The following is a 56606-nucleotide window of genomic DNA, read 5'->3' on the forward strand; positions in this document are numbered from 1 at the left end:
TCGAAAAGAACGGTCTAATCTTGTAAGCTAAACTCTAATTCCTATCTGTAATTAGAGTTTTTTCTTTTACGAAACTGGATGAAGGTGCTATAAAGCCTTTTGGTAGCTCACCTTGAGCACCCCACTTTTCTTTAAAAAAGGAGTTTTTTTATGTTGAAAAAATGGCAGTTAAAAGATGTTATCTTGCTTGCTTTCTTGTCTATCTTTTTTGGTGGGGTTTTCGTTGGTTCAGGATATGTGTATAATATTCTCAGCCTACTCTTAACACCTCTTGGTTTACAGGCTTTTGCCAATGAAATCCTTTTTGGACTCTGGTGTATGGCTGCGCCCATTGCTGCCATCTTTGTTCCGAGAGTCGGAAGTGCAACGATTGGAGAAGTGCTAGCTGCGCTTGCTGAAGTCCTTTATGGTAGCCAATTCGGTCTAGGTGCCCTTTTGTCCGGCTTGGTTCAAGGTTTGGGAAGTGAACTTGGTTTTATCGTAACTAGAAATCGCTATGAAAGTTGGCTCTCTCTAACTGCTAATAGTATTGGGATTACGCTTGTTAGCTTTATCTATGAATACATTAAGTTAGGTTACTACGCCTTTTCACTTCCGTTTGTCCTTTCCTTGCTTGTGGTACGTTTTATTTCTGTTTATTTCTTCTGTACCATTTTGGTTCGTGCCATTGTCAAACTCTATCATCAGTTTGCAACTGGAGGAAAGGCATAGATGGGGCTGGAATTACGGGAGATTCAGTCCCCAATCTTCTTTGAGCCGATTGATTTTACTTTTCATGCGCAAGCCTTTACCTTGTTAGTTGGGAGCAGTGGTTCTGGAAAATCGAGTCTCTTTCAAATGATTGCCCAAGTCAGTTCTCTTCCCTATAGCGGTCAAGTTCTGATAGATGAGAGCGAGGTCAGTCAGCTTTCTATCGTCAAACGTGTCCAGACGGTTGGCATTCTCTTTCAAAATCCCAATCATCAATTTACCATGGAGAGCTTGTTTGAGGAGCTGATTTTTACCTTGGAGAATATCGGCTATCCCGTTCAGGAAATTGATTCTAAAATAGCAGAGGTTGTCCAGCAATGTCGTTGCAAGGACATCTTGCACCGTCCCATCCATCACTTATCAGGCGGAGAAAAGCAAAAGGCTGCTTTGGCTGTTCTCTTTGCTATGAATCCTAGGGTCTATCTATTAGATGAGCCCTTTGCTTCCATTGATCGCAAGAGTAGGATAGAGATATTGGAGATTCTAAAAGAGTTGGTCTCTAATGGGAAGACAGTTATTTTGTGCGACCATGATTTATCTGATTATGAAGCCTATATCGACCATATGGTGGAGCTAAGAGACGGACAACTAAGGGAAGTGTTTCAAATCCCTTCCTCTGAGATGACACAGATTTCTTCAAAGAATGTTGCTTCTAGTCCAGAACTATTCCATATGGATCGAATGACTTGTGAGCTGGATAAGCGCTCCCTCTTTTCGATTGCGGATTTTACATTCTACCAAGGAATTTCTTGTATCTTGGGTGATAATGGTGTCGGGAAATCAACCCTCTTTCGGTCTATTCTTCAATTTCAAAAGTATAAGGGGCGCATTACCTGGAAGGGGACAGTCCTGAAAAAGAAAAAGAGTTTGTACCGTGACCTGACGGGTGTTGTTCAGGAAGCTGAGAAGCAGTTTATCAGAGCCAGTCTGCGAGAAGAGCTTCAATTAGATGGACCTGATTCTGAAAGAAATCAGCGAATTTTCCAAGCTTTACAATATTTTGATCTGGAGCAGGCTCTTGATAAGAGTCCCTATCAATTAAGTGGTGGCCAGCAAAAGATTTTTCAGCTCTTGACCATCTTGACCAGCAAGGCTTCTGTGATCTTGCTAGATGAACCTTTTGCAGGTTTGGATGATAGAGCCTGCCATTATTTTTGTCAGTGGATTGTGGAGGAGAGAAATCAAGGAAGAAGTTTTCTGATCATTAGCCATCGTTTAGATCCCTTGATCTCTGTGGTTGATTATTGGATTGAGATGACTAGTCAGGGTCTTCGTCATGTGAAATCAGTGACCATTACTAAACCACTTACATCTCAGAGTAGCAATATCCAAGGGGAGGTGAGATAGTATGGTCAAAGTAGCAACTCAGACACCGATTATCAGTCTCTTTTTGCTGATTTTATCCTTGGAAACATCTTTTATTCCTTCGATTGCTCTGAATCTTTCGGTAGTCGCATTCTGTATTCTCTTTATGCTCTATTACCGGCGATTTAAAATGTTAGCTTGGATGATTCTGCTTGCCATTTTGCCATCCTTTGCCAACTACTGGGCAGTTCAGTTACATGGAGATGCTTCGCAGGCAGTCATGCTTGGAACGAGGGCCTTTGTGACCGTTTGTATTGGTCTTGTTTTTGTTTCCTCTATTTCCCTAAAAGAACTTCTCTTGTACTTGGCTCAAAAGGGGTTATCACGGTCTTGGGCCTATGCCTTGATTGTGGTATTCAATTCCTTCCCCCTCATTCAGCAAGAAATCAAGTCTCTCAAGGAAGCTTGCCTATTACGCGGTCAAGAACTGCATTTTTGGTCTCCCTTGATTTACAGCAAGGTTCTGATGACAGTCTTTAGGTGGCGCCATCTTTACCTGAGAGCCCTGTCGGCGCATGGATATGACGAACATGCACAGGTGGAGAATCGCTATCGGACTTTTTATATTGCTAAAAAAACAAAATTAATCTACCTGCTTTTCTTTTTATTGCTTCAAACCAGTCTATTTTTATAAAGGAGTTATTATGGAATTTACAGATATTGCGATGGAATTATCCAAGGAAGCTTGGCAGACTTCCTTTCATCACCCCTTTGTATTACAGTTACAAGAGGGAAATTTAGATCCGTCCATCTTTCGCTATTACTTGATTCAGGATGCCTACTATTTGAAGGCCTTCTCAGAAGCCTATCACCTCTTGGCTGATAAGACTTCAAACCAAGAGATGAAAAGACTCTTGAAACAAAATGCTCAGGGTTTAGTGGAGGGTGAGTTATTTATCCGCCAACAATTTTTCAAGGAATTGGAAATCAGCGATCAGGAAATGGAGCAACATCCAATCGCTCCCACCTGTTATCATTACATTTCTCATATTTATCGACAATTTGCAGAGCCGAACTTGGGCATTGCCTTTGCAAGTTTGCTACCTTGTCCTTGGTTATACCATGATATAGGAAAATCACTTAATCTTAAACCATCACCAAATCCTCTCTACCAACAATGGATTGAAACGTATATTACGGATGAGTTGGAGCAACAGATTCGAGAGGAAGAAGCGCTAGTCAATCAACTCTATCGAGAAAGTGACGAGACAGACAAGAAAAAAATGCTAGATGCCTTCCACATCAGTGTTCATATGGAAGCCAAGTTTTGGGAAATGGCCTACCAACACCAGACATGGAAGAGCGATTTACAGTCTTTAGAAAAAGGAGAAGAATAGAAGCATGAGAAAGCACCAATTACAAGTTCACAAATTAACCATTTTATCTATGATGATTGCCCTTGATGTAGTTCTTACACCTATCTTTCGAATTGAGGGAATGGCACCGATGTCCAGTGTAGTCAATATTCTAGCAGGAATCATGATGGGACCTGTTTATGCCTTGGTTATGGCTACAGTGACAGCCTTTATCCGTATGACGACTCAAGGGATTCCACCTTTAGCTCTCACAGGAGCGACTTTTGGAGCCCTTCTAGCAGTAAGTATGGTCGAAAATTTTACTTTTCTGCCTTGGGAGAAATTTTGGGAACAGGTATTATTGGTTCTATTGTTTCCTATCCTGTCATGGTTCTCTTTACGGGATCTGCGGCCAAGCTCAGCTGGTTTATCTACACGCCTCGATTTTTCGGAGCAACCTTGATTGGTACAGCGATTTCCTTTATTGCCTTTCGATTTTTAATCAAGCAGGAATTCTTTAAAAAAGTGCAGGGATATTTCTTTGCTGAAAGGATAGACTGATGCAGGAATTGACAAATCCTTTTTCTCTGGAAACGAGTTCTCTTATTCACTGTATTACCAATGAGATTTCTTGTGAGATGCTGGCAAATGGGATTTTGGCTCTGGGATGCAAACCTGTCATGGCAGATGATCCCCGTGAGGTTCTTGATTTTACTAAGCAAAGCCAGGCTCTCTTCATCAATTTGGGGCATTTGTCAGCTGAGAAGGAAAAAGCAATCCGTATGGCAGCTTCTTATGCAGCTCAAGTTTCTCTTCCAATGGTAGTAGATGCGGTTGGCGTAACAGCTTCATCCATTCGTAAGGGACTAGTCAGAGACCTTTTAGACTATAGCCCTACGGTTCTTAAAGGAAATATGTCAGAAATACGAAGTCTTGTTGGCTTAAAGCACCACGGCGTTGGGGTCGATGCGAGTGCTAAAGATCAAGAAACTGAGGATTTGATTCAAGTCTTGAAAGACTGGTGTCAAACCTATACTGGTATGTCATTCTTAGTTACTGGCCCCAAGGATCTCATCGTTTCAGAGAATCAGGTTGCTGTATTGGAGAATGGCTGTGCAGAATTAGACTGGATAACAGGGACAGGAGATTTGGTTGGAGCTTTAACAGCCGTTTTTCTCAGTCAAGGAAAGACTGGTTTTGAAGCTTCTTGCCTAGCCGTCTCTTATCTCAATATCTCTGCTGAGAGAATAGTTGTTCAAGGAATGGGATTGGAAGATTTTCGTTACCAAGTACTCAATCAGCTTTCGCTCCTCAAAAGAGATGAAAACTGGCTAGATGCTATCAAAGGAGATATTTATGAATAGAGAGGCGCTTAGACTGTATCTGGTAACCAATCGCTACCAAGATTCCGTGGAAAGCTTTCTTGCAAAAGTTGAGACTGCCTGCCGTTCAGGTGTTACCATAGTCCAATTACGAGAAAAAAATCTCACAACCAATCAATATTATCAACTGGCAAAACAAGTCAAGGAAATAACAGATGGCTATCAGGTACCCTTGATAATCGATGATCGTTTGGATGTCTGTCTTGCAGTTGATGCTGCAGGTCTGCATATCGGAGACGATGAACTACCCGTTTCGGTTGCCCGACAAGTCTTGGGCCCTGACAAAATACTTGGTGTCACAGCTAAAACTGTAAAAAGAGCCCTAGAAGCGGAAGAATCAGGTGCGGATTACTTAGGGACAGGAGCCATTTTCCCGACTACGACCAAGGAAAATGCGCCTATCACCCTGATTTCAACCTTGAAAACAATTTGCCAAAGGGTCGCCATTCCAGTAGTTGCTATTGGAGGCCTGACTTCAGAGAACATTGACCAACTTATCGGCACGGGTATAGCTGGTGTAGCTGTAGTGCGTGATTTGATGCAGGCAGAAGATATAGAGGCAAAAACACAAGCTTTTTTAACAAAGTTGGATGACATTATTTTCTAATTAATACTCAATGAAAATCAAAGAGGAAGTTAGCCTCAGGTTGCTCAAAGCCCTGCCTTGAGGTTTTAGATAAGACTGACGAAGTCAGCTCAAAACAGTATTTTGAGGTTGCAGATGGAAGCTGACGTAGTTTGAAGAGATTTTCGAAGAGTATAAAAACTCTCTAATTCCCTTAAAGTGGGAACTAGAGAGTTTTTTTCTTAATCTTTAAAAGTTGTATGGTTGACTGGGCCAGAACCATGACCAAGTTGAGGAGCGTCTTGAATAGCTTTTGTGATAAAGGCCTTGGCCTTATCAACTGCCTGATAAAGGCTTTTTCCCTTGGCTAGTTCAGCCGTAATCACTGCAGCAAAGGTACATCCAGTACCATGGGTGTGACAGGTTTGAATTCTTGGACTTTCCCAGACAAATTGCTCATCCTTGGTAAAGAGGAAGTCTTTGGCACCGCCTTCGAGATGACCACCTTTGATGACTACAGACTGAGGACCAAATTCTTTTAAAATCAGGCGACCAGCACGCTGCATGTCTTCAGGATCATGGATTGAAAAACCAACAATCTCTTCTGCCTCAGGAAGATTTGGCGTAATAATCGTTGCTAGAGGTAGTAAGTTTGTTTTGAGATAGTCTCTAGCAACTGAGTCGATCAAGGCATCTCCACTTGTAGCAACCATAACAGGATCAAGGACATAGGGACAATCCAGTTTTTTAAGATAGGGTTGGATGATTTCCATGATTTCAGTAGTTGCCAACATTCCAGTTTTTACAGCCTGAGGTGGAATATCCGAAAAGACACTGTCCAATTGGGCTTTCAACATTTGAGGAGAAACGTGCTCAATCAATTGAACGCCTCTGGTATTTTGAGCAACAAGGCTAGTCACAACGGCCATTCCATAGACATCTCTCGCTTGGAACGACTTTAAATCAGCCATAATGCCAGCACCACCACTAGGGTCAGTCCCTGCAATGGTCAGAGCAACGGGTAAATAAGTCATCTAAAACCTCCCAACCAACTGAAGTTTGTATTCTTAAGAACAAGCTAATCTGTTTCAGGAAGGCAATAGAAGACTGCTAGTCCCCATTATCATTTCCACTTCCATCAGCTAGCATTACCTAGATTGAGTCAAAGGGATCTAACAGTCGTTAATCTCAGCTTTACGCACCCCTAGTGGTTGTTTTCTTTTTTTCTTTAGTATAGCATATTTTTATTGTTTATATAGTAATATTTGACTGCAAATCGTTTTTCAAATGATTAAAATTCTATTTTTCAAAGAAAAGATTGATTTTATAATTGACAAATGTAGATTTTGAGAGTATACTAATAACTGTAATCGACAAATGTAGATTTAGGAGGTGTGATTATGCAGATTTCAGATGCAGAATGGCAGGTCATGAAGATTATTTGGATGCAAGGAGAGCAGACCAGTACGGATTTGATCAGGGTTCTGGCGGAGCGGTTCGACTGGTCCAAGTCAACCATTCAAACTCTTTTGGCTCGTTTGGTTGAGAAAGAGTGCCTGACTCGGAAAAAAGAAGGCAAGTCCTTTGTCTATTCAGCCCTTTTAACTTTGGACCAAAGTCGAGACTTGCTTGTCCAAGATATTAAAGATAAAGTTTGTTCCCGTAGGATTAAGAACTTGTTGGCTGATTTGATTGCTGAATGTGATTTTACTCAGGCTGACTTAGAAGACTTGGAAGCTGTGATTTCAGAGAAGAAATCAAGCGCTGTAACAGAAGTAAAATGTAATTGTATGTAAAGGAGACGTCATGTTAAATAGTATTGTAACCATTATTTGTATTGCCCTTATCGCGTTTATCTTGTTTTGGTTTTTCAAAAAGCCTGAAAAATCTGGACAAAAGGCCCAGCAAAAAAACGGCTACCAAGAGATTCGAGTGGAGGTCATGGGGGGCTATACGCCTGAGTTGATTATCCTCAAGAAATCAGTGCCAGCCCGCATTGTCTTTGACCGTAAGGACCCTTCACCCTGTCTGGACCAAATTGTTTTTCCAGATTTTGGTGTACATGCGGACCTGCCTATGGGGGAAGAGTATGTAGTGGAAATCACGCCTGAGCAGGCTGGAGAGTATGGTTTCTCTTGTGGCATGAATATGATGCACGGTAAGATGATTGTAGAATAGGAGAATGATATGACTGAAATTGTAAAAGCAAGTCTTGAAAATGGTGTTCAAAAAATCCGTATCACGGCAGACAAAGGTTACCATCCAGCCCATATCCAGCTTCAAAAAGGGATTCCCGCTGAGATTACCTTTCATCGAGCAACTCCTTCAAACTGTTATAAGGAAATTCTTTTTGAAAAAGAAGGCATCTTGGAACCAATCGGCGTAGATGAGGAGAAAGTCATTCGTTTTACACCTCAAGAATTAGGTCAACATGAATTTTCTTGTGGCATGAAGATGCAAAAGGGAAGCTATACAGTCGTTGAGAAGACTCGAAAATCTCTATCACTTTTACAGCGTTTTTGGATTACTAGTATCTTTACTGTGCCTCTTGTGATCCTCATGATTGGGATGTCGACAGGAGGAATTACTCACCAAGTCCTGCGTTGGGGAACCTTTTTAGCCACAACACCGATTATGCTAGTAGCAGGTGGTCCTTATATCCAAAGTGCTTGGGCTAGTTTTAAAAAGCACAATGCCAACATGGATACCTTGGTTGCTCTGGGAACCCTAGTGGCCTATTTCTATAGCTTAGTTGCCCTCTTCGCTGGTCTCCCCGTTTACTTTGAAAGTGCTGCATTTATCTTCTTCTTCGTTCTTATGGGAGCCGTTTTTGAGGAGAAAATGCGGAAAAATACTTCCCAAGCTGTGGAGAAATTACTTGACTTGCAGGCTAAAACAGCAGAGGTATTGCGAGATGAACGCTATGTTCAAGTTCCTTTGGACCAAGTCAAGGTAGGCGACCTGATTCGGGTGCGACCTGGTGAGAAGATTGCTGTTGATGGGGTTGTAGTAGAAGGTGTGTCCAGTATTGACGAATCCATGGTGACAGGTGAGAGCCTACCAGTGGACAAAACAGTTGGAGATACTGTCATTGGCTCAACTATCAATAATAGCGGAACGCTTATTTTTAGAGCAGAAAAAGTTGGTTCAGAGACTGTTTTGGCTCAGATTGTCGATTTTGTAAAGAAAGCTCAGACAAGTCGTGCGCCGATTCAGGACTTGACGGATAAAATTTCAGGGATTTTTGTCCCAGCAGTTGTCATTTTAGGGATTGTGACCTTTTGGGTTTGGTTTGTCTTGCTCAGGGATAGTGTAGTCGTGCTTGGAGCGAGTTTTGTCTCTTCTCTTCTCTATGGGGTGGCTGTTTTGATTATCGCCTGCCCTTGTGCCTTGGGTCTTGCAACACCGACAGCCCTTATGGTGGGGACAGGACGCAGTGCCAAGATGGGAGTTCTCCTCAAAAATGGAATGGTTCTACAGGAAATCCAGAAAGTCCAAACTCTTGTCTTTGATAAGACTGGAACTTTGACGGAAGGGAAGCCTGTGGTAACAGATATCATCGGCGACGAAGTAGAAGTGCTTGAATTGGCAGCTTCCTTGGAAGAAGCTTCTCAACACCCACTGGCTGAGGCTATTGTTAAGCGAGCGACTGAAACTGGACTTGTGCTTCACACTGTGGAAAATTTCCAAGCCTTGCACGGAAAAGGTGTCTCAGGGCAAATCAATGGAAAGCAAGTTTTGCTTGGAAATGCTAAAATGCTGGATGGTATGAACATTTCTAGCGCTTATCAGGAAAAACTAGAAGAACTGGAAAAAGAAGCTAAGACAGTTGTGTTCTTGGCTGTGGACAATGAAATCAAAGGCTTGCTTGCTTTGCAAGATATTCCCAAGGAAAATGCTAAGCTTGCCATCAGTCAGTTGAAAAAGCGTGGTCTTAAAACAGTCATGCTGACAGGAGACAATGCAGGTGTGGCGCGTGCTATTGCCGATCAGATCGGAATCGAAGAGGTCATTGCAGGTGTCTTACCAGAAGAAAAAGCCCATGAAATCCATAAACTACAAGCGGCTGGAAAAGTAGCCTTTGTTGGGGATGGTATCAATGACGCTCCTGCCCTCAGTGTAGCAGATGTGGGGATTGCTATGGGAGCTGGAACAGATATTGCCATCGAGTCAGCAGATTTAGTGTTGACAACCAATAACCTCCTAGGCGTGGTGCGTGCCTTTGACATGAGTAAGAAAACCTTTAATCGAATTCTGCTCAATCTTTTCTGGGCCTTCATCTACAATGTCGTCGGAATTCCGATAGCAGCAGGAGTCTTTTCTGGTGTTGGACTGGCTCTCAACCCAGAACTGGCAGGTCTAGCCATGGCCTTTAGTTCTGTATCTGTTTTGACCAGTTCTCTTCTCTTAAACTTTACTAAAATAGACTAAAAGTAATGACTAGATTTCTTTGTTATAAAACAGGGGTGACAGCATTTTCAAAACTGTATTAGAATAGAGAATAGAGAGTTTTGAGCAGATTTTTAGAAAAGTCAACATAAATATGATACAGTGGAATAGTAAAAGTTTGGAGAACGTTTCCAATTCTATGTAATCGTATTCTCCAAGTCTAAAAAAATTGAAGGAGAGTTATCACTATGACTCAAGGGAAAATTACTGCATCTGCAGCAATGCTTAACGTATTGAAAACATGGGGCGTAGACACAATCTACGGTATCCCATCAGGAACACTCAGCTCATTGATGGACGCTTTGGCTGAAGAAAAAGATATCCGCTTCTTGCAAGTTCGCCACGAAGAAACAGGTGCTCTTGCAGCGGTTATGCAAGCTAAATTCGGTGGCTCAATCGGAGTTGCAGTTGGTTCAGGTGGTCCAGGTGCGACTCACTTGATTAACGGTGTTTACGATGCAGCTATGGATAACACTCCATTCCTAGCGATCCTTGGATCACGTCCAGTTAACGAACTCAACATGGATGCTTTCCAAGAATTGAACCAAAACCCAATGTACAACGGCATCGCTGTATACAACAAACGTGTAGCTTACGCTGAGCAATTGCCAAAAGTAATCGACGAAGCTTGCCGTGCTGCAGTTTCTAAAAAAGGTCCAGCTGTTGTTGAAATCCCAGTAAACTTCGGTTTCCAAGAAATCGACGAAAACTCTTACTATGGATCAGGTTCATACGAACGTTCATTTATCGCTCCTGCTTTGAACGAAGTTGAAATCGACAAAGCTGTTGAAATCTTGAACAATGCTGAACGTCCAGTTATCTATGCTGGTTACGGTGGTGTTAAAGCTGGTGAAGTGATTACTGAATTGTCACGTAAAATCAAAGCACCAATCATCACAACTGGTAAAAACTTTGAAGCTTTCGAATGGAACTATGAAGGTTTGACAGGTTCTGCTTACCGTGTTGGTTGGAAACCAGCCAACGAAGTGGTCTTTGAAGCAGACACAGTTCTTTTCCTTGGTTCAAACTTCCCATTTGCTGAAGTTTACGAAGCATTTAAGAATACTGAAAAATTCATCCAAGTTGATATTGACCCTTACAAACTTGGTAAACGTCATGCCCTTGACGCTTCAATCCTTGGTGATGCAGGTCAAGCAGCCAAAGCTATCCTTGACAAAGTGAACCCAGTTGAATCTACTCCATGGTGGCGTGCAAACGTTAAGAACAACCAAAACTGGCGTGATTACATGAACAAACTCGAAGGTAAAACTGAGGGTGAATTGCAATTGTATCAAGTTTACAATGCAATCAACAAACATGCTGATCAAGACGCTATCTACTCAATCGACGTAGGTGACACTACTCAAACATCTACTCGTCACCTTCACATGACACCTAAGAATATGTGGCGTACATCTCCACTCTTTGCGACAATGGGTATTGCCCTTCCTGGTGGTATCGCTGCTAAGAAAGACAACCCAGATCGCCAAGTATGGAACATCATGGGTGACGGTGCATTCAACATGTGCTACCCAGACGTTATCACAAACGTTCAATACGATCTTCCAGTTATCAACGTTGTCTTCTCAAATGGTAAATATGCCTTCATCAAGGACAAATACGAAGACACAAACAAACACTTGTTTGGTTGTGACTTCTCTAATGCTGACTATGCGAAAATCGCTGAAGCGCAAGGTGCTGTAGGATTTACAGTTGACCGTATCGAAGACATCGATGCAGTTGTTGCAGAAGCTGTTAAATTGAACAAAGAAGGTAAAACTGTTGTGATCGATGCTCGCATCACTCCACACCGTCCACTTCCAGTAGAAGTACTTGAGTTGGATCCAAAACAACACTCAGAAGAAGCAATCAAAGCCTTCAAGGAAAAATACGAAGCAGAAGAACTCGTACCATTCCGTCTCTTCTTGGAAGAAGAAGGATTGCAATCACGCGCAATTAAATAATTTCTCTCGCCGAAAATCAAATATAAAACTTGTAGATTTTATTCTTTAATTTTCATAGAGAGAAACTTGAAAAGATCGGAGCAATCCGGTCTTTTTATGGAGGATAGTAAATGGATTTAAATCAATTAGATATTATCGTTTCAGATGTTCCCCAAGTCTGTGCTGACTTGGAGCATATCTTGGATAAAAAGGCAGATTATGCTGATGATGGTTTTGCTCAGTTTACGATTGGCAGTCACTGTTTGATGTTGTCCCAAAATCATTTGGTTCCTTTGGAAAATTTTCAGTCAGGAATCATTATTCATATCGAGGTTGAGGATGTAGACCAGAACTACCAACGGTTGAAAGAACTTGGTATCCAGGTTTTAAACGGTCCAACTGTAACCGATTGGGGAACAGAATCCTTGCTTGTAAAAGGTCCAGCTGGTCTAGTGATTGATTTTTATCGTATGAAATAAGGAGCTCAGTCATTTGACGTTAACCTTAGCTATTTTTAAAACAGAAATTGAGAATAGGAACTATTGAAAGATCGGAGCAATCCGGTCTTTTTATATAAAGAAATTGCATATAAATAGTTGATAGCGTTTTCTTAAAGTCATATAATAAAAATATAAAAGCAGAAAATAAGATTGATATGGAAAGGAGAAATGTTTTTTTAACAGCTGTTGTAAGTGGATTTTCTTATTTCACTGGAAGTTGGGATTGGAATATATCCATGAATAGATAGAGAGCAACCTTTTTAAAAATGTAGAAAGGAGTAGTCTATGTATAACATACTAAAACGAAGCCTTGCAACTTTTTCCTTTGTTTTAATTGCTTTTGTTAGCCTTTTCTTTATTAGCCAATATAAAAGTGAAATGTTGGGTGGATACAGTAAGATGATTTCTGTAGAGAAATCTACTACTACCATTAAGAAGGATTTAGAAGAGATTGCAAAAGATAAACAGAGTGTTTTAGCTCGTAGGATTGTTTCTGTAAAGGATAATGTTAGGGGAAAGACAGAAAATACCTATATACCAATTGGAGGTGAACTACCTGTAGATTTACCATTACAACAAGATCAAAACCTAATCCAAAATGCATCTGATGATACCTTATATTTGATTGTAAGAGGAAACTTAAGTGCACAGGAACTAGCACAAACTTTAAACCAAAAAGGACATCAAGCAATTGTTGAACAATCAAGTTCTGGTTTGACTTTGTTAAAGGTATTTTTGACTTATCCTCAATCGATTACTTTTACATTAGTTTTGATAATTGCTTTTGGGACTCTGACACTAGCTGACTACATAGCCAAACTGCGTTCTGTAAGTATAGAACGATTGTCAGGTAGAGGGAAATATCAAATTGCTTTGAGAAATATTAGCAAAGATAGTATTTTCTTAATATTGATAGCAAGTATAGTTTATTTAGCGACAGTTTTATTCTTATTCTCTACTAGAACTGTAAACATTTTGTCCTTAAGTCTAGTATTTTATCCTTTGCTTTCTTGGTTATTTCTTTTACTTTTTTTAAATTTCTTTTTATCAAATATTTTTTACCATATTTTACAAAAGCAAGCTCTTAATCTATCCATAAAAGGTAAGGCACATTTGCATCTTGTGTTCATTTTGGTTATTTTGACGCAGTTACTATCTCTTTTAATCGTGATGTATAGCGTTTATGGTGTTGTTAACTTAAATCAACAATTGTCAACATTACAAGTGGGACGAGATGAATGGAGTAAGCATTCTAATTATTTTGCTACTAATGAATTATATACTGGAGAGTCAAATAAAGACAGAGAAGCAGAAGTAGCTTTTTATTCAGAACTTAGTCAAAAAACAAATCTCCTTTATATAGATACAAATTTAGATAGAATTGCTTTTCAAAAGAATTCTTCAGCTAATTCTTATTATCCTACCCCAGATATGGTATCAAATGAAATTCGTGTGAATCGACGTTTTATTGAAACAAGTGGCATTCAGTTGAGTATGGAAGCTCAAGTATTCTTTGAACAAATGGGAGATTTTGATCGTCTCGTTTTAATACCTAAGAATCAAGAATCAAACTTTTCAGAATTACATAAGGCTTGGTTGCGATATGAACAAAAAGGCTTTGCTCCAGACGATGCTCCTGTAAAAAAGAAAGATCCTAATGAGAAAATTGAGATAGCCACTTATCAAGGCGGTGAAAATCTATTTGTTTACCCAATCTTTACTTCGGCTAATTACTTAGTGAATCAAAATGCTTTTGTTCATGAACCAATTATTACTGTGTTTGGCTCTGCTTATGAAAATAGAACAATTCGCCAATTTTCTTTGGCACATTATATTTTTGATAAACCCGAGGTAGTGAAAGAATTGATTTCTAAATACAAGTTAACAGCTAGTATTGGTAGTTTTTCAAATGGCATGTATTCATTTGAAAATAGAATTCAAAAAGTAGAGACAGATAGATTTATATTATTTTTTGCGATGATGATTAGTTTTGTGAGTTCCATTTTATTGATGGTGTTACTAAACACTCTTTACCTCTATCAAGGGCGCAAAACTTATTTCATTGAGAGATTAGCAGGTAAGTCACTTTTTGAAATTCATCATGTTTATTTTTCAATTTTATCTAGTAGCTATATTTTTTGTACTTTATTGTCGGTAATATTAGGCTTTAATTTGTTTGTGATTTCTATTCCTTTGCTCTCATTGCTATTATTTACAGGAATTTTTCTTCTTCAACTGAGACAAGATAAAAAGGCTAATATTTTATATCTAAAAGGAGGTTAGTATGATTGAATTGAAAGATATTTGTAAACAATTTGATGATTATGTTATTTTTAAAGACTTTAATTATCAATTTCATGAAGGTCAGACCTATGCTTTGATAGGTGAGTCTGGAGCAGGCAAAACAACTCTTTTAAATATTATAGGTAAATTAGAAACTGTCCAAAGTGGCTCAGTAGAAGTTGATGGTAAGGACTTAAAACAAATTAAGGAAAAAATCTATTTTAAGGATTATGTAAGCTACTTATTTCAAAATTATGGTTTAATTGAGAATAAGAGTATTAAAGATAATTTAGAACTTGCATTTATTGGGAGAAAAGAAAGCAAAAAAGAACAAGAAGCTCTTATGAGAGAAGCTTTGAAACATGTTCATTTACAATTAGATTTAAAACGTAAGATTTTTACTCTTTCAGGTGGTGAAGCACAGCGTGTCGCAATTGCTAAAATAATGTTGAAAGATTCCCCAATAATCTTAGCAGATGAACCAACAGCCTCTCTTGATAGTAGGAATAGTCGTGAAATTATTGACCTTATTCTTGGATTACGAAATGAAAAACGTACGATTATTATTGCAACTCATGATAGTAGTGTATATGAACGAATGGATCAGGTTGTAGAAATTAGAAAGGAAAAGATATGAAAACAAAATTTAGTTTAACAACAATTTTTTTCCAAGTAATGATTTTTGGTTCTTCTCTCTTTGTAATACTGACTCAGTTTGGCTTACTGCGTCAACCTACAAAGCTAATTATACAGATGATTTGCTTACTAAGTTTGTTATCTTTAGCTATTGCGATTTGGAATTATGTACGTGAAGAAAAAGACTGAACAGATCGGAGAAATCCGGTCTGTTTCTTATTACAAGACTGTGATAGTTTACATTTTTATAACAAAACTCTTAAAGTCTTGCTTGTTTTTGTATTAAATTATAAAATAGAAAGTATAAAAGAATAAAAGAGGTTTTGAAAATGTCTGAAAAACAAATGAAAGTGTTGGGCTGGGTAGCGACCTTTATGTCTGTTATGATGTATGTGTCATATTTCCCACAAATCATGAATAATCTTGCCGGTCAAAAAGGCAACTTCATTCAACCCCTAGTCGCAGCTATCAACTGTAGTCTCTGGGTTTACTATGGTCTTTTCAAGAAGGAAAGAGATATTCCACTTGCAGCTGCTAATGCACCAGGTATCGTTTTTGGTTTAGTAACGGCTATCACAGCTTTGATTTAAAAAGGAGACTGCTTTCAGTCTTTTTATTTTATGAAAATAGATGCTTCATTAAAGTAATTTTTGAATGAGAGTTGAGGGAACAAGTCCAGTTACAGCTAGCTTTACGAGAGTCTTTTATGTTCGTCTCTATCAAAGAAAAAAGTATATCGTTACTATTTTTATAAAATCTTCTCTCTACTTTATAAGATGTTAAAAAGAGTTCAAATGGAACTTTTTTTTTGCTATAATGAAGGAAGAAAAATCAGACAGGAGATCAAGATGTCAGAACCGTTATTTTTACAATCAGTTATGCAAGAAAAAATCTGGGGTGGAACCAAGCTACGTGATGAGTTTGGATACGACATCCCAAGTGAAAAAATCGGAGAATATTGGGCCATCTCAGCCCATCCAAATGGTGTCTCTAAAATTGCCAATGGTCGTTTCGAGGGAACAGATCTAGCTACTTTGTATGCAGAACACCGTGAATTGTTTGGCAATCGTCCAGAACCTGTATTTCCACTTTTGACCAAAATCCTCGATGCCAACGACTGGCTCAGCGTCCAAGTTCACCCAGACGATGCTTATGGACTAGAGCATGAAGGCGAACTCGGAAAAACAGAGTGTTGGTATATCATCGCTGCGGATGAAGGTTCAGAGATTATCTACGGTCACAATGCCAAGTCAAAAGAAGAACTCCGCCAGCAAATCGAAGCTAAAAACTGGGATGGTCTATTAACAAAAGTCCCTGTTAAGGCTGGAGATTTCTTCTATGTGCCAAGTGGGACCATGCATGCTATCGGTGCAGGTATCTTGATTCTTGAAACCCAACAATCTAGTGACACCACCTATCGCGTCTATGACTTTGACCGCAAGGACGACAAGGGCAACTTGCGTGAACTTCACCTTGAAAAATCCATTGATGTCTTGAACATTGGTGAGCCAGCAAATAGCCGTCCTGTGACTGTCAAAGCTGATGATTTGCGTTCCACTCTCCTTGTATCCAATGATTTCTTTGCAGTTTACAAGTGGGAAATTACTGGAGAAGTTGACTTCGAAAAGACAGCTGACTACAGCTTATTGAGTGTCTTAGCTGGTCAAGGTCAACTGACTGTTGACGGAAAAAACTATCCAATCCAAAAAGGCAGCCACTTTATCCTACCAAGTGATGTTGAAGTTTGGACCTTAGAAGGGCAAGGTCTGGAATTGATTGTTAGCCATCCATAAAAAAGAAAGGGCCTGAGTTCACTACTCAAGTCCTTTTTGATTACATAAATTGGGCGATAAAAACCACGATGATGATAATTGGAATGACGAAACGAAGAAGGAAGAGCCATACTTGGAACAGTCCCTGTTTCCATGCTCTTTCATCGAGATGGAGTTCCTCCATAGCAAGTGTCTTCTTAAAGATGTAGCCAGTAAAGAGTGAAAGGCAGAGAGCTCCAAATGGCATAAGGAGATTGGAAACCAAGAAGTCCATAGCGTCAAAGAAGGTCTTCCCAAAGATGTGAACATCCGCCATAACTCCATAGGATAGGGCCGAAGGAATTCCAAAGACAAAGGTCAAGATTCCCAAAATCACACTCCATTTGGTACGCTTGCTGTTGTCCTGATTGGTGATATTACCCACATTGATTTCCAGCATAACGACAGAAGAAGTGACTGTCGCAAAGAGGAAGAGCAAGAGGAAGAGGATGTAGAAAATGGTTCCAAAAGGCATCTTGTCAAAGAGTTGAGGCAGGACGATAAAGAGCAAGCTTGGTCCCCCTTCAGACTGGATATTGAAGGCTGACATGGCTGGGAAAATGGCTAGACCTGCCATGATGGATACTGAGATATTCATGGCTACAATGGAAATCCCTGATTGGACAAGATTGGTTTTCTTGTCCAAGTAGGAAGCGTAGGTCAGCATGGCTGTAACCCCTAGTGAGAGGGCGAAGAACGATTGTCCCAGAGCATAGAGGAGACCAGCACTAGTCAGTTTTGAAAAGTCTGGTTTGAGGAAGTAAAGAACGCCTTCCATGGCATTTGGCAAACTGAGAGAGCGCCCGATGATGATAACAAAGATGATAAAGAGCAGGGGCATCATAATCTTGGATGCTCTTTCAATCCCTTTCTGAACACCACGTGATACAATAAAGATATTCAACAGGATAAAGGCTGCTTGAGCTCCTAGGGCAATGGCTGGATTTGAAATGATTGAAGTAAATAACTGAGCATAATCACCCGTTCCACCAAGTTGGAACAATTTTCCAAACTCAATGCCTAGATAAACCAGAATCCATCCCCCAATAACACTGTAAAACGATAAGAGGATAAAGAGGGCAAAGGCACCAATCCAACCGATGAAGTTGTACTTGCTATTCTTGCCGAGTTTTCCAAAGGTTTTGATTGCTGAGACACCAGCGCTTCGGCCGAGGGCAAATTCTGCAAGCAAAAGGGGGAAACCGATTAGAATAGTGGAGATGAGAAAGACCAGTAAAAAGCCTCCTCCGCCATTAGCAGCAGTCATATAGGGGAATTTCCAAACGGCACCAAGTCCGATGGCTGAACCAGCAGATGCTAGGATAAAGCCCAATTTAGAACCCCATTGCGATTTTTCAGACATAGTTAAACTCCTAAAATTAGTGTTACAAAAGAAAAAGCTACTGCCCTTGGCAACTAGCCTCATAAGTACTCAAAATGAGCGTTTCTTTTGATTGATAGACTTGACTATCCTATCATGTTTTCTAAGGTCTGTCAAGAAAACCATTTTCATGTTATGATAAAGTAAAAAAATTCGCAAAAACGCTTGACTCTGACCTAAGGGGAGGGGTTATACTATCATTGTAAGGAGGAAATCATGTACCATATAAAAGAAGCTGCGCAGCTTTCGGGAGTCTCTGTCAAGACCCTGCACCACTACGATAAGATAGGACTCTTAGTTCCTTTAAAGTCGGGAAACGGCTATCGAACCTACAGTCAGGAGGATTTGGAGCGACTTCAGGTCATTCTTTACTACAAATATCTAGGCTTTTCTTTAGAAAAAATAGCAGAGCTATTAAAGGAAGAAAGGACAGATTTATTGCCTCATTTGACTAGGCAGTTGGACTATTTGACTCAAGAAAGGGAACATCTGGATACCTTGATTTCAACCTTGCAGAAAACCATTCAAGAACAAAAAGGAGAAAGAGAAATGAGCATTGAGGAAAAATTCACTGGATTTAACTACCAAGACCATCAAAAATACCACCAAGAGGCGGTAGAGAAATATGGACAAGAAGTCATGGATCAAGCGCTGGAGCGCCAGAAAGGTCACGAAGACGAGGCTACTACTGCCTTCAACCAAGTTTTTCAAGCCTTGGCACAAAATCTTCAAGCTGGTCTACCGATAACAGCGTCTGAAAACCAAGAAGAAGCAGACAAACTCTTGCAAGCCATCCGTACTTATGGATTTGACTGCTCTATCGAGGTCTTTGGTTATATTGGAAAAGGCTACGTCTATAATCCAGAGTTTAAGGAAAACATTGATAAATTTGGTTCTGGAACAGCCCAGTATACATCAGATGTTATTGCCCACTATGTCCAAACTCAGACAAAATAAAATCGGAGGAGTATTCTTCCGATTTTTACTAAATTCAAGTACTACTTGCTTAATAATTTTTCTACCACATTTAGTTTTCGCATGGTCAAATCTACATTGAAAAGTTTTTCAAGATAGTTAGTATTGAGCTTTTTTTGTTTTGCAGTTCTAGGGAGATAGAGGTAGAGACAGTGATTACCGACACAAATTTCTTCTTCGCCGTAATCCATTTTTAATTTTTCTAAAGGGAGACTTTGAATAGGTTCTTGATAAAAAATCACGTGTACACGGTCATAAAGATAGTGTTCTCCAAACGGATTTTCTTGGACAATGTTTTTAAAAATATCCTTATTCTTAATGATTATTTTGAGATCGGCTCCAATCTTTTCCTTTATTAGAGTATGAACCTGTTCTCGTATTTCTTCGAGAGCTAAGTTACTTTCAAGAATAATATTTCCACTTTGAATATAAGTTCGAACTTGTTGAAAACCAGCTTCTGTCAAGATATCTACTAGATAAGACATTTTAGGGATAGCATTTTTTCCATTAGGAGTAACTCCCCTTAACAAGATAATATGTTCCAAAGGACTTCCTTTCTTTTGGGGCGGATTGTTCCGTTTAGTAATGTATATTTAGATTGGGTTTGATCCTGCAACCCAGCCGGTACAGAGGGCAGAAGTGATGTTAAACCCACCCGTGTGGGCATTGATATCCAGTACCTCGCCAGCAAAGTGGAGTCCAGGTACCAGCTTACTTTCTAGAGTTTTGGGATTGATTTCCTTGAGACTGACGCCCCCTTTGGTAACAAAGGACTTGGCAAGGGACATTTTGCCAGTCACAGGGATTTTGAGGGCTTTGATAGACTGGAGAAGTTGTTCACCTTCCTTTTCAGTAAGCTGCTTGACTTTTTCAGGATAGCCTTGTACAAAAAATTCTGCCAAACGTTCTGGAAGCAAAGTTTTTAAGGCATTTTTCAAGGATTTTTCCCGATTTTCTTCTAGAAATGCTACCAAGTCCTTCTCAGAAAGTTGAGGCAAAACATCCAGTGAGAGAACTTCCCCACCCTTGACAAAACTAGACATACGCAGGGCAGCAGGGCCTGACAAACCAAAGTGGGTAAAGAGCAGATCGTGAGTGATGACATGCTTACCATAGCTTAGGGTTACATCGTCTAGTGAAATCCCCTGAAGTGCTTTGTGTGGAAAATCCGTTAATAATGGACTTTCAGCAGCCTCAAGTTCGGTAATGGTGTGTTTAAAATGACGGGCAATCTCATGTCCAAAACCAGTCGAACCAGTGGAAGGATAGGATTTTCCACCAGTTGTGACAATCAGTTTATCACAAGTGAAGATTTGGTCAGCTGATTTAAGAACAAATTGGTCATCCACCTTTTTAACCGAAACAATTTCTGTTTGAGTAGCAACTTGACCACCGAGCTCAGTGATTTTCTTTTCCAAGGCTTCAATAATGGTACGAGACTTGTCACTAGCAGGAAAGACGCGTCCGTGGTCCTCGACCTTGAGTTTAACCCCATTTTCAGTAAAAAAGTTGATGATATCATGGTTATCAAACTGGGAGAAGACACTGTATAAAAAGCGTCCATTTCCAGGAATTCCAGCTAGCAGGTCATCCAAACTACCATTGTTGGTTACATTGCAACGACCACCACCAGTACCAGCTAATTTTTTTCCGAGTTTCCGATTTTTTTCGATGAGAAGAGTTTTCTGACCATAAAAGCTACTGGAAATGGTAGCCATCATGCCCGCAGGCCCTCCACCGATGACAATAGTATCAAAATGTTTCATAGATCTATTGTACCACAAAAAACAAGAGATGCTCGACATCTCTTGTTGCTAATGATCTTAGTTGATTTCATATCCCATCAACAAACCGCCATCTTCTGCATAGAAACTGCAGAGACCAGATGTCGGGAGAATTTTAATATCCGCCTGTGGGAAGGTTTCGCGAATTCGCTCTGAGAGCTGTTGACAACATTTCTCGTTATTACGTTGGGCCATGACGATACGGCCACCAGTATATCCTGCTTTTACTAACTCTTCATAGGTTGCCTGAATCGCTTTCTTTGCTCCTCTTGCTTTTTGTAGCAATTCAAGGGTTCCAGTTTCACTAGCTTCTCCAACCATACGGATATTGAGAAGGCCAACGACCGTACCGATAAGCTTGCTCAAACGGCCGTTCTTCACCAAGTTATCGACTTTGGCTAGGACAAAAAGTAACTTGGTTTTTTCTTGATAGGCAGTGATAGCTTCAACAACTTCCTCAAAAGATAAGCCCTGGTCAACCAAGTCATTTAATTTTTCTACGAGCAAGTCAACTTCACCGCCAGCAGACAAACTATCAATCACATGAATCTTAGTATCAGGATGTTCTTCCAGATAAATATTTTTTGCTAGTTGAGCACTATTGTGGCTGCCAGAGAGAGTACCTGTGATGGTTACTAGGAAAATATTTTTGGCACCTTCAAATACTTGCAAATAATCATCTGGGCTTGGACAAGCTGATTTTGAAGCTTCTGCAGTTGCATACATGGTTTCCATCATTTGGTCAATATCAAGACTGGCATCATCAACAAAGACCTGATCAGCTACTTGAATGGTTAAGGGGACACTTACAAAGGTTGTATCAATAGCTGGTGTCTCCAGCTGACGATAATCACAACCAGAGTCAGCAATAATCTTCCAAGTCATAGAAATTCTCCATCTTTGTCAGTTATACATTGACAAAGGTTCTGTCTTTTTTTACAATTATATCATGAAAACCCTTGAAACAAAAGCATCATCCGTCTGTTGTGACAAGTAGAAAGAAAATGTTATGTCTGAACGTAGAATCTCTGAAAAGTCTCTTGAAAATCTCAGAAAATCAAACCAAGAATCCAATTTATTAACCAGAGAAGCCATTGAAACAGCCCTCTTGCAACTCTTGGAAAAAAAAGACTTGACCAAGATTAGTATTTCTGAATTGGTCAAACGTGCAGGCGTTTCGCGTGCAGCCTTTTATCGCAATTATGATTCCAAAGAGGAGATTTTAGAGAGCGTCTTTAAAAGAACTGTCCATAATATCATGGAACAGTTGCATCATTATGATTTAAAGACAGACCTTTATCTGGTCTGGGTTCACCTTTTCCGGGAGGCCAGAAAGGAAGCCAGAGTGATTCAACTGGCCTTGGATTACCATCTGGAAAAAATCTTTGTCCAAGCCATGCAGGAATTTCTAGAAAAATACCATGGAAAATCAAAAGGTGTCAGCTCTTATCTTCATTCCTTTTGGAGCTCGGCCATCGTCTCTGTCCTTCTAAAATGGATCAAGGATGGCATGAAGGTACCTGCTGAAAAGATAGCGGATTTAGGTTTACCATTTTTTAAAAAATAGAGAAAAAGGAGAAGAGATATGACTGAAAAGAGACTGGCCTGGGATGAGTATTTTGCAGCCCAAGCCCTACTAATTGCCAATCGTTCCACTTGTAAACGCGCTAAAGTGGGTGCAATTCTGGTTAAGGATAATAAGGTGATTTCCACTGGTTACAATGGTTCGGTGTCAGGTACCGAGCATTGTATTGATCACGAATGTCTGGTCATCGAAGGCCACTGTGTTCGCACCCTTCACGCTGAGGTCAATGCTATCCTTCAAGGTGCAGAACGCGGTGTTCCTAAAGGCTTTACAGCCTATGTGACCCACTTTCCTTGTCTAAACTGTACAAAACAATTGCTTCAGGTCGGCTGCAAGCGCGTGGTTTATATCAACCAGTACCGAATGGACGACTACGCCCAATACCTTTATCAAGAAAAAGGGACAGAATTAACCCATTTACCACTTGAGACAGTACAGGTAGCTCTTAAAGAGGCTGATTTAATGTAAAAATTATCAAAAATAAATGGTTTAGAAAGATTTTTAAACCGTTTTTTGGTATAATAAGAAGAATAAATTGAAAGAAGGAATTCCAAAAATGGGAAAAATTGAAGTTATTAATCACCCGCTGATTCAACACAAATTGTCAATCTTGCGTCGTACAGATACTTCTACAAAAGCTTTTCGTGAGCTAGTAGATGAGATTGCAATGTTGATGGGGTATGAAGTACTTCGTGATCTTCCACTAGAAGATGTGGAAATCGAAACACCAATTACAAAAACAGTTCAAAAACAATTGGCTGGTAAGAAATTGGCCATCGTTCCAATCTTGCGTGCAGGTATCGGGATGGTTGATGGTCTCTTGAGCTTGGTTCCAGCTGCTAAAGTTGGTCACATCGGTATGTACCGTGATGAAGAAACGCTTCAACCAGTTGAGTACTTGGTAAAATTGCCTGAAGATATTGACCAACGTCAAATTTTTGTGGTAGACCCAATGTTGGCAACAGGTGGATCAGCAATCTTGGCCGTTGATTCGCTTAAAAAACGTGGCGCATCAAATATCAAATTTGTCTGCCTTGTATCTGCTCCAGAAGGTGTAAAAGCCCTTCAAGAAGCTCATCCAGATGTAGAAATCTTTACAGCAGCCTTGGATGAACGCTTAAACGAACACGGTTATATCGTTCCAGGTCTTGGAGATGCTGGGGATCGCTTGTTCGGTACAAAATAAAATTAAAAAGAGATTGACTTGGAAAAGAAGTTCCAGTCACGAAAGGAGGTTGAGTTTTTGTTTCTGTCTGATGAAAACAGAGCAAAAATTTGACCTTTTTTGACCAAGATATTATAATAGTCTTATCTTCAGTCATTTGACCAACAAAATTAAAACTCAAAAGGAGAAATAAATGATTCCTGTAGTTATTGAACAAACAAGCCGTGGAGAACGTTCCTACGATATTTACTCACGTCTTCTCAAAGACCGCATCATTATGCTGACTGGTCCAGTTGAAGACAATATGGCTAACTCTGTTATTGCCCAGTTGCTTTTCTTGGATGCCCAAGATAGTACAAAAGATATTTACCTTTATGTCAATACACCTGGTGGTTCTGTTTCAGCTGGTTTGGCGATCGTTGACACCATGAACTTTATTAAGGCTGATGTCCAAACAATCGTTATGGGTATGGCTGCATCTATGGGGACGGTTATTGCATCAAGTGGAGCAAAAGGCAAACGTTTCATGCTTCCAAATGCTGAATACATGATTCACCAACCAATGGGAGGTACAGGTGGTGGTACCCAACAAACCGATATGGCGATCGCTGCAGAACACTTGCTTAAAACTCGTAATACCTTGGAAAAAATCTTGGCTGAAAATTCAGGTCAGTCAATGGAAAAAGTCCATGCAGATGCAGAACGTGATAACTGGATGAGCGCCCAAGAAACACTTGAATATGGCTTTATTGATGAAATCATGGCCAACAATTCATTGAACTAATGATTAGAGAAGGCAAACTCGACTGGGTTTGCTTTTTTTGGTATAATAGGGGGAGATTTCTTAGAAAGAGGATTTATCATGTTTGAAAAAGTCAATCGATCTGGCTTGATTATCTATCTTTACTATAATCGTGATGCCAAAAAACTGCAGGATTATGGAGATATTACCTATCATTCCAAGAAACATCGTTACTTACAACTCTATGTTCCAACTCAAGAAGTGGAGCAATTGGTCGGGCGCTTGAGCAAGGAAAAATTTATAAAAAAAGTCAGAGTTTGTCATATCCAAGAGCTGGAAACACCCTTTGTTGGCAACCTTTACCGAGAAGAAAACGTTATCAGATAAAAAATTAAAGAAAAGTGTTGACAATTTTCTGATAATTCGGTATATTCTTAACAGACTATTTAAGAAATAAGGAGACAAAAAAAGATGAAGAAAAAATTTGCCCTATCGTTTGTGGCGCTTGCAAGTGTAGCACTTCTTGCAGCCTGTGGAGAAGTGAAGTCTGGAGCAGTCAACACTACTGGTAACTCAGTAGAGGAAAAAACAATCAAAATCGGATTTAACTTCGAAGAAACTGGTGCCGTAGCAGCCTACGGAACATCTGAACAAAAAGGTGCCCAACTTGCTGTTGATGAAATCAATGCCGCAGGTGGTATCGATGGAAAACAAATCGAAGTAGTCGATAAAGATAACAAGTCTGAAACAGCTGAGGCGGCTTCAGTAACAACTAACCTTGTAACTCAATCTAAAGTATCAGCAATCGTAGGACCTGCGACATCTGGTGCAACTGCAGCCGCGGTAGCAAACGCTACAAAAGCAGGTGTTCCATTGATCTCACCAAGTGCGACGCAAGATGGATTGACTAAAGGTCAAGATTACCTCTTTATCGGAACTTTCCAAGATAGCTTCCAAGGAAAAATTATCTCAAACTATGTTTCTGAAAAATTAAATGCTAAGAAAGTGGTTCTTTACACTGACAATGCCAGTGACTATGCTAAAGGGATTGCTAAATCTTTCCGCGAATCCTACAAGGGTGAGATCGTTGCAGATGAAACTTTCGTAGCAGGTGACACAGACTTCCAAGCAGCCCTTACAAAAATGAAAGGGAAAGATTTTGATGCTATCATCGTCCCTGGTTACTACACTGAAGCTGGTAAAATTGTAAACCAAGCGCGTGGTATGGGAATTGACAAACCAATCGTTGGTGGTGATGGATTCAACGGTGAAGAGTTTGTACAACAAGCAACTGCTGAAAAAGCATCAAACATCTACTTTATCTCAGGCTTCTCAACTACTGTAGAAGTTTCAGCTAAAGCAAAAGCATTCCTTGATGCATACCGTGCTAAGTACAATGAAGAGCCTTCAACATTTGCAGCCTTGGCTTATGACTCAGTTCACCTTGTAGCAAACGCAGCAAAAGGTGCTAAAAACTCTGGTGAAATCAAGGATAACCTTGCTAAAACAAAAGATTTTGAAGGTGTAACTGGTCAAACAAGCTTTGATGCAGACCACAACACAGTCAAAACTGCTTACATGATGACCATGAACAATGGTAAGGTTGAAGCAGCAGAAGTTGTAAAACCATAATAGAAAATGTTGAAATAGGGAATGAGACTCGGACTCACTCCCTGTTTCGATGTTTAAGAACCTATCAAAAAGTGAGGGAAAACCCTCGGAATTATAAATAGAAAGAGTGAATCTTATGCTCCAACAACTAGTAAATGGTTTGATTCTAGGTAGTGTTTACGCGCTGTTAGCACTAGGATATACCATGGTTTACGGAATTATCAAGCTCATCAACTTCGCCCATGGTGATATTTATATGATGGGAGCCTTTATCGGTTATTTCTTGATCAATTCTTTCCAAATGAATTTCTTTGTAGCTCTTATTGTAGCGATGCTAGCGACAGCTATTCTTGGTGTCGTGATTGAGTTCCTTGCTTACCGACCTTTGCGTCACTCTACTCGTATTGCTGTTTTGATTACAGCTATTGGGGTTTCTTTCCTATTGGAGTATGGCATGGTCTATCTGGTTGGTGCCAATACTCGTGCCTTTCCTCAAGCGATTCAAACAGTTCGCTATGATTTGGGACCAGTTAGCCTAACAAACGTGCAGTTAATGATCCTGGCCATTTCCTTGATTTTGATGATTTTGTTACAGGTCATTGTCCAAAAGACTAAGATGGGGAAAGCCATGCGTGCTGTATCTGTAGATAGCGATGCGGCACAATTGATGGGGATCAATGTAAACCGTACGATCAGCTTTACCTTCGCTTTGGGTTCAGCTCTTGCGGGCGCGGCTGGTGTTCTGATTGCCCTCTATTATAACTCTCTTGAGCCTTTGATGGGGGTTACTCCAGGTCTTAAGTCTTTCGTTGCTGCAGTACTTGGTGGTATCGGAATTATTCCTGGTGCGGCTCTTGGTGGCTTTGTGATTGGTCTATTGGAAACCTTTGCGACAGCCTTTGGAATGTCAGACTTCCGTGATGCTATTGTTTATGGAATTTTGTTGTTGATCTTGATTGTCCGCCCAGCTGGTATCCTTGGTAAAAATGTGAAAGAGAAGGTGTAAGCGATGAAAGAAAATTTAAAAGTTAATATTCTATGGTTACTCCTTTTGTTAGCTGGCTATGGCTTGATTAGTGTACTGGTTTCAGTCGGAGTACTCAACCTATTCTATGTACAGATTTTACAACAAATTGGAATTAATATTATTCTGGCTGTTGGTCTCAACTTAATCGTTGGTTTTTCAGGACAATTTTCACTTGGTCATGCTGGTTTCATGGCGATTGGTGCCTATGCCGCTGCTATTATTGGATCTAAATCACCAACCTACGGTGCCTTCTTTGGAGCCATGCTGATAGGTGCTTTGCTTTCAGGGGCAGTTGCCTTGCTTGTCGGAATTCCAACCTTACGCTTGAAGGGGGACTATCTTGCGGTAGCGACTCTAGGTGTTTCTGAAATTATCCGTATCTTTATCATCAATGGTGGAAGCCTTACAAATGGTGCAGCAGGTATCTTAGGGATTCCTAACTTTACAACTTGGCAAATGGTTTACTTCTTTGTCGTGATTACAACCATTGCAACCTTGAACTTCTTGCGTAGTCCAATTGGTCGTTCAACCCTCTCCGTTCGTGAAGATGAAATCGCTGCTGAGTCAGTTGGGGTTAATACGACTAAAATTAAAATTATCGCCTTTGTCTTTGGTGCTATTACTGCAAGTATTGCAGGATCACTTCAGGCAGGATTTATCGGTTCAGTTGTACCGAAAGATTACACCTTCATCAACTCAATCAACGTTTTGATCATTGTTGTATTTGGTGGGCTTGGTTCCATTACAGGTGCCATCGTTTCAGCTATTGTTCTTGGAATTTTGAATATGCTTCTCCAAGATGTTGCCAGCGTGCGTATGATTATTTATGCTTTGGCCTTGGTATTGGTAATGATTTTCAGACCAGGTGGACTCCTTGGAACATGGGAATTGAGCCTATCGCGTTTCTTTAAAAAATCTAAGAAGGAGGAACAAAACTAATGGCATTACTTGAAGTAAAACAGTTAACCAAACATTTTGGCGGTCTAACAGCTGTTGGAGATGTGACTCTTGAATTGAACGAAGGGGAATTGGTTGGACTAATCGGTCCAAATGGAGCTGGGAAAACTACTCTTTTCAATCTTTTGACCGGTGTTTATGAACCAAGCGAGGGAACAGTAACCCTAGATGGTCACCTTTTGAATGGAAAGTCACCTTATAAGATTGCTTCTTTGGGACTTGGACGTACATTCCAAAATATCCGTCTCTTTAAAGATTTAACAGTTTTAGACAATGTTTTGATTGCTTTTGGTAACCATCACAAACAACATGTTTTTGCTAGTTTCTTACGCTTACCAGCTTTTTACAAGAGTGAAAAAGAATTAAAGGCTAAAGCTTTGGAATTGCTGAAAATTTTTGATTTAGATGGTGATGCAGAAACGCTTGCTAAAAACCTTGCCTACGGACAACAACGTCGTTTGGAAATTGTTCGTGCCCTCGCTACAGAACCTAAAATTCTCTTTTTAGATGAACCAGCCGCAGGTATGAATCCGCAGGAAACAGCAGAATTGACTGAGTTAATTCGTCGTATCAAAGATGAATTTAAAATTACAATCATGCTGATTGAACACGATATGAATCTGGTCATGGAAGTTACAGAACGCATCTACGTACTTGAATACGGTCGTTTAATTGCTCAAGGAACTCCAGACGAAATTAAGACCAATAAACGTGTTATCGAAGCTTATCTAGGAGGTGAAGCCTAATGTCTATGTTAAAAGTTGATAATCTTTCTGTGCATTACGGCATGATCCAAGCAGTCCGTGATGTAAGCTTTGAAGTGAATGAAGGAGAAGTTGTTTCCCTTATCGGTGCCAATGGTGCTGGTAAAACAACCATTCTCCGTACCTTGTCTGGTTTAGTTAGACCAAGTTCAGGAAAGATTGAATTTTTAGGTCAAGAAATCCAAAAGATGCCAGCTCAGAAAATCGTGGCAGGTGGTCTTTCACAAGTACCAGAAGGACGTCACGTCTTCCCTGGCTTGACTGTTATGGAAAATCTTGAAATGGGAGCTTTCTTAAAGAAAAATCGTGAAGAAAATCAAGCTAATTTGAAGAAGGTTTTCTCACGCTTTCCTCGTCTTGAAGAACGCAAGAACCAAGATGCAGCCACTCTTTCAGGAGGAGAACAACAAATGCTTGCCATGGGACGTGCTCTTATGTCAACACCAAAACTTCTTCTCTTAGATGAACCATCAATGGGACTTGCCCCAATCTTTATCCAAGAGATTTTTGATATCATTCAAGATATTCAGAAGCAAGGAACAACCGTCCTCTTGATTGAACAAAATGCCAATAAAGCACTCGCAATCTCTGACCGAGGCTATGTACTGGAAACAGGGAAAATCGTTCTATCAGGAACAGGAAAAGAACTCGCCTCATCAGAAGAAGTCAGAAAAGCATATCTGGGTGGCTAAAAAGGTCCGGGGGACCTTTTTAGTCGGCAGATGAAGATTACGAAGTAATAATCATTATAGTCCAGTGGACCTTTTTAGTCGGTAGATGGAGATTGCGAAGTAATCTTCGCATAGTCTGGGAGACTAGTTTAGGTTGCGGATGGAAATTACGAAGTAATCATCATTATAGTCCAGTGGACCTTTTTAGTCGGCATATTTAGATTGCAAAGCAATATTCATCTACATTGAAAGCTTAATTTCTAATAATTGAAAAAATCGAATGAAAGGTATCTTGCTTTCATTCACAGAGCTCGATTTTAGAGCTCTTTTTGCTAGCTTATTCATACTTTTCTGAATTTTGAAAAAGAAATGTAAGCGTTTGATAGATTTACAAAAAGATTGTATAATAGGGATAAGAATAGAAAAGGAGAAGTCTCATGGCAGTTAAAGATTTTATGACCCGCAAGGTAGTGTACATTAGTCCGGATACAACAGTATCTCATGCAGCAGATTTGATGAGAGAGCAAGGGTTGCACCGCTTGCCTGTTATCGAAAATGATCAATTAGTTGGTTTGGTAACTGAGGGAACCATTGCCCAAGCTAGTCCATCAAAAGCAACCAGTCTTTCTATCTATGAGATGAATTATCTTCTGAATAAGACAAAAGTAAAAGATGTCATGATTCGCGATGTTGTCACTGTCTCAGGCTATGCCAGTCTTGAGGATGCAACTTATCTGATGTTGAAAAACAAGATTGGTATTCTTCCTGTCGTAGATAACCATCAAGTCTATGGGGTTATTACAGATCGTGACGTTTTCCAAGCCTTTCTTGAAATTGCTGGCTATGGAGAAGAAGGAATTCGTGTGCGCTTTGTTACGGAAAATGAAGTTGGCGTTCTTGGTAAGATTGTTTCTCTAATCGTTGAAGAAAATTTGAATATCTCCCATACAGTCAATATTCCGCGTAAGGATGGTAAGGTGATTATCGAAGTGCAAATCGATGGATCAATTGATTTACCAGCCTTGAAAGAAAAATTTGAAGCAAATGGTATTCAAGTGGAAGAAATCACTCGCACTTCAGCAAAAGTCTTGTAAGAAGGGAAGCCGAAAGGCTTCTTTTTTCATAAAAAAGGGATTATAGCAAAAGATGGAAAGAAATGATAAAATATGCTATAATGAAATGATGTAAAAAAGGAGTATTTATGGACATTTCAGTAATCCGTCAGAAAATTGACGCAAATCGTGAAAAATTAGCTTCTTTCAGGGGGTCTCTTTGACCTAGAAGGTCTAGAGGAAGAGATTGCCATCTTGGAAAACAAGATGACAGAACCTGATTTTTGGAACGATAATATCGCGGCCCAAAAAACGTCGCAAGAATTAAATGAATTAAAAAACACCTATAACACCTTCCACAAAATGGAAGAGTTGCAGGATGAAGTCGAAATTTTATTGGACTTTTTAGCAGAAGACGATTCAGTGCATGATGAACTGGTCGAACAGTTATCAGAACTTGATAAGATGATGACCAGCTACGAGATGACGCTTCTCTTGTCAGAACCTTATGACCACAACAATGCCATCTTGGAAATTCATCCAGGATCTGGTGGTACTGAGGCGCAGGACTGGGGCGATATGTTGCTGCGTATGTATACTCGTTATGGCAATGCTAAAGGCTTTAAAGTAGAAGTATTGGATTATCAAGCAGGTGATGAGGCTGGTATTAAGTCGGTAACCTTATCATTTGAAGGGCCTAATGCCTATGGTCTTCTCAAGTCAGAAATGGGTGTGCACCGTTTGGTGCGAATTTCGCCGTTCGACTCTGCCAAACGTCGCCATACCTCTTTCACATCTGTAGAAGTGATGCCTGAGTTGGACGATACCATTGAAGTGGAAATCCGGGAAGATGACATCAAGATGGATACCTTCCGTTCAGGTGGTGCCGGTGGACAAAACGTCAACAAGGTTTCAACAGGTGTACGTTTAACCCACATTCCAACTGGAATTGTTGTCCAATCAACAGTGGATCGGACCCAGTATGGAAATAGAGATCGTGCCATGAAGATGTTGCAGGCTAAGCTCTATCAAATGGAGCAAGAGAAGAAGGCTGCGGAGGTAGATTCTCTCAAGGGTGAGAAAAAAGAAATCACATGGGGAAGCCAAATCCGTTCTTATGTCTTCACACCTTATACTATGGTAAAAGATCACCGAACTAGCTTTGAAGTTGCTCAGGTAGATAAGGTTATGGATGGGGACCTAGATGGTTTTATCGATGCCTATCTCAAGTGGCGAATTAGCTAATATAGAAAGGAAGTAACATGTCAATCATTGAAATGAGAGATGTCGTCAAAAAATACGACAACGGAACGACTGCCCTACGCGGTGTTTCGGTCAGTGTTCAACCAGGGGAATTTGCTTACATCGTAGGACCTTCAGGAGCAGGGAAGTCAACTTTTATTCGTTCTCTATATCGTGAAGTAAAAATCGATAAAGGAAGCCTATCAGTTGCTGGTTTTAATCTGGTTAAGATCAAAAAGAAAGATGTCCCGCTTCTACGTCGTAGTGTTGGGGTTGTCTTCCAGGATTATAAACTGTTGCCAAAGAAAACTGTTTATGAGAATATTGCATACGCTATGGAAGTAATCGGGGAAAATCGCCGTAATATCAAAAAACGAGTGATGGAAGTTTTGGACTTGGTTGGCTTGAAGCATAAGGTTCGTTCTTTCCCAAATGAACTCTCAGGTGGGGAGCAACAGCGGATTGCGATTGCGCGTGCCATTGTAAATAATCCCAAAGTACTGATAGCCGATGAACCGACAGGAAACCTGGATCCTGACAATTCATGGGAAATTATGAATCTCTTGGAACGGATTAACCTACAAGGGACAACTATTTTGATGGCGACTCATAATAGCCAGATTGTAAATACCTTGCGCCACCGTGTCATTGCCATTGAAAATGGCCGTGTCGTTCGTGACGAATCAAAAGGAGAGTATGGATACGATGATTAGTAGATTTTTTCGCCATTTATTTGAAGCCTTAAAAAGTTTGAAACGAAATGGTTGGATGACAGTAGCTGCTGTCAGTTCAGTCATGATTACTTTGACCTTGGTGGCAATATTTGCATCTGTTATTTTCAATACAGCGAAACTAGCTACAGATATTGAAAATAATGTCCGTGTAGTAGTTTATATCCGAAAGGATGTGGAAGATAACAGTCAGACAATTGAAAAAGAAGGTCAAACTGTTACAAATAATGACTACCACAAGGTATATGATTCTTTGAAGAACATGTCTACGGTTAAAAGTGTTACCTTTTCAAGTAAAGAAGAACAATATGAAAAGTTAACCGAGACAATGGGAGATAACTGGAAAATCTTTGAAGGAGATGCCAATCCTCTCTATGATGCCTATATTGTAGAGGCAAATACTCCAAATGATGTAAAAACTATAGCCGAAGATGCTAAAAAAATTGAAGGTGTCTCTGAGGTTCAAGATGGCGGTGCCAATACAGAAAGACTCTTCAAGTTAGCTTCATTTATCCGTGTTTGGGGACTAGGGATTGCTGCTTTGTTAATTTTTGTCGCAGTTTTCTTGATTTCAAATACCATTCGTATTACCATTATTTCCCGCAGTCGCGAAATTCAAATCATGCGCTTGGTCGGAGCTAAAAACAGTTATATCCGTGGACCGTTCTTGTTAGAGGGAGCCTTTATCGGTTTATTGGGAGCTATCGCACCATCTGTTTTGGTCTTTATTGTTTATCAAATGGTTTACCAATCTGTCAATAAATCGTTGGTAGGGCAAAATCTATCCATGATTAGTCCAGATTTATTTAGTCCGTTGATGATTGCCCTACTATTTGTGATTGGAATTTTTATTGGTTCACTGGGGTCAGGAATTTCCATGCGCAGATTCTTGAAGATTTAGGTAAAATAATTATTTTTATGAGGAGGTTGTAAAATCTCCTTTTTTGCTACAAGAGTTTTTGAAAAGGGACTTCTAATACTCAATGGAAATCAAAGAGCAAACTAGGTAGCTCGCCACAGGATGCTCAAAATACTGATTTGAGGTTGTAGATAAGACTGACGAAGTCAGTCACATGTATACGGTAAGACGACGCTGACGTGGTTTGAAGAGATTTTCGAAGAGTATAAAGAAGTTCCCCAGAGAAGACTTCTTGATGGCTAATTTGAACTTGAAATTTGGCACTAGAAAATTTTTTGAAAAAAGTGTAATTTTTTTTGTAAAAGCCTTTACAAAAAAAATTAAAGTGGTATAATTAAATCATAAAAGGTGCAAACGTTTTCGTAAAACGTTTGCCTAAATAAAAATAAAGGAGATTTGAATGATGAAAGATACATTCAAAAATGTCTTGTCTTTCGAATTTTGGCAAAAATTCGGTAAGGCTTTGATGGTGGTTATCGCGGTTATGCCGGCTGCTGGTTTGATGATTTCAATCGGTAAGTCTATCGTGATGATTAACCCTAACTTTGCTCCACTCGTTATTACTGGTGGTGTCTTAGAGCAAATCGGTTGGGGGGTTATCGGTAACCTTCATATTTTGTTTGCCCTAGCCATTGGAGGAAGCTGGGCTAAAGAACGTGCTGGTGGTGCTTTCGCCGCTGGTCTTGCTTTCATCTTGATTAACCGTATCACTGGTACAATCTTTGGTGTATCAGGCGATATGTTGAAAAATCCAGATGCTATGGTAACTACTTTCTTTGGTGGTTCAATCAAAGTTGCTGATTACTTTATCAGTGTTCTTGAAGCTCCAGCCTTGAACATGGGTGTATTCGTAGGGATTATCTCAGGTTTTGTAGGGGCAACTGCTTACAACAAATACTACAACTTCCGTAAACTTCCTGATGCACTTTCATTCTTCAACGGGAAACGTTTCGTACCATTTGTAGTTATCCTTCGTTCAGCAATCGCTGCAATTCTACTTGCTGCCTTCTGGCCAGTAGTTCAAACAGGTATCAATAGCTTTGGTATCTGGATTGCCAACTCACAAGAAACTGCTCCAATCCTTGCACCATTCTTGTATGGTACATTGGAACGTTTGCTCTTGCCATTTGGTCTTCACCACATGTTGACTATCCCAATGAACTATACAGCTCTTGGTGGTACTTATGACATTTTAACTGGTGCAGCTAAAGGTACTCAAGTATTTGGTCAAGACCCACTATGGCTTGCATGGGTAACAGACCTTGTTAACCTTAAAGGTACAGATGCAAGTCACTACCAACAATTGTTAGATACTGTTCACCCAGCTCGTTTCAAAGTTGGACAAATGATCGGTTCATTCGGTATCTTGATGGGTGTGATTGTGGCTATCTACCGTAATGTCGATGCTGATAAGAAACATCAATATAAAGGTATGATGATTGCGACAGCTCTTGCAACATTCTTGACAGGGGTTACTGAACCAATCGAATACATGTTCATGTTTGTAGCAACACCTATGTATCTTGTTTACTCACTTGTTCAAGGTGCTGCCTTCGCTATGGCTGACGTAGTAAACCTACGTGTCCACTCATTCGGTTCAATTGAATTCTTGACTCGTACACCACTAGCAATTAATGCTGGTATTGGTATGGATCTCGTTAACTTTATCTGGGTAACTGTTCTCTTTGCTGTAATCATGTACTTTATCGCAAACTTCATGATTCAAAAATTCAACTACGCAACTCCAGGGCGTAACGGAAACTACGAAACTGCTGAAGGTTCAGAAGAATCTAGCAGCGAAGTGAAAGTTGCAGCAGGCTCTCAAGCTGTAAACATTATCAACCTTCTTGGTGGACGTGCAAACATCGTTGATGTTGACGCATGTATGACTCGTCTTCGTGTAACTGTTAAAGATGCAGATAAAGTAGGAAATGCAGAGCAATGGAAAGCAGAAGGAGCTATGGGTCTTGTCATGAAAGGACAAGGGGTTCAAGCTATCTACGGTCCAAAAGCAGACGTATTGAAATCTGATATCCAAGATATCCTTGATTCAGGTGAAATCATTCCTGAAACTCTTCCAAGCCAAATGACTGAAGCACAACAAAACACTGTTCACTTCAAAGGTCTTACTGAGGAAGTTTACTCAGTAGCAGACGGTCAAGTTATTGCTTTGGAACAAGTAAAAGATCCAGTATTTGCTCAAAAAATGATGGGTGATGGATTTGCAGTAGAACCTGCAAATGGAAACATTGTATCTCCAGTTTCAGGTACTGTATCAAGCATCTTCCCAACAAAACATGCTCTTGGTATTGTGACTGAAGCAGGTCTTGAAGTATTGGTTCACATTGGTTTGGACACAGTAAGTCTTGAAGGTAAACCATTTACAGTTCATGTTGCTGAAGGACAAAAAGTTGTAGCAGGTGATCTCCTTGTCACAGCTGACTTGGATGCTATCCGTGCAGCAGGACGTGAAACTTCAACAGTAGTTGTCTTCACAAATGGTGATGCAATTAAATCAGTTAAATTAGAAAAAACAGGTTCTCTTGCAGCTAAAACAGCAGTTGCTAAAGTAGAATTGTAATATACTTGAGGTTGGAAGCTGTATTCCAACCTCTTATTTTGGGAGAAAAGCATGAAATTTTTAACACTCAATACTCACAGTTGGATGGAGAAAGAAGCAGAGGAAAAATTCCAGATTTTGCTTGAGGATATTCTTGAAAAGGACTATGATTTGATTTGTTTCCAAGAAATCAATCAGGAAATCACCTCTCCAGAGGTGGAGATTAATGACCTTTATCAAGCTTTGCCAGCAGCTGAGCCTATTCACCAAGATCACTATGTTAGACTCTTGGTTGAAAAGTTGTCTGAGCAAGGGAAAAATTACTACTGGACTTGGGCCTATAACCATATCGGTTATGATCGCTACCATGAAGGTGTAGCTATCTTGTCTAAAACATCTATTGAACCCAGAGAAATTTTAGTTTCAGATGTGGATGATCCAACAGACTATCATACTCGCCGTGTTGCCTTGGCTGAAACTGTAGTTGATGGTCAGGATCTTGCAGTTGCAAGTGTCCACCTTTCTTGGTGGAATAAAGGTTTCCAAGAAGAATGGGCACGATTTGAGGCTGTCTTGAAAGAATTGAACAAGCCACTTTTACTAGCTGGAGATTTTAACAACCCGGCTGGACAGGAAGGCTACCAAGCTATTTTAGCTAGTCCATTAGGCTTACAAGACGCTTTTGAAGTTGCTAAAGAGAAAAGCGGTAGCTATACCGTTCCACCAGAAATTGATGGCTGGAAGGGGAATACAGAACCCCTTCGAATCGACTATGTTTTTACTAGCAAGGAGTTAGCGGTAGAAAATTTACATGTCGTATTTGATGGTAACAAGAGTCCGCAAGTCAGTGATCACTATGGCTTGAATGCTATTTTAAACTGGAAATAATGACTGAAAAGAGGTTGGAATCATGAAGTTCCAGCCTTTTTCTGACTAGAGAAGCTACTGGAAATAGCCTAAATAAGTGAGGCTACTGAAATGGAATAAAATGTGGTATAATTGATAGGATAGATAGAATCGAGGATATTATGTCATTTACGAAATTTCAATTTAAAAACTATATTAGAGAAGCCTTGCAGGAGTTGAAATTTACAACTCCAACAGAGGTACAAGATAAGTTGATTCCCATTGTTTTGGCAGGACGAGATTTGGTTGGAGAATCAAAAACAGGTTCAGGTAAGACTCATACTTTCTTGTTACCGATTTTCCAGCAATTAGATGAAGCCAGCGATAGTGTACAAGCAGTGATTACTGCACCGAGTCGTGAGTTGGCTACTCAAATTTACCAAGCAGCGCGTCAGATTGCAGCTCACTCAGATGTCGAAGTTCGTGTGGTTAATTATGTGGGTGGTACAGATAAGGCTCGCCAGATTGAGAAATTGGCAAGCAATCAGCCTCATATTGTTATCGGAACGCCTGGCCGTATTTATGACTTAGTTAAGTCTGGTGACCTAGCTATTCACAAGGCTAAGACCTTTGTGGTCGATGAGGCAGATATGACCTTGGATATGGGATTCTTGGAAACTGTTGATAAGATTGCTGGAAGCCTTCCAAAAGACTTGCAATTCATGGTCTTCTCAGCGACTATCCCACAAAAACTGCAACCATTCTTGAAAAAATACTTGTCAAATCCTGTTATGGAGAAAATCAAGACCAAAACGGTCATTTCTGATACCATTGATAATTGGTTGATTTCGACTAAGGGACGTGACAAGAATACTCAAATTTACCAGTTAACTCAGTTGATGCAACCGTATTTGGCAATGATTTTTGTTAACACTAAAACGCGTGCTGATGAATTGCATTCATATCTGACTGCTCAAGGCTTGAAGGTGGCAAAAATCCATGGGGATATTGCCCCTCGTGAGCGCAAACGTATCATGAACCAGGTGAAAAATCTGGATTTTGAGTATATTGTCGCAACAGATTTGGCAGCGCGTGGAATAGACATTGAAGGTGTCAGCCATGTCATCAATGATGCCATTCCGCAAGATTTGTCCTTCTTTGTTCACCGTGTTGGTCGTACTGGACGAAATGGCCTACCAGGTACAGCTATTACCCTTTATCAGCCAAGTGATGACTCGGATATCCGTGAGTTGGAGAAATTGGGAATCAAGTTTACTCCTAAGATGGTAAAAGATGGAGAATTCCAAGATACTTATGACCGTGATCGTCGTGCCAACCGTGAGAAAAAACAAGATAAACTTGATATTGAAATGATTGGTCTGGTCAAAAAGAAAAAGAAAAAAGTCAAACCGGGTTATAAGAAGAAAATTCAATGGGCGTTTGATGAAAAGCGCCGCAAAACCAAGCGTGCTGAAAATCGCGCTCGCGGTCGTGCAGAGCGTAAAGCTAAACGCCAAACATTTTAATAGAAATTGTTGGAGTACTGAACTCCAACTTTTTGCTTTATGAGAACGAACTATCTAAACCGAAATACCACATTAAAGACTGCAAATTGCGATTAAAAATGGTATAATGATAAAGTTATATAGTCCCGATAAGATGGTAGGTATTTCTATTTTTTCTTGCGAGTCGCAACTCGCAAAGAATGACGGCTCCAAAGTAGTCGCTCGTCATTCTACGGTTGTCGCTATAAGTCGGTCACCCTATGCGCCTTACTAGCTTCAGAAATAAAAAAGTATCGTTTTTATTTCTTTCGCGTCGTAACTCTTAGAAAATGAAAATACCTATCAGTACTTTGTAACTCTATAACACTATTTTTAAGGGGGGACATTTTTATGTCAGAACGTAAATTATTCACGTCTGAATCTGTATCTGAGGGGCATCCAGATAAGATTGCAGACCAAATTTCAGATGCGATTTTGGATGCTATTTTAGCTAAGGATCCAGAGGCGCACGTTGCTGCTGAGACAGCTGTATATACTGGTTCCGTCCACGTTTTTGGTGAAATTTCTACAAATGCCTATGTGGATATTAATCGTGTGGTTCGTGATACCATTGCAGAGATTGGCTATACCAATACAGAATATGGATTTTCTGCTGAGACGGTGGGAGTTCATCCGTCACTTGTTGAGCAGTCACCAGATATTGCTCAAGGTGTTAACGAAGCCTTGGAGGTTCGTGGAAATGCAGATCAAGATCCGCTGGACTTGATTGGTGCTGGAGACCAAGGTCTCATGTTTGGATTTGCTGTGGATGAAACAGAGGAGCTCATGCCATTGCCAATTTCACTCAGTCATAAATTGGTTCGTCGTCTGGCAGAACTTCGCAAGTCTGGGGAAATCAGCTATCTTCGCCCAGATGCTAAATCACAAGTTACAGTTGAGTATGATGAAAATGACCGTCCAGTACGTGTGGACACAGTCGTTATTTCAACTCAGCACGATCCAGAAGTCAGCAACGAACAAATTCACAATGATGTCATTAGCAAGGTTATCAAAGAGGTTATTCCAGCCTCTTACTTGGATGCGCAAACAAAATTCTTCATCAATCCAACTGGACGTTTTGTAATCGGTGGGCCTCAAGGGGACTCAGGTTTGACTGGTCGTAAGATTATCGTAGATACTTATGGTGGCTACTCTCGTCACGGTGGTGGTGCCTTCTCTGGTAAGGATGCGACTAAGGTGGACCGTTCTGCCTCATATGCAGCTCGTTATATTGCCAAGAATATCGTTGCAGCAGGTTTGGCTAAAAAAGCGGAAGTGCAATTGGCTTATGCTATCGGTGTTGCCCAGCCTGTTTCTGTCCGTATTGATACTTTCGGTACAGGAACAGTAGCTGAAAGCAAGCTTGAAAAAGCGGCTCGTCAAATCTTTGACCTTCGCCCTGCAGGAATTATCCAAATGTTGGATCTTAAACGTCCAATCTACCGTCAAACAGCAGCTTATGGACACATGGGACGTACAGATATTGACCTTCCATGGGAACGTTTGGATAAGGTAGATGCTTTAAAAGAAGCAATCAAATAAAATCTTAAGAGGGGAACTTCCTCTCTTTTTTATAGTTTTTAACTATACTGGGATACTGTTTTGAAAATCTATTTTGCGAAAGTAGAGATTTACATGTATTTCTTTAAAAATGACAAAGGTTGAGATTTCTCCTTGTTGCTTGGACTTCATTCAAAAGTCTGTTACCCAAGCCTTGTTCAAACTTCCAATACACTAGCTGTTTCCATAGCATGACTTCTGCACTAGACTTTCTTTTCCGAATAAATAGATAGAACCATAGAATCTAGTAAACCTAGAATTAAAACTGTGGTATAATATTAGCAATAAAAGGAATCTGGAGGATTAGAATCATGGTATCAACGAAAACACAAATTGCTGGTTTTGAGTTTGATAATTGCTTGATGAATGCAGCAGGTGTGGCTTGTATGACGATAGAGGAGCTAGAAGGGGTTAAAAACTCAGCGGCAGGAACCTTTGTCACTAAGACAGCAACCTTGGACTTCCGTCAGGGAAATCCTGAGCCACGCTATCAAGATGTCCCACTTGGTTCTATCAACTCTATGGGCTTGCCGAATAAGGGCTTAGACTATTATTTGAACTATCTTTTGGACTTGCAGGAAAAAGAGCCGAACCGAACTTTCTTTTTATCTCTAGTTGGCATGTCTCCAGAGGAAACCCATACTATTTTGAAAAAAGTCCAAGAGAGTGATTTTCGTGGTCTGACTGAGCTAAACCTCTCCTGTCCAAATGTTCCAGGAAAACCTCAGATTGCCTATGATTTTGAGACAACAGACCGGATTTTGGCAGAAGTATTTGCTTACTTTACAAAACCTCTTGGAATTAAGCTTCCACCTTATTTTGATATTGTTCACTTTGACCAAGCGGCAGCTATTTTTAACAAGTATCCGCTCAAGTTTGTCAACTGCGTCAACTCAATCGGAAACGGACTGTATATAGAAGATGAATCTGTCGTTATTCGCCCTAAAAATGGTTTCGGTGGGATTGGTGGGGAGTATATCAAACCGACTGCTCTTGCTAATGTTCACGCATTTTATCAACGCTTAAACCCTCAAATCCAAATCATCGGAACAGGTGGCGTTCTGACTGGTCGTGATGCCTTTGAACATATCCTCTGTGGAGCGAGTATGGTGCAGGTGGGAACAACCCTTCACAAAGAAGGCGTCGGTGCTTTCGAACGTATTACCAATGAACTAAAAGCAATCATGGCGGAAAAAGGGTACGAGAGCCTAGAAGATTTCCGTGGGAAATTGCGCTATATTGACTAAATTAAATCGAAAAATCAGAAGAAAGGAGAGGAGATGCTAGCTATTGAAGAAAGCCAGAAGTTGACTTTATCAAATTTACCGAGCCTGAACCTTTTTACAGGGACAGATCAGGGTCAGTTTGAAATTATGAAGAGTCAAGTATTGAAACAGATTGGCTATGATTCTGCCGACCTCAACTTTGCCTACTTTGATATGAAAGAAGTGGTTTACAAGGATGTTGAACTGGAGCTGGTCAGCCTTCCTTTCTTTGCGGATGAGAAAATCGTGATATTAGACCATTTTGTCGATATGACAACAGCCAAGAAACGCTTTTTAACAGATGATGAACTCAAGTCGTTTGAGGAATACCTTGATAATCCTTCACCAACAACCAAGTTGTTAATCTTTGCAGAAGGAAAGCTGGATAGCAAAAGACGGTTGGTTAAATTACTGAAGCGTGATGCCAAGGTCTTTGATGCAGTAGAAGCCAAAGAACAAGAATTGCGTCAGTATTTCCAAAAGTGGAGTCAGAAACAAGGTCTGCAGTTTACCAATCATTCTTTTGAAAATCTCCTCATCAAGTCGGGTTTTCAATTTAGTGAAATTCAGAAAAATCTCCTCTTTTTACAGTCCTATAAAGAAGACTCTGTTATCGAGGAAGAGGATATTGTTAACGCAATTCCCAAGACCTTGCAGGACAATATTTTTGATTTAACTCAGTTTATTCTGACTAAAAAGATGGACCAGGCGCGTGACTTGGTTAGAGATTTGACCTTGCAAGGGGAAGACGAAATTAAGTTGATTGCTGTTATGCTAGGACAATTTCGGACTTTTACTCAGGTGAAGATTTTGGCGGAGTCTGGGCAAACAGAATCGCAGATTGCAAGTGGTTTAGGTAGTTATCTCGGACGTAATCCTAATCCCTATCAAATCAAGTTTGCGTTGAGAGATGCGCGAGGACTTTCCTTGAGCTTTTTGAAGCAAGCTATTTCTTATTTGATTGAGACAGACTATCAGATTAAGACAGGTCTTTATGAAAAGAGTTTCCTTTTTGAAAAGGTACTCCTACAGATTGCTAGTCAGGTCAATTGATATTTTTTGAAACTATAACCCGCGTCAACATTATCTTGTCGTGGGTTTCTTGCTAATTTGCTTGTTTTATACTCAAGGAAAATCAAAGAGCAAACTAGGAAACTAGCCGCAGGTTGCTCAAAGCACTGCTTTGAGGTTGTAGATAAGACTGACGAAGTCAGCTCAAAACATGTTTTTGAGGTTGCGGATGAAACTGACGAAGTCAGCTCAAAGCACTGCTTTGAGGTTGCGGATGAAACTGACGAAGTCAGCTCAAAACATGTTTTTGAGGTTGCGGATGAAACTGACGAAGTCAGCTCAAAACACTGTTTTGAGGTTGTGGATAGAACTGACGAAGTCAGTAACCATACGTACGGCAAGGCGACGTTGACGCGGTTTGAAGAGATTTTCGAAGAGTATTATTAGAAAGTATCTCAGTGATTTCCTTATCTATAAGCAAAAAACTTGAAAAAATTGAATGTTTGCGTTATCATTTTCATATAGAAAGAAAAAGAGGTATTACAGATGGCTATTATCTTACCAGATCTTCCATATGCATACGACGCTTTGGAACCATACATCGATGCGGAAACAATGCACTTGCACCATGACAAACACCATCAAACTTATGTCAACAATGCCAATGCAGCTCTTGAAAAACACCCTGAAATCGGTGAAGATCTTGAAGCCTTGCTTGCTGATGTAGAATCTATCCCAGCTGATATCCGTCAAGCACTTATCAACAACGGTGGCGGACACTTGAACCACGCTCTTTTCTGGGAATTGATGACGCCTGAGAAAACAGCTCCATCAGCAGAACTTGCAGCAGCAATCGATGCAACATTTGGTTCATTTGAAGAATTCCAAGCAGCCTTCACTGCAGTAGCAACAACTCGTTTTGGTTCTGGCTGGGCATGGTTGGTTGTCAACAAAGAAGGGAAACTTGAAGTGACTTCAACAGCAAACCAAGACACACCAATCTCAGAAGGTAAAAAACCAATCTTGGGCTTGGACGTTTGGGAACATGCTTACTATGTGAAATACCGCAACGTGCGTCCTGACTACATCAAAGCTTTCTTCTCAGTGATCAACTGGAACAAAGTAGATGAATTGTACGCAGCTGCTAAATAATGATAGTTGGAGGGAAGAATTGTTCTTCTCTTTTTAAGGTTATATTATTTTGGTCTGACAAAATCGTCAGACTTTTTTCATTTTTATGAGAAACGTGCTAACTGCTAGAAATTATGGTAGAATAAAGTATTAAGTAATCGTGAAAAAAGGATATCTATGCGAAAAGAAATTGCACCTGAATTATACAACTATAACAAGTTTCCTGGTCCTGAGTTTCATTTACACGGGGACAAGGTTGAAACGGAAGGGATAGCTTTTTCCTTGGTGGAAAACATCAAGGATGCCTTCGATGTGACGGCTTTTAATCAGCGTTTTTCAGAAGTCTTAACCAAGTTTGATTATATCGTGGGAGACTGGAGCAACGAACAGCTTCGTCTACGAGGTTTTTATAAGGATGATCGAACAGAAGAAAAACTTGAAAAAATCAGTCGTTTACAAGACTACCTTTTAGAGTATTGTAGTTATGGTTGTGCCTATTTTGTCTTAGAAAATGAAGCTCCTAAGCGAGCATCATTTGACAAGAAAATGCGTAAGAAGGAAGAAGAAACACCTTCGAAAAAAGGAAAGAAACCTACTCAAACCAAACGAAAACCGAATGCAGATAAGAAAAATAGACGTCGTCAGAAAGACCAGTATTCTCAGAAAGAGGACAAGGGACAACGTCATTTTGTCATTCGTCAGAAGTGAGTAGAGAATAAGGAGAAGAAATGAAACCGTCAATTTATAGTTTAACACGTCAAACCATGCAGGAATGGGTTTTGGAGCAGGGAGAAAAGAAATTCCGTGCAGATCAAATTTGGGAATGGCTTTACCGTAAACGTGTCCAGTCATTTGAAGAGATGACCAACCTTTCCAAGGATTTGATTGCTAAGCTTAATGACCAGTTTGTGGTCAATCCCTTGAAACAGCGTATCGTGCAAGAGTCTGCTGATGGGACAGTTAAATATCTTTTTGAATTGCCAGATGGTATGTTGATAGAGACTGTACTTATGCGTCAACACTATGGTTTGTCAGTCTGTGTGACCACTCAGGTCGGCTGTAATATCGGTTGTACCTTCTGTGCCTCTGGTTTGATTAAGAAACAACGTGACCTCAATAATGGGGAAATCGTAGCGCAAATCATGCTGGTTCAGAAATACTTTGATGAGCGTGGACAGGACGAACGCGTCAGCCATATTGTTGTCATGGGAATCGGTGAGCCCTTTGATAACTACAACAATGTCTTAAATTTCGTTCGTACTATCAATGATGACAAGGGAATGGCAATCGGTGCTCGTCACATTACGGTTTCAACCTCAGGTTTGGCCCATAAAATTCGTGATTTTGCTAATGAAGGGGTTCAGGTTAATCTTGCCGTTTCCCTTCACGCACCTAACAATGAATTGCGCTCAAGCATCATGAAGATTAACCGTGCCTTTCCGATTGAAAAACTCTTTGCGGCTATTGAGTACTACATTGAGACAACTAATCGTCGTGTGACCTTTGAGTATATCATGCTCAATGAAGTCAATGACGGTGTAGAACAAGCCTTGGAATTGGCTGAATTGCTCAAGAACATCAAGAAATTGTCTTATGTAAACTTGATTCCTTATAACCCAGTTAGTGAGCATGACCAATATAGCCGTAGTCCTAAAGAGCGCGTCCTGGCCTTCTATGATACGCTTAAGAAAAAAGGGGTTAACTGTGTTGTTCGTCAAGAGCATGGTACTGATATTGATGCAGCTTGTGGACAATTGCGTTCCAATACAATGAAACGTGACCGCCAGAAAGCAGTCGCAGCAGTCAATCCTTAATGATGAAGAAGACTTATAATCATATTTTGGTCTGGGGAGTTATTTTCTATAGCATTTGCATTGTCTATTTTTGCTTTACTCCTCAAGAACAATCTCCCGTGGGGGTGGAAACTCCAGGTATTCAGCATCTTGGACGCCTGGTTTTTCTTTTGACTCCTTTCAATTCTCTTTGGAAACTGGGCGAAGTGAGTGATGTAGGACAATTATCTTGGATTTTTTTACAAAATATCCTCAATGTCTTCTTACTTTTTCCTTTGATATTCCAACTCCTTTATCTCCTTCCAAACTTGCGAAAAACAAAAAAGGTGCTACTTTTTAGCTTTCTAGTGAGTCTTGGAATTGAGTGTACGCAGTTAGTCTTGGATTTTTTCTTTGATTTCAATCGCGTCTTTGAGATTGATGATTTGTGGACTAATACCTTGGGTGGCTATCTGGCTTGGTTTCTCTATAAACAATTACATAAAAACAAGATAAGGAATTAAAATGAGTATTTTAGAAGTTAAAAATCTGAGTCACGGTTTTGGTGACCGTGCAATTTTTGAAGATGTGTCCTTCCGTCTTCTCAAAGGAGAACATATCGGCCTGGTCGGTGCCAATGGTGAAGGAAAATCAACCTTTATGAGTATCGTGACTGGTAAAATGCTGCCAGATGAAGGGAAGGTTGAGTGGTCCAAATATGTGACTGCTGGTTACTTGGATCAGCACTCCGTCCTTGCTGAAGGGCAGTCGGTACGTGATGTTCTCCGTACAGCCTTTGATGAGCTTTTCAAAGCGGAAGCCCGTATCAATGACCTCTATATGGAAATGGCTGAAGACGGAGCGGATGTTGATGCTCTCATGGAAGAAGTGGGAGAACTTCAAGACCGTTTAGAGAGTCGTGATTTCTATACCTTGGATGCTAAGATTGACGAAGTAGCGCGTGCCCTTGGTGTCATGGACTTTGGCATGGATACAGATGTAACTTCTTTGTCAGGTGGGCAAAGAACCAAGGTGCTTTTGGCAAAACTTCTCCTTGAAAAGCCTGATATATTACTTTTGGATGAGCCGACCAACTATTTGGATGCTGAGCATATTGACTGGCTTAAGCGCTATCTCCAAAACTATGAGAATGCCTTTGTCCTCATTTCACACGACATTCCATTCCTAAATGACGTTATCAATATTGTCTATCATGTGGAAAATCAACAGCTGACGCGTTATTCTGGTGACTACTACCAGTTCCAAGAAGTCTATGCTATGAAGAAATCTCAGCTAGAGGCTGCCTACGAACGTCAGCAAAAAGAAATTGCGGATCTCAAGGACTTCGTGGCTCGAAACAAAGCGCGTGTTGCAACACGAAACATGGCCATGTCTCGTCAGAAGAAATTGGATAAGATGGATATTATCGAACTGCAAAGTGAGAAACCAAAGCCATCCTTTGATTTTAAACCAGCTCGTACACCAGGTCGCTTTATTTTCCAAGCTAAGGATTTGCAAATTGGTTATGATCGTCCTCTGACCAAGCCTTTAAATCTTACCTTTGAACGTAATCAAAAGGTTGCTATTATCGGGGCAAATGGTATCGGAAAAACAACTCTCTTGAAGTCTCTCTTGGGAATTATCCCGCCAATCGCTGGAGAAGTTGAACGTGGAGACTACCTAGAACTTGGCTACTTTGAACAGGAAGTAGAAGGCGGTAATCGCCAAACTCCTCTTGAAGCTGTCTGGAATGCCTTTCCAGCTCTCAACCAAGCAGAAGTTCGTGCAGCCCTTGCTCGTTGTGGTTTGACAACCAAGCATATTGAAAGTCAAATTCAGGTCTTGTCAGGTGGGGAACAAGCCAAGGTTCGTTTCTGTCTCTTGATGAATCGTGAAAACAACGTTTTAGTGCTGGACGAGCCAACCAACCACTTGGATGTGGATGCCAAGGATGAACTCAAACGCGCTCTCAAAGAATATAAGGGATCTATTCTTATGGTCTGCCACGAACCAGACTTTTATGAAGGCTGGATGGACCAAATCTGGGATTTTAATAATTTAACTTAAGAATGAGAGTAAAAGAAATACAGTACCGAATATGGATACTGTATTTTTTGGTTTTTATGATTTAAAATCGTAGTCTTTCACTACTTCGATACTATTGATAGTAATAGCAGTCGTTGGCTTGTCTTTTTCATCTTTTTCGGCTTTAGCAATTTTATCCACAACATCCATACCGTCAATCACTTGACCAAAAACTGGGTGTTTGCCATCTAAACTAGGGTTTCCACCTTCTTTGTAGGCTTCGATGATTTTCTTGGGATACTTGCTTGTAGGGAGTTTAGCAGAGGTATCAGTAGAGTTTTGGTTGATGAAGAATTGGCTACCATTGGTGTTTGGTTGACCAGTATTAGCCATAGCAAGAGCACCACGGATGTTATAGAGATAAGGAGTAATCTCGTTCTTGAAACCAGTTCCCTTATCTTTAGTCTTATCCTTGTCATGCCAGATGGACTGACCACCTGTACCGTCCCCTTTTGGATCTCCGGTTTGGACCATAAAGCCATCGATGACACGGTGGAAGGTAATACCGTTATAGTAGCCTTCTTTGGCATGAGTGAGGAAGTTTTCAACCGCTAGAGGAGCGAGTTTAGGGAAGAGCTTAATGCGGATATCACCTTGGCTTGTGTGGAGAATCACTTCGGCTTCATCTTCAGCAACTTCTTTAGATAGTTGTGGGAAATTGGCGTTTTCGTTTGTTAAAGCATCGTTTAACTCCTTGGTAGATTGGGCTGCTGCTTTGGAGCTTTCCTCAGCGGCCAAGCTAGAATCTACATAGTCATCACCACGCAAACTACGTTGGATGTTGCTACATCCAGCTAGAGCTACAGTGGATAGTAAAAGAAGGGTTGCTAGTTTTTTCATTCTGATCCTTTCAAAAATTCATTTCTACCATTGTACCCTAAAAGGAAGGGGATTTCAAATATTAGTGACAAGGTGGTTTTAGAGAAAGTCAACTAAAAAGTCACTTGCTTTGGGGCATCAATGCCATAAGTGTACTCAAAGTATTTAGGAAACCAGGTCATAAGAAAGCTCGTAAAGCATCACAATTAGCAAACGTTAATTCGAAAGAATTACTATATTTTAAAAGAGCACATTTTCAATGGATTTTTCTTTTGACTTTACTTCCTAATGAATCAATGAACTTAATACTAGGTCTCGGAAAGAATTATGCTTCCTCTTGCTGTCTGAGTTCAAAGAGGTCTTCTACTTTCAGATTAAAAACTTGAGCAATTTTAAGAGCCATTTCTAGCGAAGGGTTGTAACGGTTATTTTCCAAGTGCAGAATTGTCTCGCGTCGCATGCCGATGAGGTCGGCTAACTCCTGCTGGGTCATGCCTGTGGACTCACGAACAGATTTGAGATTAGTAATAATTTTGCTTTCTTTGGCCATGCTTATCCTCTACGTTCCAAGATAAAATAGACAACCGCAAAGATGCAAATCAAGGCAGCTATGCTAAAAAATATCTGTCCCATGTAAAGAGTGAGAGACCCCATATACCCAATGATAACTGTTAGGATCATCAGTGCGCCTAGTATAAAAACAAACATCAAGCTAGCTGCCTTGGCTAAATTAGCATAAAAGCGTTCGTCCGGAGTTTCCTTGACATTTTTCAAACAGAAAAAAGCAAATAAAATCACTTCAATAACGAGGCCAATTCCCAAAATCCATTCTTTAATACCAGAACTTACGCTAGGGGTTGCCAGCCAAATCCCTACTGTATAAAAAATGCTTGCTGCAAACACAAGTATCGTGTAAAGCTTAACAGACAAGTCAAAAATAATCTTTTCCTTACCTTTCTGACTTTTATGAGACCATAGTTTCATATGTAGCCAGCTCCAAATAGCTACAATTTGACCTGACACTGAAATACCAGTAATAACTAACTTGGGTTCCCAACTAAGATTAGAACCAAATAAAACAATAAAATCAATAAAGAGAGCTACGGCAATCATTGCAATGAGGCCACGCATTTTTTGACTTTTTTTCATGATAGACTCCTTTTTGTGTTATAAATATATAATATTTAAATGTTGTGTTATAAATATATCACACTTAAATTTAGAAAGCAAGAATTTTATGTGTCAATGTGGTAATTATTTGAAAAAATTTTTTAATAAAAGCCCTTGATAGTCAAACAACTAAAGAATTTCTGGAAAATCTAGATACTGTATGAATCTCTACTTTTTTCTTAGACTGTTATAAAGTCTGTCAGAATAAGCGTTATAGGTGTAGAAGTTAATTTTTACAGAACTAAATTATTTCCTTATTTAGAATCTATTACTTCATATTTTATAAATAATTAGTAGATATCGTTCTTAAAATCCTTGATATTTCGTTTGGGAATGGGCTTAGGATTTAGGAGCCAAGTATCCAAATCTCGTTCAGGAGAGATGGAGGGTTTGACTTGATGGTCTTTATAAAATGTTTCTAATACTCTTCGAAAATCAAATTCAAACTACGTTAGCTTTGCCTTGCCGTAGATATATGTAACTGACTTCGTCAGTCTTATCTACAACCTCAAAGCAGTGCTTTGAGCAACCTGCGGCTAGCTTCCTAGTTTGCTCTTTGATTTTCATTGAGTATAAAATAGTATTCACGGATAGCTTCTTTCAAACATTTATTTCCTACTTCTAACAAATTTCTAAAAGGTTTAAGAATTTTATAGTCTGTCAAGTTTTTTTCTTGACACCTGCCAGAAATCTGCTATAATAGAACATGTGCTAAATAGCTCAGCTATTTCACCGAAATAAAAAATAAGAAAAGAGACTTTAAAAATGGCAGTTAAAATCCGTTTGACTCGTATGGGTTCTAAGAAAAAACCTTTCTACCGTATCAACGTAGCAGATTCACGTTCACCACGTGACGGACGTTTCATCGAAACAGTTGGAACTTACAACCCACTTGTTGCTGAAAACCAAGTAACTTTGAAAGAAGACCGCGTTCTTGCATGGTTGGCTGATGGAGCTCAACCTTCAGATACAGTTCGCAACATCCTTTCAAAAGAAGGTGTATTGAAGAAATTCCACGATTCTAAATTCTCAAAATAAGTTTAAAGTAGGTTGACAGATGGATACGATTGAAAATCTTATTATTGCGATTGTGAAACCCTTGATTTCACAACCAGATGCCTTAACTATCAAGATAGAAGATACACCAGAATTTTTGGAATATCATTTGGATCTTGATCAAAGTGATGTGGGTCGTGTAATCGGTCGTAAGGGTCGCACTATTTCTGCGATAAGAACGATTGTCTACTCTGTCCCAACTGAAGACAAAAAAGTAAGAATCGTTATTGACGAAAAATAAGAAGGGCGGGACGAATGTCTCGCTTTTTTTGCAAGGAGCAGGATATGAAAGATTTAACGTTTAGACAATTACAAGACTACCTACTGGAACATTACCAGCAGTCTCGGACTGAGGAAGGTCTCTTTATGAAGTTAGTGGAGGAAGTCGGAGAAGTAGCTGAGGTTTTGAATGGTCGTTCTGGTAGAAAAGAAGGAGTTCAAGATTCGAACGAGGAACTAGCAAAAGAACTGGCTGATATTATTCACTACACTGTCGCAATTGCGGCCATCAACGACATAGATCTAACCAAGACTATTTTTGAAAAAGACAAAAAGGCGTCTATCAAATATCAGCATGAACGTGATTTGGAAGGATTTTTGAATGGAAAGTAGAGATGTTGTCCCCTTCCTCCAACTTGAGAAAATCCTTGGAACATGATAAAATAAAGGATAAGGATTTTTAATAATTCATTATATAGAATGAGTGGATTTCTTTATGAAGAGGTTTGAAGTATCTACAGAGATTGGTAGTCTCTCTGTTACTTATCAAAAGCAAAAGAAAATGCTAGTTTGTTTAAGTGGCGCAGGTTTGCTACCAAGTTATGAAAATTTTTCACTTATACTTGAAAAACTTCCTCCTACAATTGGTTATTTGACAATTGATTTTCCGAACACAGGTAGGAGTCCGATTCATGACCAAACTGGAAAAAATCTAGATAATCTTGCAGATGCAGTTTATGAAGTGCTTGAAGAATTGGCGATTTTTGAATATATACTTTGTGTACATAGTTTGAGTGGAATTTTAGCTTGCAAATTACTCAACAAATCAATTAAGTGTCAGGCTTTACTAGCAATTGAACCGACAACTAAAAAAATCATGTTTGCTGATTTTTCAGAAAATCCTTATCCAGAAATGGAAGAGCAGATGAGGCTGATTGACGAGTGTGATCCTGAACTTTATTTTAAGAACTTAACTCAAGCAACATTTAGTCCTGAAACGAATAAAGAAATCTGGGAAATAATGCAAGAAAAAGGCTTAGAGTTGGAAAAGCAAAATCCAGGATTTCAGATATCTGGAGAGATTATTGAGGAAGATTTTGAGGATGTATCAATACCAGATTGTATCCCTGTATTTGTTTTTTGTCAGCCTTATAGAGAAAAAGAGTACAGAGAATCAGAATATTGGACTTCCAATACTAAACTCATTTTAGGAGGGAATCACCATTATTTACAATGGTCCGAAGCGGAAAAAATTGCGGCTATTATTCGAGAATTGTTAGAATAAGATGGAAAGAAGGAGACTACGGGAGACAAGATGAACTACTTTAATGTTGGGAAAATCGTCAATACGCAGGGGTTGCAGGGTGAGATGCGAGTCTTGTCTGTGACGGATTTTGCAGAAGAACGGTTTAAAAAAGGAGCTGAGCTGGCCTTGTTTGATGAAAAAGATCAGTTTATCCAAACAGTGACCATCGCTAGCCACCGTAAACAGAAGAACTTTGACATTATTAAATTCAAAGATATGTACCATATCAACGCTATCGAAAAGTATAAGGGATACAGTCTCAAGGTTGCTGAGGAAGATTTGAATGACCTAGACGATGGTGAATTCTACTATCACGAGATTATCGGTTTGGAAGTCTATGAGGGTGATAACTTGATTGGAACCATCAAGGAAATCCTGCAACCAGGTGCTAACGATGTCTGGGTGGTCAAGCGAAAAGGCAAACGTGACTTGCTCTTGCCTTATATTCCACCAGTGGTTCTCAATGTTGATATTCCGAATAACCGTGTCGATGTGGAAATTTTAGAAGGGTTAGATGATGAAGATTGATATTTTAACCCTCTTTCCAGAGATGTTTTCTCCGCTAGAGCACTCAATCGTTGGAAAGGCTCGAGAAAAAGGGCTTTTGGATATCCAGTATCATAATTTTCGAGAATATGCTGAAAAGGCCCGCCATGTAGATGATGAGCCCTACGGAGGCGGTCAGGGGATGTTGCTCCGAGCTCAACCCATTTTCGATGCCTTTGATGCTATTGAAAAGAAAAATCCGCGCGTGATTCTCCTCGATCCTGCTGGAAAGCAGTTTGATCAGGCTTATGCTGAGGATTTGGCCAAAGAAGATGAACTGATCTTTATCTGTGGTCACTACGAGGGGTATGACGAGCGCATTAAGACCTTGGTGACGGATGAGATTTCCCTGGGGGACTATGTCTTGACTGGTGGAGAGTTGGCAGCTATGACCATGATTGATGCTACGGTACGCCTGATTCCAGAAGTGATTGGCAAGGAGTCTAGCCACCAAGATGATAGTTTTTCTTCAGGCCTTCTTGAATACCCTCAGTACACACGTCCCTATGATTATCGAGGAATGGTCGTGCCAGATGTATTAATGAGCGGGCACCATGAAAAGATTCGTCAGTGGCGATTGTATGAGAGTTTGAAGAAAACCTACGAACGCAGACCGGATTTGCTTGAAGATTATCAACTGACAGTAGAAGAAGAAAAAATGCTGGCAGAAATCAAAGAAAACAAAGAATAAAGGAGAAACCTATGCAAGTAATCAAACGTGATGGAGAAATTGCTGAATTTAATCCAGATAAGATTTACCAAGCTATCTTAAAGGCAGCCCAGACTGTCTATGTATTGACAGATGATTTGCGTCAAAATCTTGCACAAGTCACTAAAAAAGTGGTTTTGGATTTGGAAGAGGCCAAGGTGGAACGTGCTACTATTAGCATGATTCAGTCTATGGTTGAACATCGTTTACTGGGTGCAGGTTACATTACCATTGCAGAACACTACATTTCCTATCGTCTGCAACGTGACTTGGAAAGAAGTGGTTATGGAGATCATATCGCGGTTCATTTACATTTTGAACAAGTTCGCTAAGAAAAAAGAGTGGGATGAAGTAACTACATCTCACTCTTTCTTAAATCTATTTTTTTGAGCTGTTTGGACAGTTGAAGGTACAAATCGCAGGCGTTGAATATCGCTTATGCGGATAATACGGCTTACATTTTTGGAAAAATTTTTCACGATAATTTGCTGGCCTTGTTGATCGTATTTGATGATGTCACCTGTAAAACTTGTCTCAGACAAGATAAGGTGAACAGCGGTTTGTTTCTGGATAGCCTCTTCAATAGTGGCTGTAAGGGAGTTGGTTTCAGTCTGGTCAGGTTGGTCATGTCCATTTAAAAAGTCATGTATTTTATCTAGAACTTGCTGGAATTTATGTCTCATATTGGCCTCCCTTCTTTTATATCAATATTATATAAAATTTTCCTAAAATCTACAAGATTTTACGAATAATCAAATGAAAGCTAAAAAAGGAGAAGAAAATGGCAGAATTTACATTTGAAATCGAAGAGCACTTGTTGACTCTTTCTGAAAACGAAAAAGGTTGGACTAAGGAAATCAACCGTGTGAGCTTTAATGGTGCCCCTGCAAAGTTTGATATTCGTGCTTGGAGTCCAGATCATACTAAAATGGGCAAGGGGATTACTCTCTCCAATGAAGAATTTCAAACCATGGTGGATGCTTTTAAAGGAAACTAAGTTTTCAAAATGAAAGAAAAGGATATTGAGTCATGGCAACTCGATATCCTTTTTTAGTTAGCGAAGTAAGCCTGATTTTTAAGGCGTTGAAGTAGTGGACGGCTAATAAAACTAATAGCTAGAAGTTTACCAAGGTCTGGAATGATAAAGGGAAATACCCCCACAACAAGAGCTTTTTCAAATGCCATTCCAGCTAGAAAATGCAAGCTGAGAATCCCTCCGACAAAGACAAGGGCATCACCCAAGAGGTTTGCAAGAAAAATATTGACAATCCCACTCTTGCTGTTAGTTAGGGAAGAAGTAAGTCCAGAGTAAACGAGATAAAACCAAAGATAGCCTGCAGTAGGGCCAACTAAAGCCTGAAATCCAGCTCCACCTCCTGCAAAGACAGGAAGACCGATTGCACCTAGAAGAAGATAGAGTGCAACAGAAAGTACAGCCTCTCTCGGTCTAAAGACAGTAGCAATCAAGCCGATTGCAAAGTTTTGCAGAGTGAAGGGAACAGGTCCAATTGGAAGACTGATTTGTGCCAAAACAGCAATGAGAGCAGCCCCAATAGCAGGGATAGCATAAACGTGAGCTTTTTTCAAAATAGTTAACCTCTTTTCTGATGTATAGTAACTATTATACTCGTAGGAGAATTATTGTCAACCTATTTTTGAAAACAAGGTAACAAAGACTGTAACGGCCGATTTGATTCACAAGAGAAGTTGGATAATTGTTTTTTATCGATTTGTAAATCGCCTTTATAGATAATCCCATTTTATCAATAAAAAATATACTATAAATACTTGACAAACTAAAATATTAGTATTAAATTAATATTGTAAACACTTACAAATAAATGTGTTCAATTTTAAAATAGAGAATTATTACTGAGTTTTTGTCAAATATTATAATTCAAGGAGAAGTAAAATACCAAAAATTTACTAAGAAGAAGTTCATTTTGCTGGCTACAAGTTTTTTCAGTTTTGGATTTGCTACTACAGCTAGTGTTGGTAGTGAAACTACAGCAATCCCAGTTCTATATCCGATTATTGATTTATGGAAGTATGGTGTAAGTGATAGCTATGGTTATTCGAATTACTTTGTTAGTTCTTCAAATAATATTAGTTCAGAGTCATCAGTAACGAATATTTTGGGAACGTTAAAGTTCACGATAAAAAAGATTATAGATGGACATTTTCAAGCAAAAAATTTGAAATGATGTTCGATTAAATGCACATTGGGATTATTATAGATTTTAAACAATAATTTATGAAAACAAGAGACCCAATTATAAAATAGAGTCTTTTGTCATATGGTAATTGCTTATGAAATTAAAATTATGTATCATTGGATTCTTCTTTTGTTTGATTGCTACAATTGGTCTGGTCACTATTAGTGATACCGAAATCCCCATACCTTTACCAATTGATGGTGCTTTTTCTATCCAAGGAAAAAGTAATCTTTCTAATAACGAAATATACGAAATGGTTCGTGACTTATCAAAAACGGAAAAGGTTACCATTTACAAGCCAATCGTTCAGAGTTCGGGTCAGTTGAAGTATGTAAACTTTGATGATGTAAATAATGAACAATTAAAGTCAGCACCAATAGTAGGGATGTATTACACACTTGGGAAAATAGATGTAGACAGTTTGAAACCACTTACGATGACTGGACTACAAACAGTATATATGGCTTATCCTTGGTATATAGGAGGAATATTACAATTTACTGGAACTTTAAGAATACTGTTAATGGGTTCAATTTACTTAACTTTATTAGTTGTTTTATTTGTTGTTAGGACGAGGCAGATCAAAGAAGGAGTGATACGACGTTCTTTGGGCTTGCCTGTATACGACCTTAGAAGAGAGTATGTCATTTCTCTTATTTTTGAACTGATTATGATGGCTTTATTGATGATTTCTTACAGTTCTTTTTTGGGTAATGGTTTCTTCACCTATAGTTCTAAGTTATTTTTCTCTCTGCTTTTAACGAATTTTATACTATTTCAAATCATTGATCTTATTACTTTTGTTTTATTTTGGTTGACGATTCAGATTGAAAAGCCCATTGAAATTATCAAAAACAAGGCGAAAAATAAACTTATTTTTGTCGTATGGCTTGTCATCATTTCGATTATCATTCTTGTCTCAGGAATTTTTTTACAAGAAACAAATAGTAGTCAATCTAGTATGAACATACAAATACAGAATTTAGTACCATGGGACACAGTAAAAGACTGGAGAAGGATTGAGTTCCTTGGAATTGAAAGTAACTCTGCTAAAAATGGAGAAGTTAGTGATTCAGATGGTCAGTATCTACAGATAGTTGCTGCCTTAAAAAACTTAGATTTTTTATATATAGAACGATCTTCGGCATATGTTCCAGATTTCATGAAAACTTCGCATGTTATAGAAAATTTTTCTAAACAATTAGA

64 protein-coding genes, 1 pseudogene and 1 riboswitch (1 of these 66 only partly in view) are annotated in these 56606 nt (G+C 39.6%); of the genes and pseudogenes, 54 read left to right on the plus strand and 11 right to left on the minus strand.

Going from position 1 to position 56606, the window contains the following annotated elements:
* The first annotated feature begins 150 nt into the window (after positions 1 to 150).
* From DSY56_RS00255 to thiE, 7 genes and pseudogenes are all read left to right on the plus strand, one after another.
* Entirely contained in the window at positions 151 to 711 is a 561-nt protein-coding gene (locus DSY56_RS00255; RefSeq protein WP_050108240.1) for an ECF transporter S component, read from the plus strand.
* On the plus strand, positions 712 to 2097 hold the full coding sequence (locus tag DSY56_RS00260; protein ID WP_112443458.1) for an ATP-binding cassette domain-containing protein: 1386 nt from the start codon (positions 712 to 714) through the stop codon (positions 2095 to 2097). It begins immediately after the preceding gene.
* Between the two features lies 1 nt (position 2098).
* The gene (locus DSY56_RS00265; RefSeq protein ID WP_112443459.1) at positions 2099 to 2749 is read left to right on the plus strand and encodes an energy-coupling factor transporter transmembrane component T; all 651 of its coding nucleotides are present in this window, start codon (positions 2099 to 2101) and stop codon (positions 2747 to 2749) included.
* Between the two features lie 10 nt (positions 2750 to 2759).
* Positions 2760 to 3452 carry a thiaminase II gene (tenA, locus tag DSY56_RS00270; protein WP_112443460.1) on the plus strand — a complete coding sequence of 231 codons (693 nt, stop codon included), beginning with the start codon at positions 2760 to 2762 and terminating at the stop codon, positions 3450 to 3452.
* Between the two features lie 4 nt (positions 3453 to 3456).
* Positions 3457 to 3971: pseudogene (thiW, locus tag DSY56_RS00275) on the plus strand (energy coupling factor transporter S component ThiW).
* Positions 3971 to 4774, plus strand: a complete 804-nt coding sequence (locus DSY56_RS00280; RefSeq protein WP_112443461.1) for a hydroxyethylthiazole kinase — start codon at positions 3971 to 3973, stop codon at positions 4772 to 4774. The pseudogene thiW and the gene DSY56_RS00280 overlap by 1 nt, the downstream one beginning before the upstream one ends.
* Positions 4767 to 5399, plus strand: coding sequence for a thiamine phosphate synthase (thiE, locus tag DSY56_RS00285; RefSeq protein WP_112443462.1), 633 nt, complete (start codon positions 4767 to 4769; stop codon positions 5397 to 5399). The genes DSY56_RS00280 and thiE overlap by 8 nt, the downstream gene beginning before the upstream one ends.
* 200 nt (positions 5400 to 5599) lie before the next feature.
* On the opposite strand, the gene thiD is transcribed toward thiE, so the two are convergent.
* Positions 5600 to 6391 carry a bifunctional hydroxymethylpyrimidine kinase/phosphomethylpyrimidine kinase gene (gene thiD, locus DSY56_RS00290; RefSeq protein ID WP_112443463.1) on the minus strand — a complete coding sequence of 264 codons (792 nt, stop codon included), beginning with the start codon at positions 6389 to 6391 and terminating at the stop codon, positions 5600 to 5602.
* An 83-nt stretch (positions 6392 to 6474) separates the two neighbouring features.
* Positions 6475 to 6573: riboswitch (TPP riboswitch) on the minus strand.
* Positions 6574 to 6757: 184 nt separating this feature from the next.
* On the opposite strand from thiD, the gene DSY56_RS00295 reads away from it, so the two are divergent.
* From DSY56_RS00295 to manA, 10 genes are all read left to right on the plus strand, one after another.
* Positions 6758 to 7153 (plus strand): CopY/TcrY family copper transport repressor, encoded by a 396-nt coding sequence (locus DSY56_RS00295; protein ID WP_001167204.1) that lies wholly within the window; start codon positions 6758 to 6760, stop codon positions 7151 to 7153.
* 10 nt (positions 7154 to 7163) lie between these two features.
* Positions 7164 to 7535 carry a cupredoxin domain-containing protein gene (locus DSY56_RS00300; protein WP_000935061.1) on the plus strand — a complete coding sequence of 124 codons (372 nt, stop codon included), beginning with the start codon at positions 7164 to 7166 and terminating at the stop codon, positions 7533 to 7535.
* 9 nt (positions 7536 to 7544) lie between these two features.
* The gene (locus DSY56_RS00305) at positions 7545 to 9788 is read left to right on the plus strand and encodes a heavy metal translocating P-type ATPase (RefSeq protein WP_112443464.1); all 2244 of its coding nucleotides are present in this window, start codon (positions 7545 to 7547) and stop codon (positions 9786 to 9788) included.
* Positions 9789 to 9994: 206 nt separating this feature from the next.
* Positions 9995 to 11770, plus strand: coding sequence for a pyruvate oxidase (spxB, locus tag DSY56_RS00310; protein WP_112443465.1), 1776 nt, complete (start codon positions 9995 to 9997; stop codon positions 11768 to 11770).
* A 110-nt stretch (positions 11771 to 11880) separates the two neighbouring features.
* Positions 11881 to 12228 carry a VOC family protein gene (locus DSY56_RS00315; protein ID WP_112443466.1) on the plus strand — a complete coding sequence of 116 codons (348 nt, stop codon included), beginning with the start codon at positions 11881 to 11883 and terminating at the stop codon, positions 12226 to 12228.
* A 306-nt stretch (positions 12229 to 12534) separates the two neighbouring features.
* The gene (locus DSY56_RS00320; RefSeq protein ID WP_112443467.1) at positions 12535 to 14532 is read left to right on the plus strand and encodes a DUF1430 domain-containing protein; all 1998 of its coding nucleotides are present in this window, start codon (positions 12535 to 12537) and stop codon (positions 14530 to 14532) included.
* A 1-nt stretch (position 14533) separates the two neighbouring features.
* Positions 14534 to 15169: a putative bacteriocin export ABC transporter gene (locus DSY56_RS00325; protein WP_112443468.1), complete on the plus strand. Its 636-nt coding sequence runs from the start codon at positions 14534 to 14536 to the stop codon at positions 15167 to 15169.
* Positions 15166 to 15357 carry a hypothetical protein gene (locus tag DSY56_RS00330; protein ID WP_000850052.1) on the plus strand — a complete coding sequence of 64 codons (192 nt, stop codon included), beginning with the start codon at positions 15166 to 15168 and terminating at the stop codon, positions 15355 to 15357. The genes DSY56_RS00325 and DSY56_RS00330 overlap by 4 nt, the downstream gene beginning before the upstream one ends.
* Positions 15358 to 15497: 140 nt before the next feature.
* Positions 15498 to 15758 (plus strand): SemiSWEET family transporter, encoded by a 261-nt coding sequence (locus DSY56_RS00335; RefSeq protein ID WP_001291476.1) that lies wholly within the window; start codon positions 15498 to 15500, stop codon positions 15756 to 15758.
* Between the two features lie 258 nt (positions 15759 to 16016).
* Positions 16017 to 16961, plus strand: coding sequence for a mannose-6-phosphate isomerase, class I (gene manA, locus DSY56_RS00340; protein ID WP_112443469.1), 945 nt, complete (start codon positions 16017 to 16019; stop codon positions 16959 to 16961).
* 40 nt (positions 16962 to 17001) lie between these two features.
* Here manA and DSY56_RS00345 read toward each other — a convergent pair whose 3' ends face one another.
* Entirely contained in the window at positions 17002 to 18342 is a 1341-nt protein-coding gene (locus DSY56_RS00345; RefSeq protein ID WP_112443470.1) for a sodium-dependent transporter, read from the minus strand.
* A gap of 234 nt (positions 18343 to 18576) precedes the next feature.
* Between DSY56_RS00345 and DSY56_RS00350 the strand changes: the two genes are divergently transcribed.
* On the plus strand, positions 18577 to 19317 hold the full coding sequence (locus tag DSY56_RS00350) for a MerR family transcriptional regulator (RefSeq protein WP_112443471.1): 741 nt from the start codon (positions 18577 to 18579) through the stop codon (positions 19315 to 19317).
* A gap of 41 nt (positions 19318 to 19358) precedes the next feature.
* On the opposite strand, the gene DSY56_RS00355 is transcribed toward DSY56_RS00350, so the two are convergent.
* From DSY56_RS00355 to DSY56_RS00365, 3 genes are read right to left on the minus strand one after another with little or no spacing between them, the layout of a single operon-like run.
* A complete protein-coding gene (locus DSY56_RS00355; RefSeq protein ID WP_112443472.1) occupies positions 19359 to 19880 on the minus strand; it encodes a DUF1697 domain-containing protein in 522 nt (173 codons plus the stop codon).
* A gap of 48 nt (positions 19881 to 19928) precedes the next feature.
* The gene (locus DSY56_RS00360; RefSeq protein ID WP_112443473.1) at positions 19929 to 21101 is read right to left on the minus strand and encodes an NAD(P)/FAD-dependent oxidoreductase; all 1173 of its coding nucleotides are present in this window, start codon (positions 21099 to 21101) and stop codon (positions 19929 to 19931) included.
* A gap of 57 nt (positions 21102 to 21158) precedes the next feature.
* A complete protein-coding gene (locus DSY56_RS00365; protein ID WP_112443474.1) occupies positions 21159 to 22004 on the minus strand; it encodes a DegV family protein in 846 nt (281 codons plus the stop codon).
* A gap of 124 nt (positions 22005 to 22128) precedes the next feature.
* On the opposite strand from DSY56_RS00365, the gene DSY56_RS00370 reads away from it, so the two are divergent.
* The 26 genes from DSY56_RS00370 (at position 22129) to DSY56_RS00505 (ending at position 47341) form a co-directional block, all read left to right on the plus strand.
* A complete protein-coding gene (locus DSY56_RS00370; RefSeq protein WP_000004135.1) occupies positions 22129 to 22686 on the plus strand; it encodes a TetR/AcrR family transcriptional regulator in 558 nt (185 codons plus the stop codon).
* A gap of 18 nt (positions 22687 to 22704) precedes the next feature.
* Positions 22705 to 23172 carry a deoxycytidylate deaminase gene (locus DSY56_RS00375; RefSeq protein ID WP_000136977.1) on the plus strand — a complete coding sequence of 156 codons (468 nt, stop codon included), beginning with the start codon at positions 22705 to 22707 and terminating at the stop codon, positions 23170 to 23172.
* Between the two features lie 88 nt (positions 23173 to 23260).
* The gene (gene upp, locus DSY56_RS00380; RefSeq protein WP_000515974.1) at positions 23261 to 23890 is read left to right on the plus strand and encodes a uracil phosphoribosyltransferase; all 630 of its coding nucleotides are present in this window, start codon (positions 23261 to 23263) and stop codon (positions 23888 to 23890) included.
* 172 nt (positions 23891 to 24062) lie between these two features.
* A complete protein-coding gene (clpP, locus tag DSY56_RS00385; RefSeq protein ID WP_000613477.1) occupies positions 24063 to 24653 on the plus strand; it encodes an ATP-dependent Clp protease proteolytic subunit ClpP in 591 nt (196 codons plus the stop codon).
* A 78-nt stretch (positions 24654 to 24731) separates the two neighbouring features.
* Positions 24732 to 24998, plus strand: coding sequence for a YlbG family protein (locus tag DSY56_RS00395; RefSeq protein ID WP_050223575.1), 267 nt, complete (start codon positions 24732 to 24734; stop codon positions 24996 to 24998).
* An 84-nt stretch (positions 24999 to 25082) separates the two neighbouring features.
* Positions 25083 to 26243, plus strand: coding sequence for an ABC transporter substrate-binding protein (locus tag DSY56_RS00400; RefSeq protein ID WP_112443475.1), 1161 nt, complete (start codon positions 25083 to 25085; stop codon positions 26241 to 26243).
* A 115-nt stretch (positions 26244 to 26358) separates the two neighbouring features.
* The gene (locus DSY56_RS00405) at positions 26359 to 27228 is read left to right on the plus strand and encodes a branched-chain amino acid ABC transporter permease (protein ID WP_000941427.1); all 870 of its coding nucleotides are present in this window, start codon (positions 26359 to 26361) and stop codon (positions 27226 to 27228) included.
* 3 nt (positions 27229 to 27231) lie between these two features.
* Positions 27232 to 28188 carry a branched-chain amino acid ABC transporter permease gene (locus tag DSY56_RS00410; protein WP_000662286.1) on the plus strand — a complete coding sequence of 319 codons (957 nt, stop codon included), beginning with the start codon at positions 27232 to 27234 and terminating at the stop codon, positions 28186 to 28188.
* Positions 28188 to 28952: an ABC transporter ATP-binding protein gene (locus DSY56_RS00415; protein ID WP_001185997.1), complete on the plus strand. Its 765-nt coding sequence runs from the start codon at positions 28188 to 28190 to the stop codon at positions 28950 to 28952. Before DSY56_RS00410 ends, DSY56_RS00415 begins: the two co-directional genes overlap by 1 nt.
* A complete protein-coding gene (locus DSY56_RS00420) occupies positions 28952 to 29662 on the plus strand; it encodes an ABC transporter ATP-binding protein (protein WP_000062200.1) in 711 nt (236 codons plus the stop codon). Before DSY56_RS00415 ends, DSY56_RS00420 begins: the two co-directional genes overlap by 1 nt.
* Positions 29663 to 30078: 416 nt before the next feature.
* A complete protein-coding gene (locus DSY56_RS00425) occupies positions 30079 to 30735 on the plus strand; it encodes a CBS domain-containing protein (protein WP_057487255.1) in 657 nt (218 codons plus the stop codon).
* Positions 30736 to 30842: 107 nt separating this feature from the next.
* Positions 30843 to 31938 (plus strand): peptide chain release factor 2 gene (prfB, locus tag DSY56_RS00430; protein WP_112443476.1). Its coding sequence is split into 2 segments (ribosomal slippage): positions 30843 to 30914 and positions 30916 to 31938, totalling 1095 coding nucleotides; the frame shifts between segments, so codons are not numbered across the junction.
* Between the two features lie 17 nt (positions 31939 to 31955).
* On the plus strand, positions 31956 to 32648 hold the full coding sequence (gene ftsE / locus DSY56_RS00435) for a cell division ATP-binding protein FtsE (RefSeq protein ID WP_000022265.1): 693 nt from the start codon (positions 31956 to 31958) through the stop codon (positions 32646 to 32648).
* Positions 32641 to 33567, plus strand: coding sequence for a permease-like cell division protein FtsX (gene ftsX / locus DSY56_RS00440; RefSeq protein ID WP_000625541.1), 927 nt, complete (start codon positions 32641 to 32643; stop codon positions 33565 to 33567). The genes ftsE and ftsX overlap by 8 nt, the downstream gene beginning before the upstream one ends.
* A gap of 418 nt (positions 33568 to 33985) precedes the next feature.
* Entirely contained in the window at positions 33986 to 36166 is a 2181-nt protein-coding gene (locus tag DSY56_RS00445; protein ID WP_112443477.1) for a PTS transporter subunit IIBC, read from the plus strand.
* Between the two features lie 51 nt (positions 36167 to 36217).
* The gene (locus tag DSY56_RS00450) at positions 36218 to 37033 is read left to right on the plus strand and encodes an endonuclease/exonuclease/phosphatase family protein (RefSeq protein WP_112443478.1); all 816 of its coding nucleotides are present in this window, start codon (positions 36218 to 36220) and stop codon (positions 37031 to 37033) included.
* Positions 37034 to 37173: 140 nt separating this feature from the next.
* A complete protein-coding gene (locus DSY56_RS00455; RefSeq protein WP_112443479.1) occupies positions 37174 to 38517 on the plus strand; it encodes a DEAD/DEAH box helicase in 1344 nt (447 codons plus the stop codon).
* 369 nt (positions 38518 to 38886) lie between these two features.
* Positions 38887 to 40077: a methionine adenosyltransferase gene (gene metK, locus DSY56_RS00465; protein ID WP_112443480.1), complete on the plus strand. Its 1191-nt coding sequence runs from the start codon at positions 38887 to 38889 to the stop codon at positions 40075 to 40077.
* A gap of 329 nt (positions 40078 to 40406) precedes the next feature.
* Positions 40407 to 41342: a dihydroorotate oxidase gene (locus tag DSY56_RS00470; protein ID WP_112443481.1), complete on the plus strand. Its 936-nt coding sequence runs from the start codon at positions 40407 to 40409 to the stop codon at positions 41340 to 41342.
* Between the two features lie 33 nt (positions 41343 to 41375).
* Positions 41376 to 42413, plus strand: coding sequence for a DNA polymerase III subunit delta (holA, locus tag DSY56_RS00475; RefSeq protein WP_112443482.1), 1038 nt, complete (start codon positions 41376 to 41378; stop codon positions 42411 to 42413).
* A 57-nt stretch (positions 42414 to 42470) separates the two neighbouring features.
* Complete coding sequence (locus DSY56_RS12155) at positions 42471 to 42818, plus strand: hypothetical protein (protein ID WP_234990536.1); 348 nt, start codon at positions 42471 to 42473, stop codon at positions 42816 to 42818.
* 99 nt (positions 42819 to 42917) lie between these two features.
* The gene (sodA, locus tag DSY56_RS00485) at positions 42918 to 43523 is read left to right on the plus strand and encodes a superoxide dismutase SodA (protein ID WP_112443483.1); all 606 of its coding nucleotides are present in this window, start codon (positions 42918 to 42920) and stop codon (positions 43521 to 43523) included.
* Between the two features lie 156 nt (positions 43524 to 43679).
* Entirely contained in the window at positions 43680 to 44210 is a 531-nt protein-coding gene (locus tag DSY56_RS00490; protein WP_112443484.1) for a YutD family protein, read from the plus strand.
* Positions 44211 to 44230: 20 nt separating this feature from the next.
* Positions 44231 to 45316: a 23S rRNA (adenine(2503)-C(2))-methyltransferase RlmN gene (rlmN, locus tag DSY56_RS00495; RefSeq protein WP_000804760.1), complete on the plus strand. Its 1086-nt coding sequence runs from the start codon at positions 44231 to 44233 to the stop codon at positions 45314 to 45316.
* Entirely contained in the window at positions 45316 to 45798 is a 483-nt protein-coding gene (locus DSY56_RS00500) for a VanZ family protein (protein WP_112443485.1), read from the plus strand. The genes rlmN and DSY56_RS00500 overlap by 1 nt, the downstream gene beginning before the upstream one ends.
* Before the next feature lies 1 nt (position 45799).
* Complete coding sequence (locus tag DSY56_RS00505; protein WP_000025378.1) at positions 45800 to 47341, plus strand: ABC-F family ATP-binding cassette domain-containing protein; 1542 nt, start codon at positions 45800 to 45802, stop codon at positions 47339 to 47341.
* 54 nt (positions 47342 to 47395) lie between these two features.
* Here the strand turns inward: DSY56_RS00505 and DSY56_RS00510 are convergent, their stop codons facing one another.
* The 4 genes from DSY56_RS00510 to DSY56_RS12545 all read right to left on the minus strand — a co-directional run bounded on the left by DSY56_RS00510 (position 47396) and on the right by DSY56_RS12545 (position 49915).
* A complete protein-coding gene (locus tag DSY56_RS00510) occupies positions 47396 to 48199 on the minus strand; it encodes a peptidylprolyl isomerase (protein WP_112443486.1) in 804 nt (267 codons plus the stop codon).
* A 304-nt stretch (positions 48200 to 48503) separates the two neighbouring features.
* Complete coding sequence (locus DSY56_RS00515; RefSeq protein WP_049532384.1) at positions 48504 to 48728, minus strand: helix-turn-helix transcriptional regulator; 225 nt, start codon at positions 48726 to 48728, stop codon at positions 48504 to 48506.
* A 2-nt stretch (positions 48729 to 48730) separates the two neighbouring features.
* Positions 48731 to 49327: a DUF3796 domain-containing protein gene (locus DSY56_RS00520; RefSeq protein WP_112443487.1), complete on the minus strand. Its 597-nt coding sequence runs from the start codon at positions 49325 to 49327 to the stop codon at positions 48731 to 48733.
* 462 nt (positions 49328 to 49789) lie between these two features.
* Entirely contained in the window at positions 49790 to 49915 is a 126-nt protein-coding gene (locus DSY56_RS12545) for a hypothetical protein (RefSeq protein ID WP_268809844.1), read from the minus strand.
* Positions 49916 to 50113: 198 nt separating this feature from the next.
* On the opposite strand from DSY56_RS12545, the gene rpsP reads away from it, so the two are divergent.
* The 7 genes from rpsP to DSY56_RS00555 all read left to right on the plus strand — a co-directional run bounded on the left by rpsP (position 50114) and on the right by DSY56_RS00555 (position 53516).
* A complete protein-coding gene (gene rpsP / locus DSY56_RS00525) occupies positions 50114 to 50386 on the plus strand; it encodes a 30S ribosomal protein S16 (protein ID WP_000268760.1) in 273 nt (90 codons plus the stop codon).
* A 19-nt stretch (positions 50387 to 50405) separates the two neighbouring features.
* Positions 50406 to 50645 carry an RNA-binding protein KphA gene (kphA, locus tag DSY56_RS00530; RefSeq protein WP_000379617.1) on the plus strand — a complete coding sequence of 80 codons (240 nt, stop codon included), beginning with the start codon at positions 50406 to 50408 and terminating at the stop codon, positions 50643 to 50645.
* Between the two features lie 44 nt (positions 50646 to 50689).
* Positions 50690 to 51016, plus strand: a complete 327-nt coding sequence (locus DSY56_RS00535; RefSeq protein WP_112443777.1) for a MazG nucleotide pyrophosphohydrolase domain-containing protein — start codon at positions 50690 to 50692, stop codon at positions 51014 to 51016.
* Between the two features lie 103 nt (positions 51017 to 51119).
* Entirely contained in the window at positions 51120 to 51908 is a 789-nt protein-coding gene (locus tag DSY56_RS00540; RefSeq protein WP_112443488.1) for an alpha/beta fold hydrolase, read from the plus strand.
* Between the two features lie 30 nt (positions 51909 to 51938).
* Entirely contained in the window at positions 51939 to 52457 is a 519-nt protein-coding gene (gene rimM / locus DSY56_RS00545) for a ribosome maturation factor RimM (protein WP_112443489.1), read from the plus strand.
* On the plus strand, positions 52447 to 53166 hold the full coding sequence (gene trmD, locus DSY56_RS00550; RefSeq protein ID WP_112443778.1) for a tRNA (guanosine(37)-N1)-methyltransferase TrmD: 720 nt from the start codon (positions 52447 to 52449) through the stop codon (positions 53164 to 53166). Before rimM ends, trmD begins: the two co-directional genes overlap by 11 nt.
* A gap of 11 nt (positions 53167 to 53177) precedes the next feature.
* Positions 53178 to 53516 carry an ATP cone domain-containing protein gene (locus tag DSY56_RS00555; protein WP_001196041.1) on the plus strand — a complete coding sequence of 113 codons (339 nt, stop codon included), beginning with the start codon at positions 53178 to 53180 and terminating at the stop codon, positions 53514 to 53516.
* A gap of 30 nt (positions 53517 to 53546) precedes the next feature.
* On the opposite strand, the gene DSY56_RS00560 is transcribed toward DSY56_RS00555, so the two are convergent.
* Complete coding sequence (locus DSY56_RS00560) at positions 53547 to 53867, minus strand: hypothetical protein (RefSeq protein WP_001216100.1); 321 nt, start codon at positions 53865 to 53867, stop codon at positions 53547 to 53549.
* Between the two features lie 98 nt (positions 53868 to 53965).
* Here DSY56_RS00560 and DSY56_RS00565 point away from each other — a divergent pair, with 98 nt between their 5' ends.
* Positions 53966 to 54181: a YdbC family protein gene (locus DSY56_RS00565; RefSeq protein WP_000807422.1), complete on the plus strand. Its 216-nt coding sequence runs from the start codon at positions 53966 to 53968 to the stop codon at positions 54179 to 54181.
* 53 nt (positions 54182 to 54234) lie between these two features.
* Here DSY56_RS00565 and DSY56_RS00570 read toward each other — a convergent pair whose 3' ends face one another.
* Entirely contained in the window at positions 54235 to 54771 is a 537-nt protein-coding gene (locus DSY56_RS00570; RefSeq protein WP_112443490.1) for a biotin transporter BioY, read from the minus strand.
* A 293-nt stretch (positions 54772 to 55064) separates the two neighbouring features.
* Here DSY56_RS00570 and DSY56_RS00575 point away from each other — a divergent pair, with 293 nt between their 5' ends.
* Both DSY56_RS00575 and DSY56_RS00580 read left to right on the plus strand, forming a co-directional pair.
* A complete protein-coding gene (locus tag DSY56_RS00575) occupies positions 55065 to 55388 on the plus strand; it encodes a hypothetical protein (protein ID WP_234990537.1) in 324 nt (107 codons plus the stop codon).
* A 106-nt stretch (positions 55389 to 55494) separates the two neighbouring features.
* Positions 55495 to 56606, plus strand: partial view of an ABC transporter permease gene (locus DSY56_RS00580; protein ID WP_112443491.1) — the 5' portion only. The gene runs 871 nt beyond the window's last position; 1112 of the gene's 1983 nt are visible here — the first part of the coding sequence; its start codon is at positions 55495 to 55497; the stop codon falls past the right edge of the window.

The sequence above is a fragment of the Streptococcus sp. 596553 genome, assembly GCF_900411395.1.
In the GTDB taxonomy this organism is placed as follows: domain Bacteria; phylum Bacillota; class Bacilli; order Lactobacillales; family Streptococcaceae; genus Streptococcus; species Streptococcus mitis_BA.

Bases quoted from the DNA above. Each gene is read 5' to 3' on its own strand.
- DSY56_RS00510 (WP_112443486.1), bottom strand. From the start codon at position 48,199: ATGAAAAAACTAGCAACCCTTCTTTTACTATCCACTGTAGCTCTAGCT.
- DSY56_RS00335 (WP_001291476.1), top strand. From the start codon at position 15,498: ATGTCTGAAAAACAAATGAAAGTGTTGGGCTGGGTAGCGACCTTTATG.
- DSY56_RS00350 (WP_112443471.1), top strand. From the start codon at position 18,577: ATGTACCATATAAAAGAAGCTGCGCAGCTTTCGGGAGTCTCTGTCAAG.
- DSY56_RS00515 (WP_049532384.1), bottom strand. From the start codon at position 48,728: ATGGCCAAAGAAAGCAAAATTATTACTAATCTCAAATCTGTTCGTGAG.
- DSY56_RS00260 (WP_112443458.1), top strand. From the start codon at position 712: ATGGGGCTGGAATTACGGGAGATTCAGTCCCCAATCTTCTTTGAGCCG.
- DSY56_RS00345 (WP_112443470.1), bottom strand. From the start codon at position 18,342: ATGTCTGAAAAATCGCAATGGGGTTCTAAATTGGGCTTTATCCTAGCA.
- DSY56_RS00280 (WP_112443461.1), top strand. From the start codon at position 3,971: ATGCAGGAATTGACAAATCCTTTTTCTCTGGAAACGAGTTCTCTTATT.
- DSY56_RS00405 (WP_000941427.1), top strand. From the start codon at position 26,359: ATGCTCCAACAACTAGTAAATGGTTTGATTCTAGGTAGTGTTTACGCG.
- kphA (WP_000379617.1), top strand. From the start codon at position 50,406: ATGGATACGATTGAAAATCTTATTATTGCGATTGTGAAACCCTTGATT.
- DSY56_RS00395 (WP_050223575.1), top strand. From the start codon at position 24,732: ATGTTTGAAAAAGTCAATCGATCTGGCTTGATTATCTATCTTTACTAT.
- DSY56_RS00365 (WP_112443474.1), bottom strand. From the start codon at position 22,004: ATGACTTGGAAGATTATTGCTGACTCTGGTTGTGATTATCGTCAGCTG.
- DSY56_RS00555 (WP_001196041.1), top strand. From the start codon at position 53,178: ATGCAAGTAATCAAACGTGATGGAGAAATTGCTGAATTTAATCCAGAT.
- DSY56_RS00565 (WP_000807422.1), top strand. From the start codon at position 53,966: ATGGCAGAATTTACATTTGAAATCGAAGAGCACTTGTTGACTCTTTCT.
- DSY56_RS00535 (WP_112443777.1), top strand. From the start codon at position 50,690: ATGAAAGATTTAACGTTTAGACAATTACAAGACTACCTACTGGAACAT.
- DSY56_RS00370 (WP_000004135.1), top strand. From the start codon at position 22,129: ATGTCTGAACGTAGAATCTCTGAAAAGTCTCTTGAAAATCTCAGAAAA.
- sodA (WP_112443483.1), top strand. From the start codon at position 42,918: ATGGCTATTATCTTACCAGATCTTCCATATGCATACGACGCTTTGGAA.
- DSY56_RS00375 (WP_000136977.1), top strand. From the start codon at position 22,705: ATGACTGAAAAGAGACTGGCCTGGGATGAGTATTTTGCAGCCCAAGCC.
- DSY56_RS00320 (WP_112443467.1), top strand. From the start codon at position 12,535: ATGTATAACATACTAAAACGAAGCCTTGCAACTTTTTCCTTTGTTTTA.
- DSY56_RS00325 (WP_112443468.1), top strand. From the start codon at position 14,534: ATGATTGAATTGAAAGATATTTGTAAACAATTTGATGATTATGTTATT.
- DSY56_RS00445 (WP_112443477.1), top strand. From the start codon at position 33,986: ATGATGAAAGATACATTCAAAAATGTCTTGTCTTTCGAATTTTGGCAA.
- rlmN (WP_000804760.1), top strand. From the start codon at position 44,231: ATGAAACCGTCAATTTATAGTTTAACACGTCAAACCATGCAGGAATGG.
- DSY56_RS00295 (WP_001167204.1), top strand. From the start codon at position 6,758: ATGCAGATTTCAGATGCAGAATGGCAGGTCATGAAGATTATTTGGATG.
- DSY56_RS00520 (WP_112443487.1), bottom strand. From the start codon at position 49,327: ATGAAAAAAAGTCAAAAAATGCGTGGCCTCATTGCAATGATTGCCGTA.
- DSY56_RS00560 (WP_001216100.1), bottom strand. From the start codon at position 53,867: ATGAGACATAAATTCCAGCAAGTTCTAGATAAAATACATGACTTTTTA.
- spxB (WP_112443465.1), top strand. From the start codon at position 9,995: ATGACTCAAGGGAAAATTACTGCATCTGCAGCAATGCTTAACGTATTG.
- DSY56_RS00300 (WP_000935061.1), top strand. From the start codon at position 7,164: ATGTTAAATAGTATTGTAACCATTATTTGTATTGCCCTTATCGCGTTT.
- DSY56_RS00455 (WP_112443479.1), top strand. From the start codon at position 37,174: ATGTCATTTACGAAATTTCAATTTAAAAACTATATTAGAGAAGCCTTG.
- DSY56_RS12545 (WP_268809844.1), bottom strand. From the start codon at position 49,915: ATGAAAATCAAAGAGCAAACTAGGAAGCTAGCCGCAGGTTGCTCAAAG.
- DSY56_RS00400 (WP_112443475.1), top strand. From the start codon at position 25,083: ATGAAGAAAAAATTTGCCCTATCGTTTGTGGCGCTTGCAAGTGTAGCA.
- manA (WP_112443469.1), top strand. From the start codon at position 16,017: ATGTCAGAACCGTTATTTTTACAATCAGTTATGCAAGAAAAAATCTGG.
- DSY56_RS00500 (WP_112443485.1), top strand. From the start codon at position 45,316: ATGATGAAGAAGACTTATAATCATATTTTGGTCTGGGGAGTTATTTTC.
- ftsX (WP_000625541.1), top strand. From the start codon at position 32,641: ATGATTAGTAGATTTTTTCGCCATTTATTTGAAGCCTTAAAAAGTTTG.
- trmD (WP_112443778.1), top strand. From the start codon at position 52,447: ATGAAGATTGATATTTTAACCCTCTTTCCAGAGATGTTTTCTCCGCTA.
- DSY56_RS00425 (WP_057487255.1), top strand. From the start codon at position 30,079: ATGGCAGTTAAAGATTTTATGACCCGCAAGGTAGTGTACATTAGTCCG.
- DSY56_RS00410 (WP_000662286.1), top strand. From the start codon at position 27,232: ATGAAAGAAAATTTAAAAGTTAATATTCTATGGTTACTCCTTTTGTTA.
- DSY56_RS00330 (WP_000850052.1), top strand. From the start codon at position 15,166: ATGAAAACAAAATTTAGTTTAACAACAATTTTTTTCCAAGTAATGATT.
- DSY56_RS00505 (WP_000025378.1), top strand. From the start codon at position 45,800: ATGAGTATTTTAGAAGTTAAAAATCTGAGTCACGGTTTTGGTGACCGT.
- DSY56_RS00265 (WP_112443459.1), top strand. From the start codon at position 2,099: ATGGTCAAAGTAGCAACTCAGACACCGATTATCAGTCTCTTTTTGCTG.
- metK (WP_112443480.1), top strand. From the start codon at position 38,887: ATGTCAGAACGTAAATTATTCACGTCTGAATCTGTATCTGAGGGGCAT.
- DSY56_RS00305 (WP_112443464.1), top strand. From the start codon at position 7,545: ATGACTGAAATTGTAAAAGCAAGTCTTGAAAATGGTGTTCAAAAAATC.
- DSY56_RS00450 (WP_112443478.1), top strand. From the start codon at position 36,218: ATGAAATTTTTAACACTCAATACTCACAGTTGGATGGAGAAAGAAGCA.
- holA (WP_112443482.1), top strand. From the start codon at position 41,376: ATGCTAGCTATTGAAGAAAGCCAGAAGTTGACTTTATCAAATTTACCG.
- DSY56_RS00315 (WP_112443466.1), top strand. From the start codon at position 11,881: ATGGATTTAAATCAATTAGATATTATCGTTTCAGATGTTCCCCAAGTC.
- DSY56_RS00420 (WP_000062200.1), top strand. From the start codon at position 28,952: ATGTCTATGTTAAAAGTTGATAATCTTTCTGTGCATTACGGCATGATC.
- ftsE (WP_000022265.1), top strand. From the start codon at position 31,956: ATGTCAATCATTGAAATGAGAGATGTCGTCAAAAAATACGACAACGGA.
- DSY56_RS00470 (WP_112443481.1), top strand. From the start codon at position 40,407: ATGGTATCAACGAAAACACAAATTGCTGGTTTTGAGTTTGATAATTGC.
- DSY56_RS00255 (WP_050108240.1), top strand. From the start codon at position 151: ATGTTGAAAAAATGGCAGTTAAAAGATGTTATCTTGCTTGCTTTCTTG.
- DSY56_RS00490 (WP_112443484.1), top strand. From the start codon at position 43,680: ATGCGAAAAGAAATTGCACCTGAATTATACAACTATAACAAGTTTCCT.
- upp (WP_000515974.1), top strand. From the start codon at position 23,261: ATGGGAAAAATTGAAGTTATTAATCACCCGCTGATTCAACACAAATTG.
- DSY56_RS00540 (WP_112443488.1), top strand. From the start codon at position 51,120: ATGAAGAGGTTTGAAGTATCTACAGAGATTGGTAGTCTCTCTGTTACT.
- rimM (WP_112443489.1), top strand. From the start codon at position 51,939: ATGAACTACTTTAATGTTGGGAAAATCGTCAATACGCAGGGGTTGCAG.
- DSY56_RS00360 (WP_112443473.1), bottom strand. From the start codon at position 21,101: ATGAAACATTTTGATACTATTGTCATCGGTGGAGGGCCTGCGGGCATG.
- tenA (WP_112443460.1), top strand. From the start codon at position 2,760: ATGGAATTTACAGATATTGCGATGGAATTATCCAAGGAAGCTTGGCAG.
- clpP (WP_000613477.1), top strand. From the start codon at position 24,063: ATGATTCCTGTAGTTATTGAACAAACAAGCCGTGGAGAACGTTCCTAC.
- thiE (WP_112443462.1), top strand. From the start codon at position 4,767: ATGAATAGAGAGGCGCTTAGACTGTATCTGGTAACCAATCGCTACCAA.
- DSY56_RS00415 (WP_001185997.1), top strand. From the start codon at position 28,188: ATGGCATTACTTGAAGTAAAACAGTTAACCAAACATTTTGGCGGTCTA.
- rpsP (WP_000268760.1), top strand. From the start codon at position 50,114: ATGGCAGTTAAAATCCGTTTGACTCGTATGGGTTCTAAGAAAAAACCT.
- thiD (WP_112443463.1), bottom strand. From the start codon at position 6,391: ATGACTTATTTACCCGTTGCTCTGACCATTGCAGGGACTGACCCTAGT.